The sequence below is a fragment of the Kitasatospora sp. NPDC004289 genome, assembly GCF_053602875.1.
This window is the reverse complement of record NZ_JBSGEL010000030.1, coordinates 1-55,133: the sequence shown is the minus strand read 5'-3', so window position 1 is coordinate 55,133 and position 55,133 is coordinate 1. Positions and strand designations below refer to the sequence as shown.

Here is a 55,133-nt window from a genome sequence, read left to right as displayed (position 1 = left end):
CGTCAGGATCGGTGGTGCGGGCGCAAGGAGGGCGTCAGGGGAGGCGGGGAGGGCGCGTGTGTGCGCCTAGGGTCGTGCTCGAAGGGAGTCGGGGCGGTCCGTGGGGGACGCTCCGCTTCCACTCCGGCGGGGGAATCCCCGCCGGGCCACCGGCCACGGCCAGGTGATGGGGGAGAGGGCGCGGCAGCCGGTCCGGCGGCCGCGCCCTCCGCCGTGCCGTGCGGGTGATCGGGGTCGGTGGGCGGGGCGGTAGACGCCAACGCCGCGTCAGGAAGCGGGTGTTGCGTGTCAAACGTCCGTCAGTACGGTGGTGGGGCCGATGGTCGGTGGGCGTAGCGTCAGCACCGTGCCCGCCGCCGGCTTCGGTGGCCGGACCCTGCCCGAGGAGAGGAATAGCCATGCCGCAGTGCGCGTGCACCGAGGACTCCGAGCCGTGTGAACCCGCCCCGGCCGGACCGCTCTACGTGCCCGTCCGGCCGGGGCCGACGGGGTGCACCGCCCGGTTCTTCCGCACGGCGCTCGGCGCCCGGACGGCCGTCGGGTTCACCACGGGGCAGCTGCTGGCCGCCGCGCTCGGTCCGCAGCAGCCGTGGATCCGGCTCGCCGAACCGGCCCTGCGCGCACTCGCCGAGCCGATGGGCGTCACCGTCCTCACCGTGGATCCCCAACTCTCCGCTCCCGCACCCGCCGTGGACACCTGGGACCCCCTGCGGATCGACGCCCCCCGAACCACCGCCCGCCGCCACCTCCCGATCGGCTGAGGCCCCTCGTGTCCATCGCGCGGCCCACCGCCCACCCGACCGTGTGGGTCCCCGACGAGGCCGGGCTCCGCGACCGGTGCCGTTCCTACCGCTCCGCCTTCCCGGATGCCGACGTGGTGCACGTGGCGCCGCCGTACCTCTGCGGCCCCGTCGTCCGGTGGGTCCGGGAGGAGGGGCTGGGCCTGGAGGTGCGCTCGACGAGGGAGTTGGACCTGGCGGTGGCGGCCGGTCTCCCGCCGGGGCGGATCCTGCTGCACGGCGGTGCCGGGAGCCCCGAGGCCCTGCGCGCCGCAGTGGAACTCGGCGTGGGGCGCATCGTCCTCGACAGCGCTTCGGAGAGTGCGCGGCTGGCCGCGCTGGTCGCGCCGGGTACCCGCCAGCAGGTGCTGCTCTCGGTGCTGCCGGGCGTCGGGGCGGGTGGGCGCACGCTCGCCGGCCCGGCCGGCCCGCGGCCCGGCCTCTGCGTCACCGACGGATCCGCCCAGCATGCCATCGCCCGCCTCGTCCGCCGGCCCGAGCTCGAACTCGTCGGCCTCTCCTGCCAGGTCGGTGCCCAGCCCGGGACGCTCAAGCCGTACCTGGCCGCCGTACGCCGGATGGTCGGGCTGATGGCTCGGACGCGGGAGCAACACGGAATCCAGCTGAGGCAGTTGGACCTCGGCGGCGAGACCGGGGCCGACGGTCCGGTCGACCTGGCTCCGCCCGTGCTGTCCGCCCTGGCTCACCGCCTCCGGGCCGAACTGGCCCACGGCTGCGCCCAGGCGGGCCTCGCGGTGCCCAGGCTGACCCTGGAGCCGGGCCGCGAGGTCACCGGCCCCGCCGGGGCGACTGACGACCGGTCCTTCAGGACGACCGCCGACCCGATGGGGTGAGGGGCCGACGCCTGCTGCGGCTCCCCGGAACCCGTCCTCCCGGCGGTGCGCCTCTCCCGAGGCGGACCGTCGGTTCGTGCGGCCGGAGCCGGCCGCGCCGCGCGGGTCGGCGGTGGCGACCAGGGCCGGACCGGACGCGCCGCGGACCGCCTCCGGGTGGACCCTCCCACGGGGGGAGGGTCCACGATGGGGGCGTGCACGAGGAGCTACTCACCATCGGGCGGTTCGCCCGCCTGTGCCGGCTGAGCGTCAAGCAGCTGCGGCACTACGACGACACCGGCCTGCTGGCGCCCGCCCGGGTGGACGGGGCCACCGGCTACCGGTACTACGAACCGGCCCAGGCGCGGGACGCGCTGACCATCGCGCTGCTGCGCGAGATGGACCTTCCGCTGGCCGTGATCGCCCGAGCCTTGGCCGCGGGGCCGGGGGAGCGGGCGGAGATCCTGCGCGCCGAGCGGGACAGGGTGGCCGAGCGGATCCGGCGGGACGAGGTGCGGCTGGGCCTGCTGGAGCGTCTGGCGGAGGGCGGTCTGCCGGAGCAGGGCTACGCGGTGACGGTGGTTCAGGAGCCGGAGCTGCGGTTGGCCGTGGTCCGGGGCGACTGCGCTCCCGACCGGATCGCCGAGGCCTTCGGGGCGTGCGCGGGCCGTCTGCTGCCCGCGCTGGCCCGCTCCGGCACGGGGTGGGAGCCCCCGCTGTGGGGGCTGTACCCGCTGGACCTGGCGGAGCCGATGGGCATCGCCGTCGGCGCGCGGACCATGGCGGCGGAGGTGGAGGGCCTGGAGACCGTGATTCTGCCGGGCGGGATGGCGGTGGAGACCGTGCACACCGGCTCGTACGCCCAACTCCCGCTCGCCTACCACGCGTTGTTCGCCGCCGTGCACGAGCGCGGGCTGCACCCGCTGGCTCCGGCCCGGGAGGCGTACCTGGTCGGCCCGCACGAGGCCCCGCAGGAGGAACTGATGACCCGGCTGGTGATCCCGGTCCGCGAGAGCGAGGAGCAGAGCGCATGAGCACGGTGGCCGGTGTGGAGACCCGGGGCGGGCAGCACTGCGAGACCACGGCCCTGGGGGTGCTGCTGCGGCACGAAGGGATCGACCTGTCCGAGCCGATGCTCTTCGGGCTCGGCTCCGGGCTCTCCTTCGTCTACTGGGACGGCAAGGGCATGGACTTCCCCTTCCTGGGCGGCAGGGTCAGGCCCTTCGAGCTCACCCGCAACCTGGCCGCCCGGCTGGCCCTGGACCTCGTGGTCCGGGAGACCACCTCCCCGGGCAGGGCCTGGGAGAACGTACGGGCGGCGGTGGAGGATGACGGCCGCCCGGTGGGGCTCCAGCTCGACAGCCACTACCTGGAGTACTTCACCTCGAAGGCGCACTTCTCCGGTCACGTGGTGGCGCTGTACGGCTACGGGGACGGCCGGGCGCTGCTGGTGGACACGGCGCAGCAGGGCGGCGCCGTCTCCACCGGTCTGGCGAGCCTCGCGGAGGCCAGGGCGGCCCGAGGTCCGATGGCCGCCAAGCACCGCTCCTTCACCCTGGCGGTACCGGCCGCCGGGGCGCTCGACCCGTACCGGCAGATCGTGCCCGCCGTCACCGCCTGCGCCGAGGCCTTCCTCAACCCGCCGATCGCCAACCTCGGCCACCGCGGTATCGCCAAGACGGCCAAGATGGTGGGTGGTTGGCGCGACCGCGCCGCGGATCCGGAGCGTGACCTGCCGCAGGCCGCCCTGCTGATGGAACGGGCCGGCACCGGTGGTGCGCTGTTCCGCAACCTCTACCGGGACTTCCTCGCGGAGTGCCTCGGGCTGATCGGCGGGGACCGGCTGCGCACCGGCCACGCGCTGTACGCCGAGGCGGCCGGGCTCTGGACGGAGGTGGCGGCCCTGGTCGGACGGGCCGGTGCCCCGGACGGGCAGGCCCGGCTCGACGAAGCGGCCCCGCTGCTGGGCGAGTTGGCCCGGATCGAGCGCGAGGCCATGCAGGTGCTGAGCCGACTGGAGGAGCGGTGAGCCGGTGAGTGCCCCTTTCTGAACCCGTAATGCCTGGTCAGGGTATTGATGGTGGTCTTGGCACGGCTGGAGGTGTTCGTTTCGCTGTCACGGTGACAGCGAAGCGAACACCTCCATGGTTCTGGTCGTGTCGTGTTGGTGCGTTTCGGTGTGCCACTTGCTCCCGGTCCGGGGGCTTGGCGGGGCTCGGCGGGCTTATCCGAGGACGTCGTCGGACTGGTGCGCGACGTGGTCGCTGGAGCTGACGGCGTCGAGGAGTTCGAACGCGTCGTTGGGCTGGAAGTGTTCGACTCCGTTGGCGTCCACGGGGGCGCCGTGTTCGTTGAGGTGCAGTCCGTTCTGAGCCATCCAGGTGTCGCGGTCCATCGCGGTGAGTCTCCTCGGTTGTCGCGGATCGGGTGTGACGCGGCGGACGGTACAAGATCAGGCCCGCGGGTGTTTGGGGCTTGGGGCCGGGCGCGGGGCCGTCGCCGCCTGGTTCAGGTCACCGCCACCGGCACCTGCGGGAGTGAGGGCGGGCTGACCAGTGCAGCAGCAAGCCAGGGGGCATCAGCGAACGGAACCGGCCAACGTCACGAGCTTCACCCGTTCGAGTGAGCAGACGGCCTGCCCCCATTGCGGCGCACCCCGCCAACGTGCCGGGCAGAACGGCGCCTCCAACCGGACCCCGACCACGAGCAGCTCACCGCACTGCAGACCGCCACACCCGTCACCCAGCCTAGGGAGGGCCGGCCACTCCAAGCCGAACTTGACGCGCAGGCTTCAGGATCAGGCACTGAGCTAGCGCTTTAACCACCTGCCCTGAACGGCGTCTCGAACATGGTGGTGGCGGGCTGTTGGCGGGGACGACCTCAAAGGGGCAGGGTACTCGCCTCTCTGGGGCGAGTACGGACAGCAGTCAGATGACTGATGCCGCATGGATGACTGCGACGACACAGTGGAGCTGTTCCGCGGGCAGGGCCCCGGAGCGGTGTCCACTACGAAGGAGATCCTGTACATGAAGCGCATCGCACGGGCCTCGGCTGCCCTCCTGCTGGCTGGAGCCGCAGCCACCGGGGCAATCACCGCGAGCACCGGGACGGCTTTCGCGGCGGCCAACGTCTCGTACGCCAACGACCTGGTGCGTACCTACGACACGGGTGTCAGCGCCGACAACTGGAACGGCTGCAACAAGGCGAAAGACGAGCAGAACTACTACCTCGACCACGTGTTTCCCCGCGATCCCCAGGAGTACTACTACTGCGCACCGGGGTACTTCGGAAATGGTGTCCAGCGGGTCAACCTCTGGTTCAGGCACCGGGCCTGACCTTGCGCTTTAGCCACCCGCCCCGAACGGCGTCTCGAACATGGTGGTGGCGGGTTGTTGGCGGGGACGACCTCAAAGGGGCAGGGCTCGGGCGTTGACCGTGTGGTCGGTGCCCGGGCCCCGGCTGTTGACGGCTGTTCAGCCCTCGGCACAGGCCATCGCGGACGTGACCAGCTTGCTGGCCCCCGGCGACGCCCGACGCTAACCGGTCCTCGGGTGCTCCGGCCGATCGGGCAGGCACCGCGAACTGCCGCCGGGCCGGCAGGCCCGTAGGCACAGGGTCTGCCTCGGGCGCTCAGCTTGTGCCTTTCCATCTCGGTCGAACGGTGCCTCGAACGGGATCGCTCATTCGGGGGTTCGCCGGACGTGGGCACGGCCTTCGTCTGATCATGTGCTCCGACCAAGGACGCACCTGAACTCGACGAAGGCCGTGGGGGATGAGTCTGCTGTACCGCGATGCCAGGCGGGATCCGTTCGCTGAAGCGTCACACTTCCGGGAGGCCTTCTTCGCGTGTCTGACCGCGCGGAGGGATGAGCTGTTCGAGCTCGTGGACGCGTTGCTGTGCGCGGACGGTCCCGTGACAGCACCCGTTGACCTGACGCTGCTGCCGGAGCACCGGCGTGGGCACGGCGCGCTGTACGACGCGCTCAACCGCGGCCGACTCGACGTCGCACGGCTGCGGCGGACACTGGCCGCGCTGCGCCAGCCGAAGGCTGCCGACGACCGGCTCGTCCTGGCGGTGGACGTGAGCAACTGGCTGCGGCCGGACGCTGAGTGCAGCGCGGACCGGCTGTTCTGCCACACCTACGGCCGTGGCCGGGACCAGCATCTGATGATCCCGGGCTGGCCGTACTCGTTCGTCGCCGCTCTTGAATCAGGATGTACCTCTTGGTGCCAGTTGCTCGACGCCGTACGACTCGGGCCCGAGGACGACGTCGCTGAGGTGACTGCCGACCAGGTCCGCCGGGTGATCGAGGACCTGGTCGCCAGCGAACGCTGGTGTGAAGGGGATCCGGACGTCTTGGCCGTCTTCGACGCCGGCTACGATGCCCCGCGCCTGGTCTACCTGCTGAAGGATCTGCCGGTGGAAGTGCTGGGGCGGATGCGCTCCGATCGGGTCATGCGACGGCCGACGCCGACACAGCTGGAGTACTCCCTGGCCTACCCCCAGGGCGGGCGCCCCCCGAAGCACGGCAGGGAGTTCCGCTTCGCCAAGCCCGGCACCTGGGGAGAGCCCGACACAGTGACTGTCCAGGCCACCGACCGCTACGGCACAGCCTCCGCGATGGCCTGGGACCGCCTGCACCCGCGGCTCACCACCCGATCCGCCTGGATCGACCACGACAGCGAACTCCCCCTCATCGAAGGGACACTGATCCGCCTTCAGGCCGACCACCTACCGGGCGGAGGCGACCCGCTGCCGCTCTGGCTGTGGTCCTCCGCCACCGGCATGAGCGCCGGCGACGTCGATCTGCGCTGGCAGGCGTTCCCGCGAAGGTTCGACCTGGAGCACACGTTCCGCATGATCAAGCAGACCCTCGGCTGGACCCGCCCCAAGCTCCGCACCCCGCAAGCGGCGGACCGATGGACATGGCTGGTCATCGTCGCGCACACCCAGCTCCGCCTCGCTCGGCCGCTCGCCGAGGACGTCCGCCGCCCCTGGGAACGGGCAGCCCAGCCGAACAAGCTCACCCCCGCCCGGGTCCGACGGGGGTCAGGAACATCCGCCCGACTCTGCCCTGCCCGGTCCGGGTTCCCAAACCCACCCGGCCCGGCCCCGGCAGACCACCCGGCTCGAAGAACCAGCGGCCCGCCACCCGCTACGACGTCGGCAAAACCATCCGCCGCCCCGAGACCATCATCGAACGCAACCGATCTCGACCATAGAAGACCAGCTGAGTGAGCCGGTGAGCAGGGTGAGCCGGCGCCGTCCGGTGGGGCCTCAGGCCGGGGTGTGGTGGTCCGGTGCGGTGAGGAGGCCGAGGCCCTCACGGGTGGCGGCGACCACGACCCGGTCGCCGGGGGAGAGCAGGTGGGTGGGGGCCGGGTTCCAGAGGAGTTCGGGCTCGGCGGTGTAGGGGCTGGTGAGGTCGGGGCGGCGTTCGGCGGGGTCGGCCAGGTCGAGGGCCAGGATGCGCCAGGAGCCCGGGCGTTGGGCCTCGCCGATGGTGCGGTCGGCGAGGTGGGGGTTGCCGGTGACGTCGAGGGCGGCGACCAGCAGGACCTCGCGGCCGATGGCGATGGCGCCGAGCACCTGACGGCCCATCATCGCCGAGGCGAAGGCGGGAGCGGAGAGGAAGGAGACGCTGCGGCTGCGGGTGTCGGCCTGGGGGTAGGAGGCGCGCAGGGCGCGGTAGACGTCGTTGGCGAAGCCGTCGTCGAACAGCCGGAGCACGACCCGGAGCCGGGGGTCGCTCTCGCGGGCGGCCAGCGCCGCCTCCAGGTTGGTGCCGTCCTCGCTGGTGAGGACGAGCAGGGCGCGGCTGTGGCCGATCCTGGCGGCCTCCAGGACGCCGTCCTGGGTGGCGTCGCCGATGACCACCGGGACGTCGTAGGTACGGGCGCGGGCGATGCCCTGGGCGGTGGGGGAGCGGTCCACGCAGACCACGGGGATGCCCAGCTCCCAGAGCCGGTCCAGGACCCGGCTGCCGACCCGGCCGAGGCCGACCAGCACGACGTGCCCGGTCAGGCCGGACGGCGGGCGGCGCAGGGTGGTGGCGGAGCGGAAGGTGCCGAGGGCGTCCAGGCTGAGGGCGATCAGGAACGGCATCAGCATCATCCCGCTGACGGCGGAGACCAGTTGGAGGGTCTTGCCGCCGGGGCCGGCCTCGGCGGCCGGGTCGGAGATGCCGAGCACGTCGAGGGTGACCAACCAGGCCGCGTGCACGGGGGGTTGGCCGGTGACCAGCCAGGTGACGGCGGTGAGGACGAGCAGCAGCAGGGCCAGTCCGGCCAGGGCCCAGCGCAGCCGCGGGGTGAAGAGTTCGGCCAGCGGGAGGCGGTTGAGGTCGGGGAGCCGGCGGGGGCGGGGCGGGGTGGTGGGGCCGAGCAGTTCCAGGACGGTGCGGGGGCCGGAGGCCGGGACGTCGGCCGGGTCGGGCAGCGCGACCTGGGCGGGGCGGCCGTCGGGGTGCGGCGGCACCGGGGCGGGGGCGGCCAGGACGGCGAGTTCGGTGCCCTCGGCGCGGGCCCCGGGCTCCAGTTCGGCGACCCGCAGCAGCCTGCCGTCGACGGGCAGGGCGTGGGTGTGGCCGCCCAGGACGGCGGCGACCAGGGCCGGGGCGGCCGTGGCGGAGGCGGACAGCACGGTGGTGGAGGCCGTGAGCGAGCCGGGGGCCAGGCCGGGGTCGCGGGCCAGGGCGGCGCGGTCGAGGAGCTGCTCGACCCGGGTGCCCAGGCGCCGGTTGAAGACCCGCACCACCAGGCGCAGGTCGGGGTTGAGGCGGCGGGCCCGGAGCGCGGCCTGCAGGTTGGCCTGGTCGTCCTCGGAGGTGAGGGCGAGCGCCGCGGCGCGTGGCACCCCGGCGGCGGCCAGCGCCGCGGCATCGGTCTCGGCGGCCTCGACGGTGCTGACCCGCAGCCCCCGGTCGGCGGCGAGCGCGGTGATCTGGGGTCCGTGCCCGTGCAGCCGGGACGGGAGGACCACCACGACCTCCTGCCGGTAGAGGGTGGCGAGTTCGAGGGCGATGCGGTGGGCGAGCGCGTCGTTCCCGCAGACCACCATGTGCCCGGAGAGCTCCGGCGGCCGCTCGGGCTCCCGGGGGAGCGGGAGGGGCAGCGGGGGCTGCTCGAACCGGGGCGGTTGGTGCAGCTGGGGCGGGTGGGGCGGGATCGAAGTGCTCACCGGCACAGTCTGGCCGTCACCGGACCCCTCGGGCACACCGGGCACCGATTGTTGACGACCTGTCACCTGCGGGCGGACTCAGGGCAGCAGCAGGCGGCTGCCCGGGGGGAGGGCGCCGGTGCGGGCGGCTTCGGTGAGGTGGGTGAGCAGGGCCGTCCGGAACTCGGCGGCGGCGCGGCTGAGGGGGACCTCGCGGCCGTGCGCGAGGGCGATGGTGCGGCCGAGGCCGGGGCGGGTGAAGGGGGTGACGTGCAGGCCGGAGCGGGCGGCGACCATGCCGGGGAGCACGGCCGGGCCGAGGCCCGCCCGCACGGAGGCGAGGACGGCGTCCATCTCGCCGCCCTCGACGGCGTAGACGGGCTCGAAGCCGGCCCGGCGGCAGGCGGCCAGGGTGGTCTCCCGGACGTCGTAGCCCTCGCGGAACATCACCAGCGGGCGGTCCCGCAGGTCCTCGATCCGGGCCCGGCGCCCGGCCGCCGGGGCGGTGGCGGAGACCAGGACCAGCTCCTCGTGCAGCACCTCGGTGACGGCCAGTGAGACCGGCCCGCCACCGGCCGGCGGGACCACCAGGGCGAGGTCCAACTCGCCTGCCTCCAAGGCGCTTTCGAGTCCGCGCGAGCCACCCTCGCGCAGCTGCAGGTCGACCCCGGGGTGGGCGGATCGGAAGGTCCGCAGCACGTCCGGGACGAGGCTGACGCACAGGCTCGGCGGAGCCCCGAAGCGGACCCGGCCGCGCCGCAGCTGGACCGTCTCCTGCACCGCGCGGCGGGCCGACTCGGTGTCGGCCAGGATGCGCCGGGCCAGCGGCAGCAGGGCCTCGCCCGCGTCGGTGAGGGTGGCCCCCGTCCGGGCGCGGTGGAACAGCGCGGCCCCCAACTCCCGCTCCAGGGAACGGATCTGCTGGGAGAGGGAGGGCTGCGCGACCAGCTCCCGCTCGGCGGCCCGGGTGAAGTTGCGGGTCTCGGCGACGGCGGTGAAGTAGCGGAGCTGCTGGAGCTGCATCCACCCATCATAGGCTCTGCCTATCGCCAGGACCGGAACCATGTCTTGGACGCACCGTGCCGAAGGTCCCTACCGTTTCCGGCATGGCACTCGCGACCCGGACGGACGGCCGTCCGCCCTCCCGTCCGTCCAAGCTGGCGGTCCTCTGGCGCTCGACCCTCGGCAAGAAGGCGGTCATGGCGGTCAGCGGACTCGTCATGCTGCTCTACCTGGTGGCCCACATGCTGGGGAACCTCAAGGTGTTCTTCGGGCCGGAGGACATCAACGGCTACGCGCACTGGCTGCGCACCCTGGGCCAGCCGCTGCTGCACTTCGGCTGGTTCCTCTGGCTGGCCCGGGTGGTCCTGCTCACGGCCGTGGTCGCGCACGGCGTCGCCGCGTACCAGCTGAGCCGCCGCGACCTGAAGGCCCGTCCGGTCAGGTACGCGCACACCCGCCGCCGGGCGAGCTACGCCACCCGCACCATGCGCTGGGGCGGGGTGATCCTCGGGCTGTTCATCGTCTGGCACATCCTGGACCTGACCACCCTGACGGTGAACCCGCTGGGCGAGGAGGGCCATCCGTACCAGAACATCGTGGCCTCCTTCTCCACCTGGTACGGAGGCGGGGTCTACTGCCTGGCCGTACTGGCGCTCGGCCTGCACGTGCGGCACGGCTTCTGGAGCGCCGCCCAGACCCTCGGCGCCAACAACCCGCGCCGCGACCGGGGGTTGAAGCTCACCGCGAACGGACTCGCGCTGCTGCTCACCGCCGGCTTCCTGTCCGTCCCCGTCGCCGTGATGACCGGAGTGGTCCGATGAGCTACCTCGACTACACCCTCGGCGCGCCCGTCGCCGACACCAAGGCCCCGGACGGCCCGATCGAGGAGCGCTGGGACCGCCGGCGGTTCGAGGCCAAGCTGGTCAACCCGGCCAACCGCCGCAAGCACACCGTGATCGTGGTCGGCACCGGCCTGGCGGGCGGCGCGGCCGGCGCCACCCTGGCCGAACAGGGCTACCACGTGGTGCAGTTCTGCTTCCAGGACTCCCCGAGGCGCGCCCACTCGATCGCCGCCCAGGGCGGCATCAACGCGGCCAAGGACTACCGCAACGACGGCGACTCGGTGCGCCGCCTGTTCTACGACACCGTCAAGGGCGGGGACTTCCGCGCCCGCGAGTCCAACGTGCACCGCCTCGCCCAGGTCTCGGTGGAGATCATCGACCAGTGCGTGGCCCAGGGCGTCCCGTTCGCCCGCGAGTACGGCGGGCTGCTGGACACCCGCTCCTTCGGCGGCGTCCAGGTCTCCCGGACCTTCTACGCCCGCGGCCAGACGGGCCAGCAGCTGCTGCTCGGCGCCTACCAGGCGCTGTCCCGGCAGATCGCCGCCGGGAACGTCGAACTGCACGCCCGCACCGAGATGCTGGACCTGCTGGTGGTGGACGGCCGGGCCCGCGGGATCGTGGCCCGCGACCTGGTCACCGGCGAGCTGACGACCCATCTGGCCGACGCGGTGGTGCTGGCCACCGGCGGCTACGGGAACGTCTTCTACCTCTCCACCAACGCCAAGAACTCCAACGCCACCGCCGTCTGGCGGGCCCACCGGCGCGGCGCGCTGTTCGCCAACCCCTGCTTCACCCAGATCCACCCCACCTGCATCCCGCGCAGCGGCGACCACCAGTCCAAGCTCACCCTGATGAGCGAGTCGCTGCGCAACGACGGCCGGATCTGGGTGCCGAAGGCGAAGGGCGACACCCGCCCGCCGGCCGAGATCCCGGAGCAGGAGCGCGACTACTACCTGGAGCGGATCTACCCGGCCTTCGGCAACCTCGTCCCGCGCGACATCGCCTCCCGGGCCGCCAAGGTGGTCTGCGACGAGGGGCGCGGCGTCGGCCCCGGCGGGCAGGGGGTCTACCTGGACTTCGCCGACGCCATCGCCCGGCTGGGGCGGGACACCGTCGAGGCCAGGTACGGCAACCTCTTCGAGATGTACCAGCGGATCACCGCCGAGGACCCGTACACCTCGCCGATGCGGATCTACCCCGCGATCCACTACACGATGGGCGGCCTCTGGGTCGACTACGACCTGCAGACCACCGTGCCCGGCCTGTTCGCCATCGGTGAGGCCAACTTCTCCGACCACGGCGCCAACCGGCTCGGCGCCAGCGCCCTGATGCAGGGCCTGGCCGACGGCTACTTCGTGCTGCCGCCCACCCTCAACCACTACCTGGGCTCCACCCCGCTCGCCCCGGTGCCCGCCGACCACCCCGAGATCGCCGCCGTCGAGGCCGAGACCGCCGACCGGCTGGCCCGCATCCTGGCCGTCGACGGCGACCGCACGCCCGACTCGCTCCACCGCGAGCTGGGCGAACTCCTCTGGGACGAGTGCGGGATGGCCCGCGACGAGGCCGGGCTGCGCCGGGCGCTGGCGCGGATCCCGCAGCTGCGCGAGGAGTTCTGGCGGCGCGTCAAGGTCCCCGGCAGCGGGGCCGAGCTCAACCAGGCGCTGGAGAAGGCCAACCGGCTGGTCGACAACCTGGAGCTGGCCGAGCTGATGTGCCTGGACGCGCTGCACCGCACCGAGTCCTGCGGCGGCCACTTCCGCACCGAGAGCGCCACCGCCGAGGGCGAGGCCGCCCGCCGCGACGAGGAGTTCTCCTACGCCGCCGCCTGGGAGTTCACCGGCACCGGGCGGGCCCCCGTGCTGCACCGCGAGGAACTCCACTTCGAACACGTCCACCCCACCCAGCGGAGCTACGCGTGAACCTCACCCTGCGCATCTGGCGCCAGCCCGGCCCCGACGCCCCCGGCTCCATGACCACCTACCAGGTCTCCGGCATCAGCCCCGACATGTCCTTCCTGGAGATGCTCGACACCCTCAACGAGGAGCTGATCCGGCGCGGCGACGTACCCGTCGCCTTCGACCACGACTGCCGCGAGGGCATCTGCGGCGCCTGCGGCATGGTGATCAACGGCCAGGCCCACGGCCCCGAGCGGACCACCACCTGCCAGCTCCACATGCGGCACTTCCGCGACGGCGACACCATCGACGTCGAGCCCTGGCGGGCCGGCGCCTTCCCGGTGGTCAAGGACCTGGTGGTGGACCGCACCGCCCTGGACCGCATCATCGGCTCGGGCGGCTACGTCACCGCCCCCACCGGCTCGGCCCCCGAGGCGCACGCCACCCCGGTGCCGAAGGAGATCGCCGACCTCGCCTTCGAGCACGCCGAGTGCATCGGCTGCGGCGCCTGCGTGGCGGCCTGCCCGAACGGTTCGGCGATGCTCTTCACCGCCGCCAAGGTGGTCCACCTCAACGTCCTCCCGCAGGGCGCCCCCGAACGCTCCTCCCGGGTCCGCGCCATGGTCGACACCATGGACGCCGAGGGCTTCGGCGGCTGCACCAACACCGGCGAGTGCGCCACCGCCTGCCCCAAGGGCATCCCGCTCACCGGCATCTCCCTGCTGAACCGCGAACACCTCCGCTCCCTGCGCGGCTGACCGCGTGTCAGCGACCGCCGGGGACGCCGCGCAGGGAGCGGAGGTGCCCGGTGGTCAGTGCTCGGTGACGTCGACGCCGCGCCAGAAGGCGATCCGGCCGCGGACGTGCTCCGCCTCGGGCAGCGGGTCGGCGTAGTACCAGGCGGCGTCGGGGTTGGTCCGCCCGTCGACGTCGAGGGTGTAGTAGGAGGCAGTGCCCTTCCAACCGCACAGGGTCGTGGTGTCGGAGGGGAGGAGGAACTCCCGCCGGACCGAGTCGAGCGGGAAGTAGTGGTTCCCCTCGACGACGACGGTCTCGTCGCTCCGGGCGATGACGGTGTCCTGCCAGCGTGCGGTAGCCATGCGCCGATTCTGGCGGGCCGGGGCCCGGGTTTCAATGCGCGCTGCGGGACGGGCGGAGACGGACGGAGCGGAGATGAGAATGCGGTGAGATCCGCAGGGGCGCGGAATCCCCGTCAGGACGGGGCCGACCTGCGGTGCGGCCGCCGGCGGAGCGGCCGAGGAGCCCCCGGAAGGCCCGGATTCACAGGGAACCGAGAGGTTCCGGTGCCAGGGTCTGACTCCTCGGCGGCGCCAGGCCGCCCGGGTACTCCCCGGAGAGGAGGCCGCGATGGCCGCCGTCACACCGCCGCCCCGCCGCATGAACCGTCGCACGGCTCGCCGCACGACCCACCGTTTCCCGGTCGCCACCGTCCCCGTTCTGGTGCGGGCGGCCGTCGCCCTCGGTGCCCTCGCCGTCCTCGCGCTCTGGTGGCAGGGGACCGGTGCGGTCACCGGGGCGGCCGGGTGGCTGACCGGGGCCGGCCGGATCACCGGACTGCTGGCCGGGTACGCGGCCCCGGTGCTGCTCCTGCTGATGGCCCGACTCCCGTTCCTGGAACGGGAGGTCGGCGCCGACCGGCTGGCCCGCTGGCACGCCTTCGGCGGGCGCTACCTGGTGGCGCTGGTGACGGTGCACGTGCTGACGGTCGTCTGGGGCTACGCGCTGACGGACGGTCAGGGGGTGCTCGGCGAGGGCATGGAGATCGTGTTCCACTACCCCGAGATGCTCAAGGCCGCGCTGGGCACCCTGCTGCTGCTCGGCACCGGCGCCGTCTCCGCCCGCGCGGCCCGCCGGCGGCTGTCCTACGAGGCCTGGTACTTCCTCCACCTGGCGGCCTACCTCGCCGTCGCCCTGGCCTTCGGCCACCAACTGGCCACCGGCGCCGACCTCGGCGGCGGCACGCCCGGCCGGGCCGCCTGGTACGTGCTCTACCTCGGCACCGCCGCCGCACTCGGCTGGTACCGGCTGGCCCTGCCGTGGCTGCGCGACCGGCGGCACCGGCTGGTGGTCGCCGAGGTGCGGCCGGAGGGGCCGGGCGTGGTCTCGGTCTTCCTGACCGGCCGTCGGCTGGACCGACTCCGCGCCGAGCCGGGCCAGTTCTTCCGCCTGCAGTTCCAGGCGCCCGGGCTGCGCTGGGCCGCCAACCCCTACTCGCTCTCCGCGCCGCCGCACCCCGGGCACCTGCGCTTCACGGTGAAGGACCTCGGCCCGCACAGCGCGGCGGTCGCCGCCCTGCGCCCGGGCGCCCGGGTGCGCGCCGAGGGCCCGTACGGCGCCTTCACCGGACGGCTGCACCGGCGGCCGAAGGTGCTGCTGCTCGGCGCGGGTGTCGGGATCACCCCGCTGCGCGCGCTGTTCGAGACGCTGCCGGGCGAGGTGACGCTGGTGCAGCGGGCCCGAGGTCCCGAAGAGCTCCTGTTCACAGGGGAGTTGGCGCTGATAGCGGCCCGCCGGGGCGCCACGGTGCACGCGCTGACCGGCTCCCGGGCCGAGGTCGGCGAGCTCGGTGCGGCCCTGGGCCGGCTGGTCCCGGACCTGGCGGAGCACGAGGTCTACCTGTGCGGGCCCGAGGCGATGGCGGCGGAGGCCGTCCGGGCACTGCGGGCCGCCGGGGTGCGGGCCGACCACATCCACCACGAGTCGTTCGCCTTCTGAGGAGCCGTCATGCGCAGAGCCGTCGTCACCGGGACCGCCACCGCCGCCGGGGTGATCCTGCTGCTCTCCCTGAAACCGCACGAGAGCACGCCCGCGGCGGCGATCGGCGCGGGCGGCCCCACCGCAGCGCCGGGAGGGGCGGCGGGAGGGCCGGCGGGAGGGGCCGCGACCGACGCCTCGGCCGCCACCCGCTCGGTCACCGGCGACGCGGTCGACACCCGGTACGGGCCGGTCCAGGTGAAGGTCACCCTGACGGGGACGCGGATCACCGCCGTCGAGGCGGTCCGGTACCCGTCCGAGGACCGCCGCGACCGGGAGATCAACTCCTACGCCCTCCCCGTCCTCAACCAGGAGGCGATCTCCGCCCAGAGCGCCGACATCGACGTGGTGACGGGGGCCACCTACACCAGCGACGGGTACACCCGCTCCCTGCAGAGCGCGCTCGACAAGGCCGGCGGGAGCGGCTCGTGAAGCACGCCGAGCACGTCATGGGCACGGTCTTCTCGGTCACCGTGCGGGACCCCGGCCCGCGCACCGCCGCCTCGCTGGAGCGGCTGGTGGCCCGTCTGCACGAGATCGACGCGCGCTTCTCGACCCACCGGGAGACCAGCGAGGTCAGCCGACTGGCCCGGGGAGAGGTCGAACCGGCCGACTGCCACCCGGAGTTGGCCGAGGCGCTGGAGCGCTGCGCGCAGACCGGCCGGGAGACCGACGGCTGGTTCTCCGCCCGGCCCGCCGGCCGGCTGGACCCGAGCGGCTGGGTCAAGGGCTGGGCGGTCGAGGAGGCCTGCCGGATCCTGCGGCACTCCGGCTCCCGGGAGCACTGCGTGAGCGGCGGCGGCGACATCCAGACCGCCGGCGGCCCCTGGCGGATCGGCGTGGCCCACCCGCTGCGGCCGGGCACCCTGGCGGCGGTGCTCACCGGACGCGACCTCGCCGTGGCCACCTCCGGGACGGCCGAGCGCGGCGCCCACGTCCTCGACCCCGCCACCGGTCGACCGGCGCTCGGCTTCGCCTCGCTGACCCTGGTCGGCGCCCCCGGCACCGGCCTGGCCCGCACCGACGCCTGGGCCACCGCGGTCTGCGCGATGGGCCCCGCGGCCGGTCTCGCCTGGGTCGAGGAACGCCAGGAGGTCGAGGCCTTCGCGGTCCTCCCCGACGGCTCCCAGCTGCGCACCCACGGCCTGGCTCACTACCTGCCCCGGGCCGCTCCGTCGGCCTGGACGCTGCGGGCCGCCGTGCGCTGAACGGTCGTTCAGGTCGTCGGAGCCCCGCGCAGCCGCTTCACGTCCCGTACGAGTGCATACAGGGCACAGAGGACGAGCACACTGCCGGCGACGACCCAGAGCACCGACGCTCCGGAGCGGTACTCACGGACCGCCCCGGCCAGCAGCACGGTGCCGGCGAGGGCGCCGAGGACGGAGATCAGGGCACTGATGCGGTTGGACATGGGGACATCATCGACCAAGGGTCCGGCCGACCGGCGCGGGGGTGGTGGGTAACGGCGGGTCAGGACGGGGCCGGGGTGTCGTCCGGGGTCCAGTCGGGGTGTTCGCGGGCGGCCCACGGGCGGGAGACGGTGCCGGTGCGCATGCCGCGGCGGGCTTCGGGGTCGCGGGCGGCCATCCAGATGTGGCCGGTGACGGCGACGGCGACGGCCGTGGCGAGCCAGTCGTGGACGAAGGTGGCCCCGGTGCGCCAGGCCAGCGGGGCGAGGCCGGTGAACCACATCAGGAGGCCGGTGCCGAGCAGGACCAGGACGGCCCCGGCGGTGAAGGCGGCGTAGAGCTTCTGGCCGGCGTTGAACTTGCCCGCCGGGCGGTGGGGCGAGCCGTGGCGGACCGCGCGGAGCCAGGTGCGGTCGGCGGCGGTGAAGCGGTTGAGCCGGGTGAGGTCGGCGCGCAGGTGGTGGGAGACCAGGCCGAGCAGCAGCGGCACCGGGAGGAGCAGGCCGGACCACTCGTGCACCGTCCTCACCAACCCCCGCCTGCCCACGAGTTGGGAGAGGGAGGGGAGGTAGAGGACGGCGGCCGTGGCCAGGCAGGTGAGCATCAGGGCGGCGGTGGCCCGGTGCACCCGGCGCTGGGCGGGGCTGAAGCGGGCGACCCGGGGCACCGGGGGGACGTGGGCGGTCTCAGGAGGTCGGGGCATCGTCGCGTCCGTTCGATCGGCCGACCCAGGCGTCGGTCTCGTAGCCGCGGCGCTCCCAGTAGCCGGGTTCGACGGCGGGGGTGAGGGTGATGCCGGAGAGCCACTTGGCGGACTTGTAGAAGTACATCGGCGCCACGTACAGCCGCACCGGCCCGCCGTGCTGGTGGGTGACCGGGGCGTCCTGCATCCGCAGGGCCAGCAGGACGTCGTCCCGGCGGGCCTGATCGAGCGTCAGGGACTCGGTGTAGGCGCCGTCGAAACAGCTGAACCGCACCGCCGCCGCGTCCGGCCGCACTCCGGCGGCGTCGAGCAGGTCGGCCAGCCGGACGCCCTCGAAGCGGGTCTCGGGCACCCGCCAGCCGGTCACGCACTGCACGTCGCGGACGATCCGGCGCTGCGGCAGGGCCTGGAGCTCGGGCAGCCGGTAGGCGGCCGGGCGGTCCACCAGACCGTCGACGGTCAGCATGTAGTCGGCGGCCGTGCGGGGGCGCACCGAGTCGACCACCGAGTAGTAGCGGAAGCCGCTGCCGCCCGGCAGCAGTCCGGTCACCCCGGTCGGGTCCGCGCTGGTGACGGCGTCCACGCCGCGCTGGAGCCAGGGCCCGGCCGCGACCCCGGCCGCGCCGAGCCCGAGCATGGCCAGCACCACCCGTCGCCCCACCGGCGCGCCGGTGGCGGCCGTTTCGTCCTCGTGCTTCATGGCTCCGATTCGAGCAGGTGGAGCGGCCCGGGCCAAGGGGTGGCGGAGGGACGTGAGACTTCCGTCATCTCTCGGCCCGGCGGGGCCGTGGGCGTGTCGGTGCAGCCGGTTCGGAGGGTGGTCGGGCCGGACGCAGCGTGCCGCGCACCGGGCCGCCGGCGAACTCGCCCGGTACGGAAGGCTGCTGATGGTGCTGGTCGTTTCGCGCCGTCCCCGTCGAGGCGTTGGAGGGCCCACCGGCCGACCGCGACCGCAGGCGCGAGCGCGGCCGGAGACCGGATCAGGCCTTCGCGGGGGTGTCCGGTGCGGGTCTCAGCGGGGTGCCCGGTGCCGGGCGCGGGCTCGGCGGGCGGCGGACAGGCCGGCGGTGAGAGCGGTCACGGCCGCGATCCCGGCCAGCAGGAGCAGCCAGTTGCGCAGGTAGGGCAGCGGGAGGACGGACGGGTTGCCGTGGTCCTCCCCGGCCCGCAGGACGGCCGGCACCGCGACCGCACTGACCGCCGCGGCCACCGTCAGCCCGGCGCGCACCGCCGGGTGGCGGGTGAGCGGCACCCCGGCCAGCAGGACCAGCGGCACCCAGAGCCCGTCGTGGACGACGACGGCGCCGGCCGACCAGAGCAGCACGTCCAGCGGGTCGGTGATGTAGGGGTCGGTCAGCAGCCCGTACAGGCCGAAGGCAAGGAGGGCGGCGCCGGCCGCGCCGAGCACGATGCGCAGGGGCCTCATCCGAGCACCTCGATCCGGGAGACCCACTTGGTCTGCAGGACGCCGGGGCGGTTGGGGGCGATGACCCGGGCCGGGTGGCCGTGGTCGGCGTCGAGGACCTGACCGTTGACGGCCAGGGCGAGCAGGGTGAGCGGATCGCGGGCGTACACCGGCTCCATGGTGGTGACGGCGTAGGGGCCGGAGGTCTCCAGGGAGACGATCCGCAGCCGGGCGTCGGCCGGCACCCGGGCGAGGTCGAGCAGGTCGCGCAGCCGCACGCCGGTCCAGTCGGCCGAGGCGCTCCAGCCCTCCACGCAGGAGATCGGCAGCCGGGCGGAGTGCTGCGGCAGGGCGCGCAGGTCGGAGAGGGAGAGGCGGAGCGGGGTGGGGCCGTGGACGGTCAGGTGCCAGTCCGCGGGGACGGTGGTGGTGCCGGCCTGGGCGGCGGTGCGGTTGACGGGCAGGCCCTGCGGGCCGAGGTCGGGGCGGCGCGGGGCGAGCAGGTCGAGGCCGCGCAGCCAGGGGACGGTCTGTCCGGCGGTGGTGAGGGTGACGGCCGTGACCGAGGCGGCGACGGTGCCCAGGAAGGCGCGGCGGCCGGGCAGCGGCAGGCGCGGACGCCACCAGTGCTCGGTGATGGTGGCGGCCTTGGCGGCGACGTGCAGCAGCAGGGCGCCGGTGATGGTCCAGCCGAGCCAGAAGTGGGTCTGCCGGAACGGGAACGGCCACGGGTACCACTGCAGCGTGTTGAGCAGCCCGGTGAACAGCTCCAGCAGGGTGGCCGCGACCAGGACGGCGATGGCCGCGCGCTCCAGCAGGTGCAGGACGCTGCGCGCCGGCGGCCACTCGAAGAGCCTCGGGTAGACCGTCCAGAGCTTGGCGCCCAGCAGCGGGATCGCGGCCGTCCCGGCGATCACGTGCAGGCCCTGGGTGACCCGGTAGCCGTCCACCGGACGGCTCGTCAGCAGGCCGCGCAGCCAACCGGGCGGCTCCTGGAGGCCGTGGCTGAGCAGACCGGTCAGGAAGCAGAGCACGATCGCCGCCCCGAGCCAGCGGCCGAGGACCACCGCCGTGCGCGGTTCGTGCAGGCGGGAGCGGAAGGTGCCCTCGCGCAGCGGGCCGATCCGCAGGGCGTCCGGGGGCGGCGGCAGGGGGAGGTCGAACCGGCGGGAGGAGCCGTCGGTGGTGGTGTCCTTCATGCCTTCATCAGAGCGCCGATCGGGGCGGTTCGAGCGGTGCGACATGCTTACGGAAGTCGTACGGCGGCCTGCGGCTCCCGGCTGCGGCCTTGCCGCGGTGGCACGCTGACGGGGTGTCCGACACCACGCGCCCCGACCGCCCCGACCGCCGTGCCCTCTGGCCCGCCGTCCTCGCCCTGGCGGCCCTGGTCGCCGCCCTGGCCGCCACCGTGACGGGCGGCGGGACGCTCGGTGACCGGGGCGGGCTGTACGGCTGGTACGCCCTCGACGCGGCGCTCTTCGCACTCGCCGTGCTGCTGCTGCGGCGGGTCCCGCCGGGGGCGGTCCCGGCCCTGGTGCTGGCGGGCAGCGTCGCCGTCGCGGCCGCCGGGCTGCTGGCGCCGCCCCGCACCAGCGACGACGCCTACCGCTACCTGTGGGACGGACGGGTGCAGGCCGCCGGGCACTCCCCGTACGCGTACGCCCCGGACGCACCGGAGCTGGCCGGGCTGCGGGCGCGGGCGCCCGAGCTCTTCCCGCCGGGCGGCGACTGCGCGGGCTGGGACGAGCGGCGGACCTCGGCGGGCGGGTGCAGCAAGGTCAACCGCCCGGCCGTGCACACCATCTACCCGCCGGTCGCCGAGGGCTGGTTCGCCGGGCTGTACGCGCTCGGCGGGCGGTACGGCGTGCGGGCCGCCCAGGCGGGCGGGGCGCTGCTGGCGGTGGCGACCACCGGGGCACTGCTGCTGACGCTCCGTCGGTTCGGGGCGGGCCCGGCCCGGCGGGCCGCGCTCTGGGGGTGGTGTCCGGGGGTGGCGGTGTGGGCGGTCAACGACGCGCACGTGGACACGCTCGGGGCGCTGCTGATGGTGGCCGGCCTGGCGGGTGCGGCCCGGGGCCGCAGGGTGGTCGGGGGCGCGCTGCTGGGCCTGTCCGTCGCGACCAAGCTGGTGCCCGCGCTGGCCCTGCCGGGGGCGCTGTCCGGAGTGTTCGCCCGGCGGCCCCGCGTCGGGGACCTGGTGCTGCCGGCGGCCGCGCTGGCCGCTGCGGCGCTCGCCTACCTGCCGTACGTCGTGGCCTCGGGGCCGGGGGTGCTCGGGTACCTGCCGGGATACCTGAAGGAGGAGGGCTACCAGCAGGACGGGTTCGCCCGCTTCGGTCTGGTCAGGCTGGTCCTGCCCGATCAACTGGCCCCGCTGGCCGGAGGGTTGGTGATCCTGGCGGTGGTGGGGTGGGTGCTGTTCCGGGGCGATCCGGGGCGGCCGTGGAGCGGGGCGCTGTCGGTGACCGGGGCGGCGCTGCTGGTGGTCGCTCCGGCGTACCCCTGGTACGGGCTGCTGGTGGTCGCGCTGGTCGCGCTGGACGGGCGCTGGGAGTGGCTGGCCGTCCCGGCCGCCGCCCAGGTGCTCTACCTGGCGGGGGCTCAGGCGCAGCAACCCGCCTACGGAGCCGCGCTGTTGGCGGTGCTGGCCGGTGCGGCGGCGCGGCGGCGGGCGCGGGTCGGTCCTGTCACCGAGTGATGAAGCGGTGCCGGTCCCGGTCAGGCTCCGGCGCAGGGCGGCGAAGCGGTGCCGGTCCCGGTCAGCTCCGGCGCAGGGCGGTGAAGCGGCGGCCGTCGGCCGTCCAGCGCTCGGTCTCGGTCAGGCCGGCCGGGCGCGCGCTGCGAGCGAGGGCGTCCGCTCCCAGCCGGGCCCAGCGGAACGGCGGGCCGGTCCGGCCGTCGCCGTCCTCGATCCGTACCACCAGCCGCTCGTCGGTCTCGACGGGCTCCACCTCGGCCAGCAACAGGCCCCCCGGGCCCAGTAGTTGGGATATCCGGAGCAGCAGGGCAGCCGGGTCACCGCCGATCCCCAGGTTTCCGTCGGCCAGCAGCACCGCGCCCCAGCGGCCCTCGCCGGGCAGCCGGTCGAAGACCGAGCGGCACAGGGCGCTGCCGCCCAGGCCGCGGGTGCGGGTGACGGCCGCCTCGGTCAGGTCGACGCCGAGGGCCGGCACGCCGGTGGCGAGCAGCTCGGCGACCAGGCGCCCCGGGCCGCAGCCCACGTCCAGGGCCGGGCCGCCGTGGAGCCGGCAGCGCTCCAGCAGCGTCCGGTCGGCGCGGTCGGGCGGCGCGCACCAGCGCTCCACCTCCAGCGAAAGGCGGGAGCCGTCCTCGCAGCGCAGCCAGAGCGGGCCGCGGCCGGCCCGGATCGCCCGGGTGAACGGGTCGTCGATCCACGGGCGGACCGGGATCCCGCAGGTGGTGGTCACCGCTGCGCCCGCGCGGTGGCGATGCCGGCCAGCCGGGCGGCGAAGCGGGTGCCCGGTGCGGCGGCGGCGACCTCGGCGGCGCTCGCCGCGTCGTCCACGTCGGTGAGCCGGGGCAACCGGCCCACGCGCAGCCCGGCCGCGTCCAGCCGGGCCAGCAGGGCCTCGCCGGTGCGCGGGGTGGACATCGGGACGCCCAGCAGGAGTTGACGGGCGAGCGGTGCAGTGGGCCGGGCCAGGCCGAGCGCCCAGAAGCCGCCGTCGGCGGCCGGGCCGTACCAGGCGTCGGCGCCCGCACGCGCGCCGGGGGCCAGCGGGGCGGCCAGGCTCGCGGCGTCCAGCTGGGGGGTGTCCATGCCGACCAGCAGAGCGGGAGCGCTGGGCCGGGCGTGCCCGAAGGCCGCCGCCAGCCGCTCATCCAGCCCGCCGCCGCTCTGGCGCACCACCCGCCACCCGGTCGGCAGCCAGCGGCCCGGCTCCCCGTCCAGGGCCAGGATCCGCTCCCCGGCGGGCACGGTGGAGAGGGTGGCCAGCGTGTCGGCCAGCGCCGCCTCGGCCAACTCGGCGGCCTGCTCGGGGGTGTAGGCCGGGGTCAGGCGGGTCTTGACCCGGCCCGGCACCGGAGCCTTGGCGATCACCAGGAGGGTCGGCGGCGGTGCGGCGAGGACGGCCCGCATGTCGCGGACCGCCTGCCGGGTGCCGCGCACCGTCCCGGTCACCTTCGAACGCCCGGACCGGGGACGATAGTCCACCTCGGTCTCGGCGATCCGCATGCCGGCCAGCGCGGCGGACAGCACCATCTCCAGCGGGTAGCCGGAGCGCCGGTCCGCCAGCCCCAGGGCCAGCAGCCGCTCCCGCCGGGCGGCGCGCATCGGGCCCAGGTCGTGCAGCGGCGCACCGGTGCGGGCCCGCAGCCGCCGGGCCAGCGCGGCGTTGGCCAGCCGGGCGTGCGGCGGCCAGGCTCCCCGGGTGGTCGGCCGTCGGCGGCCGAGCACCAGGTCGGCGGTGCCGGCCAGCACCGGGTCCACCACCCGGGGCAGCTGGCGCGGGTCCAACGAACCGTCACAGTCCAGGAAGCACACCACCTCGGCCGTCGCGGCCGAGAGCCCGGCGTGGCAGGCCGCGCCGAAGCCGCGCCGCGCCGCGTGCACCACGGTGGCGCCGAGGCCGGCGGCGATCGCGGCCGAGCCGTCGGTGGAGCCGTTGTCCACCACGATCGGACGCCAGCCGTCGGGGATCCGGCCCAGGACCCAGGGCAGCGCGGCGGCCTCGTCCAGACAGGGCAGCACCACGTCGACGGGGGCGGGGAGGGAGGGAGTGGTCACCCGTTTCACGCTAGTGCCGGACGGGGCGCCCGGCCCGGTACGACGTCCTTACGGAAGTGCTACGCGGTGCCCGCCCGTCGCCCGGGCCGTCGCCCGCGGAGCCGGTCGGCGCCTAGGCTCACCCCGTGACCCTGCCTGCCCCCACCGCCCGGATCCTCGTGGTCGACGACGACCCGACGGTCGCCGAGGTCGTCACCGGCTACCTGCTGCGCGCGGGTTTCCAGGTCGACCGGGCCGCCGACGGACCCTCCGCCCTCGCGGCCGCCGCCGCCCACCGGCCCGACCTGGTCGTCCTCGACCTGATGCTGCCCGGCATCGACGGGCTGGAGGTCTGCCGGCGGCTGCGCGAGCGGCCCGACAGCGCCGGACTGCCCGTCGTCATGCTCACCGCCAAGGGCGACGAGGCCGACCGGGTGCTCGGCCTGGAGCTCGGCGCGGACGACTACGTGACCAAACCGTTCAGCCCCCGGGAGCTGACCCTGCGGGTCCAGTCGGTCCTGCGGCGGGGCCCCGCCCGCGCCCCGCAGCCCGCCGTGCTCAGTGCGGGAGACCTGCTGCTCGACCCCGTCGGCCGCCGCAGCTACCGGGCCGGACGCGAACTCTCGCTCACGCTGAGGGAGTTCGACCTGCTGGAGTTCCTGCTGCGGCACCCCGGGACGGCCTTCTCCCGGGAGGAGCTGATGCGGGAGGTCTGGGGCTGGGAGTTCGGCGACCGCTCCACCGTCACCGTCCACATCCGCCGGCTGCGCGAGAAGATCGAGGACGACCCCGCCGCGCCCGAGCTCATCACCACGGTGTGGAGCGTCGGCTACCGATTCGACCCGACAGGGAGCTGACCCGCCGTCATGAACGACCTCCTGCTCATCGCCGCCTACGCGGCCCTCGGCGCGGGCGCCGCCGGCCTGCTGGGCTGGCCCGCCGTCCGGGCGCTGCGCCGGCGCTCGGTGGCGCTGTCGCTGTCCGCCGTCGCCGTGGTCACGGTGCTGGCCATGGCCTCCGGCACCACCGCCGTCGCCCAGGCGATGTTCCTCTCCGAGCACGACCTCGGCGTGGTGATGACCGTGCTGGCGATAGGGGCGGTGGTCTCGCTGATCGCCGCCGCGGTGCTCGGTCGGCAGGCCGTCAGCGGCAGCCGGGCGCTGGCCCTGGCCGCCCGCACCGTCGGCAGCGACGGCGGCTTCACCGCGCCCGACCAGCCGCTGAGCGCGGAACTCGCGCAGCTGAGCGCCGAGTTGGCGGCGACCAGTGCACGGCTGGCCGAGTCGCGCAAGCGCGAGCAGACCCTGGAGGCCTCCCGGCGGGAACTGATCGCCTGGATCTCGCACGACCTGCGCACCCCACTCGCCGGCCTGCGGGCGATGGCCGAGGCCCTGGAGGACGGAGTGGCCGAGGACCCGGCCCGCTACCACGGCCGGATCGCGACCGAGGTCGACCGGCTCACCGGCATGGTCGACGACCTGTTCGAACTCTCCCGGCTGCAGACCGGCGCCCTGCACCTCACCCCCGCCCGGATCTCCTGCTTCGACCTGGTCGGCGACGCCCTGGCCGGCGCGGACCCGCTCGCGCGGGAGCGCGGCGTGCGGCTGCTCGGCGGGCAGGTCGACCCCGCACCGGTGGAGGTCGACAGCCGCGAGGTCTCCCGGGCACTGGGCAACCTGCTGGTCAACGCGATCCGCGCCACGCCCGCGGACGGCGTGGTCGCCGTGACCGCCAGCCGGCAGGACGGCGAGGTGGTGCTGGCCGTCACCGACGGCTGCGGCGGCATCCCGGAGGAGGACCTGCCCCGGGTCTTCGAGACCGGCTGGCGCGGCGGCAGCGCCCGCACCCCGCACCCGCTCGGCACCGCCGACGGGGCCGAACGCCTCGGCGGGGGCGCGGGGTTGGGCCTGGCCATCGTCCGCGGCATCGCCGAGGCCCACGCCGGGAGCGCCAGCGTCTCCAACGTGGACGGCGGCTGCCGCTTCGAGATCCGCCTCCCCACGGCCCACCGGCCGGCCTGACCGGCCCGCGCCCTGGCCTGCGGCCCGCCGCGGTTGCGCACCTTCGGCGTGATGGGCCGTCGGGTGCGGGTGGCGTCGCTGGTCGCGGCCCCTGAGAGGACCGTGGCGGGGGTCGCCCTTCGGCCCCGGCCGTCCGTGGGCTCCGGCTCGGCCGGGGCCGGTCTGTGGGGCGACGGGCCGCCCGGGTGGCGGCCGGGGTGGGGCGGCTGGTCGTCGGCTGTCCGGTCCCGGTGGCCGGGCCGGGCGGGTCAGGTGGTGGCGGCCCGGGCGGTGGGGCGTTGGGGGGCGGTGGCGAACTCGGTCATTCCTTCGGTGAAGCCGATCAGCGGCCGCCAGGACGTCTCCTGCCGCAGGCGGCTGGAGTCGGCGGTGACGTGCCGTACGTCGCCGAGGCGGTAGTGCCCGGTCACCACCGGGGCGGGGCCGCCGGTCGCCGCGGCGAGGGCCGCCGCCATCTCCCCGACGGTGTGCGGTTCACCGCTGCCCACGTTGTAGGCCCGGGCGGTGCCGTCCGGGCGGCCGGTCACCGCCCGGAGGGCCGCGGCGTTGGCCCCGGCCACGTCCGAGACGTGCACGAAGTCCCGCCGCTGGCCACCGTCCTCGTACACCAGCGGGGCCTCGCCCCGGGCCAGCGCGGAGCGGAAGAGCGAGGCGACCCCCGCGTACGGGGTGTCGCGCGGCATCCCGGGCCCGTAGACGTTGTGGTAGCGGAGCGTCAGGACCCGCCCGCCGCAGGCCCGGGCCCAGGCGGAGGCGAGGTGTTCCTGGGCGAGCTTGGTGGCGGCGTAGACGTTGCGCGGGTCGGTCGGAGCGTCCTCGGTGACCAGGCCCGGCCGCAGCTGTGCGCCGCAGACCGGACAGGGCGGCTCGAACCGTCCGTCCTCCAGGTCCGCGACCCGCCGCGGGGCCGGTGCGACGCCGCCGTGCTCGGGGCAGTCGTAGCGCCCCTCGCCGTACACCACCATCGATCCGGCGAGCACCAGGTCCCGGACGCCGAGCCGGGCCATCGCGGCCAGCAGCACGGCCGTGCCGAGGTCGTTGCAGCCGGCGTACTCGGGGGCGTCCTCCAGGTCCACCCCGAGGCCGACCATCGCCGCCTGGTGGCAGACCGCCGTCACCCCGTCCAGGGCCCGCTCCACCACCGCCCGGTCGCGGACGTCACCGTGGATGAACTCCTCGACACCGTCGGGCAGTTCGGGCCTGCGGTCGGGTGATCCGTGCACGGCGGGGAGCAGGGCGTCCAGTACTCGCACCCGGTGGCCCTCGGCCACCAGCCGGGCGGCCGCGGCCGACCCGATGAACCCGGCGCCGCCGGTCAGCAGAATGTCCATGCCCGGACGCTACGCCCGCCGTCCGCACCTCCGGTGCATCCCGGCCGGGTCGTCAGCGAGCCGTAAGAACTCGCGCCGCCGGCCCCTGACGAGTCGTCACCGCATCCGGATCAGGCGGCCATCAGGGCCGGGCGCGGCCGGGCGCTCGCGGCCTGCCGGACCAGCTCCAGGAAGGCCGCGGCCGCGGGTGCGAGCCGTCCGGTTCCGTTCCACACGGCCTGGACGTGGGCGGTGGTGCCTGGTAGCCAGGGCACGACGGTGGCTCCGGCGGCCCCGGGAGCCTCGGTGACGGCGCGCTCCGGGAGCATCGTCACCCCGAGCCCCGCACAGGCCAGGCCGATCGCGCCCCGGGCCGAACCGGCCTCCATGGTGGGCGGCTCGATCCCGTACCGGGCGCGCAGGTGCCGCAGCAGGCCGTCGTGGCTGGCGCAGGCGGGGTCGACCACCAGGACGTGCTCGACGGCCGGTTGGAGGCCGGGGCCGCCCGGCAGGGGCTCGCCGACGGGTACCAGGGGCAGTTCGAAGAGGGTCTGGCGGCTGATGCCGGCGGGGCCGGCGGGCTGGTCGGCGGGGTCGGCGACCAGGGTGAGCCCGATGTCGGCCTGGCCGGTGGTGACGGCCTCGTCGACGTCGGCGGCGCTGGTGGCCCGGAGCGCGAGGGTCACCCCGGGGTGGCGCCGGCGGCAGTCGCGGACGAGGTCACCGATCTCGTACTCCATCAGCAGCGGCGTGGAGGCGACGGTGACGGTGCCGGTGGGGCCGGCGCCGGGTCTCAGCTCGCTGTGCATCTCGTCGACGGCGGCGAAGAGCCGGTCGGCGAACTCCTTGGTCGTCCGGCCGGCGGGAGTGAGCTGGACGCCGCTCGGCGTGCGGACGAAGAGCTGGGCGCCGAATCGGGTCTCCAAGGCGCGGATCTGCGTCGTCACATTGGACTGCGAACAGCCGAGACGTTTTGCCGTGAGAGTGAGGCTGCCGGATTCTGCGGCGTCCCGGAACGTTCTGAGTTGACGGAAGGTGAAATCCATGGAACGGCCCCCCAGGCGCACGGCGTGTGAATTCGCGAGCACGGAACGGGCCGACCCAGGCCTAATGGCTGCGAGGGTCGGCCTCCGTTAGATCGTGGCACGGGGCGGGTGCTGTTCGCAATCCGCGAGAACGACGGATCATGACGGAGTATCGGGCCGTTTCCGGAAATCGGGAATCCGGCCTGCTCCGTGCACGGTCAGCCGTTCCGCTTGGTGCGCTCGTAGTGCCGGGCGGCCCGCGCCCGGTTGCCGCAGGTCGGCGAGCACCATTCGCGGCGGGGGTGGTCCTTGACGAAGTACAGGACGCAGCCGGGGGCCTCGCAGGCCGTGACCTTGGGCATGTCCGGCCCGGAGAACAGGTCGACGGTCTGCTGGGCGACCTCGGTGAGGGCGGTGCCGATCGGATCGGAGGTGGAGTGGGTGGTGGCGGTCGGGGCGCTGTCGCCCCAGCTCAGCTCGCGCCAGCGCGGTGCGGTGCGGACCTGCCGGTTGACGGTGTCGATGGCCTCCTGCGGGGGGCGGGTCCGGTGGGCGGCGGCGTCGGTGAGCAGGCGGACGGCGTCGCGCAGCCGGCGGGTGGCGTCCAGTTCGGCCGCGTTGACCACGAGCAGGTCGCGGTCGGGGACGGCTTCGGTGAACCGCGCGCGGTTGTCCCGCAGCCAGGCGGCGACGTGGTCGGTGGTCTGCAGCCCGTCCACGAAGCGGCCGCGGACCGCGTAGGTGGCGTTGGCCAGCTCGATGGGCAGGGGCTCGCCCAGCAGGGGCGCCCCTCCGCTCTCAAGGTCGTCGACTCTCATGGTTCTAACGGTAACCCCGACTTGCATCCGTGAGAAGCCTGTGTCACTGTTCTCACGGCAGCAGACGCCGCCAACCGTTAGAAAACTTGTCCACCGCGTCTTGAGGAGTCCACCGTGTCGAACCTTCCGATCATCGAGCCCGCCGACGCCCAGGGTGCCGCCGCCGACCTGCTCGGCGCCGTGCAGAAGGCGCTCGGGGTGACCCCGAACATGACCAAGGTGATGGCCAACAGCCCCGCGGTCCTCAAGGCCTACCTCGAGTTCTCCGGCGCCCTCGGCGGCGGCTCGCTCTCGGCGGCCGTCCGCGAGGCGATCGCCCTGGTGGTGGCGCAGGAGAACAGCTGCGACTACTGCCTGTCGGCCCACACCTACATCGCCACCAACCTGGCCGGCCTGGACGAGACCGCCGCCGCCGACGCCCGCCGGGCCAAGGCCGCGGACCCGCGCACCGAGGCTGTCCTCAAGCTGTCGGTCGCGATCCTGCACACCAAGGGCGACCTGGACGACGCCGACCTGAAGGCCGCCCGCAGCGCCGGTCTGACGGACGGTGAGATCGCCGAGGTCATCGCCAACGTCTCGCTGAACGTCTTCACCAACTACTTCAACAAGGCCGCCGGCGTGGCCATCGACTGGCCGGTCGTCAGCCACCTCGGCTGAGCCCGTGCCGTACGGCGCCCACGGACACCGATTTCCCCCGTGCGGTGTCCGTGGGTTCCGAATGGAATACCTGACCGAAAGGCCCTGCGCATTCTTGCGCAGGGCCTTTCGGTTTTTCCGGTGGTGGGGGCATCGAATCCACCGATCCCTGATATAGGGATACACGGCCTTCCATCCGTTGGTGCGGCGGATAACGTTGTTGTTGTCAGGAGGGCAGCCGGGGAAAGAGACCGGCGGAATGCCAAGCCTCGTATCGATGGATCGGATTGGAATCGGAATGTCGAAGGTCAGCATCTCCCGCCGCGGCCGCAAGGCCCTGGTCACCCTTGTCGCCATCGGCGCCCTGGTCGCGATGGTCCCCTCCCAGGCCCTCGCCGAGGTCGACGGTGCGGACGAGAAGGTCCACTCGGTCGAGTCCGTGCCGGATGCGGTCGCCAAGAAGCTCGGTCCGGACCACGTGCTGTTCTGGGAGCGCGCGATGCTCCAGGCCACCCGTGAGGCGGGCGGCGTCGCCGGTCCGATCACCCGGGCCGGCGCGATGATGAACATCGCGATCTACGACACCGTCAACTCCATCTACAAGGTCGGCGACCCCTACCTGACCTACACCCCGGAGCTGCGCCGCAAGTACGGTGCGCTGGACGCGGCGATCGACTACGCCGCCTACACCACGCTCAAGACCTCCTTCCCGACGGTGAACCTGGACGACGACCTGCTGGCCGCGCGCAGCCTGACCTCCTCCGGCACCGCCGCCGACGTCGAGCTGGGCAAGTACTGGGGCACCAAGAACGCGCAGGCGCTGATCGACTTCCGTGCCAACGACGGCTCGGCCGACACCACTCCGTACGTGCCGCGTCTGGAGCCGGGTCACTGGCGGCCCACCACCGCGGGTGCCGCGGCCGGTGGTCCGAACTGGGGCCACGTCAAGCCGTGGGTGATGGAGCGCTCCGACCAGTTCCGTCCGGCCAAGCCGGGTGGCTTCGAGACCGCCGAGACCCTGCTGCCCTCCAGCATCTACGCGGACGCGGTCAACGAGGTGAAGGAGCTGGGTGCGTGGAACTCCACCACCCGCACCGCCGACCAGACCCAGATCGCCCGCTTCTGGGCCAATGACACCAACGGCACCTACAAGCCGACCGGCCAGCAGTACGACCACACCCTGGTCGTCCTCAACAAGTACAAGCCGAACGCGTCCTCCTTCTACACCGCCAAGCTCTTCGGCACCCTGTCCATCGCCCTGGCCGACGCCGCGATCGTGGCGTGGGACGCCAAGTGGGACTCCGACTTCGACCTGTGGCGTCCGCAGTCCGCCATCACCCTCGCCGACACCGACAACAACCCGGCCACGGTGGCGGACCCGAGCTGGCTGCCGCTGTCGATGGACGCGGCGGGCACCCACTTCTCGCCGTCGTTCCCGGCCTACCAGTCCGGTCACTCCACCTTCGGTGCGACCTGGGCGCAGATCATGCAGGGCTGGTGGGGCACCGACACCCTGCCCTACGAGGGCACCACCGACGACCCGAACGCGCGTGGCGTCACCCGGCACATCAGCTCCTTCTCCTCCGCCGCGGCCGAGAACGCGATCAGCCGCGTCTACAACGGCGTGCACTACCGCTTCGACACCGTCACCGGTGTCGCCGGCGGCACCAAGGTCGGTGGCTACGTCTGGAACGCCCACCGCCTCGGCTGACCCCAGCTCCCCTCGGAATCCCGTGCCCGGTCACTTCGGTGGCCGGGCACGGCCGCGTTCGGGGCCCGGTGGCCCGGTGACTACGGAGAGTGATGTACGGTGAGCCCGACGTGACCCGGCGGAGGAACTGGAGCGGACCATGAACGGCACGGGCGGCACCCCCTGGCGGGAGCGATCGGTCATCGTGACGGGCGGCACGCGCGGCATCGGGCGCGGGATCGCCGAGCAGTTCGCCCGCAGGGGTGCGGCGGTCCTGCTCACCGGCCGCGACCGGGAGGCCGCGCGGGAGGTCGCCGGGGCTCTGGTCCGCTCCACCGGCGGACGGGTGGTCGGCGCCGGCGCGGACCTGCGCGACCCGGCGGCGATGGAGGAGGTGGCGGCCCTGGCGGAGCGCCTGCACGGGCACGTGGACGTGCTGTGCGCCAACGCCGGGATCTTCCCCGAGAAGCCGCTGCGCGAGATGACGGCCGCCGACGTCGACGAGGTCCTCACCGTCAACCTGCGCGGCTCCATCCTCTCCGTGCGTGCCTGTCTGCCCGCGATGGAGCGCGCCGGGCACGGCCGGGTCGTGCTCACCTCCTCGATCACCGGCCCCACCACCGGCTACGCGGGCTGGTCCCACTACGGCGCCAGCAAGGCCGGCCAGCTCGGCTTCCTGCGCGGCGCGGCCCTGGAGCTGGCCCCGCTGCGCATCACCGTCAACGCGGTGCTCCCGGGCAACGTCCGCACCGAGGGCCTGGAGGCGCTCGGCGAGGACTACCTGCGACGGATGGCGGCCGCCGTCCCGCTCGGCCGGCTGGGCTCGCCGGCCGACGTCGCCCACGCGGTCTGCTTCCTCGCCTCGGACGAGGCCGCCTTCATCACCGGCCAGACCCTGACCGTCGACGGCGGCCAGACCGTCCCCGAGTCGCTGGAGGCCTTCGCTCCGGCGGCGGTCTCCGGCTAGTTCCGGCGAGAACGCGCTCTCCCCGGGCCTCCCTTGACGGCGCGTCAGGAGGCCCGGAGCTCGCGCTCCAGGGCGGCCAGGGCGAAGGCGTCGGGGGAGGCCTGCTGCCAGCGCGGACGGCCGAACATGATGTCGGCGGAGATGCCGTTCAGCATGGCGACGGCGCGGACGGTGAAGTCGGCCGGGTCGACGGGGGCGAACTCGCCGCGCGCCTGGCCCTCGCGGACCACGGCCTCCAGGCGGGCGTCCCAGGTGTCGGAGAGCTCGGTGAGCAGCAGGCGGCTCGCGTCGTCGTGGCGGCGGGCGAACATGTGCGTCCACAGGCCGTAGCGCTCGTCCCCCTGGCCGCGGGGGAGGTAGTAGCGGACGAAGTGGGCCAGCTTCTCGGAGGCGGTGTCGGCCCCGGCGGCCGCCTCCTCGAAGCGGGCCCCGAGGTCGGCCTCGCTCCAGGCCAGCACCTCCAGCAGCAGCCGGTCCTTGCGGCCGAAGTGGTAGAGGATGTGGCCGGTGCTCATGCCGGCCCGGGCCGCGATGTCGGCCATCCGCACCCCGGCGGGGCCCTTCTCCGCGATGGCGCCGATGGCGGCCCGCATCGCCTTCCCCCGCGCCTCGTCGCCGCTCGGCTGGCGCTTCCTCTCGACCATGGCCCATCCCCGGTTCCGTCGTCCTAGACCGTTAGTCTAGACTGAAAATCTAGTCAGTGACCCGACCTGCCAGGAGAGACCCGCAATGACGCGCGGATTCGATGTTGTGGAAGCCGGTATCGCCAGCCTGCGCGCGGCGCTGGAGAAGGGCGAGACCACCGCGGTCGAGCTGCTGGACGCGTACCTCGCGCGGATCGAGGCGTACGACCGCCCCGGCACCGCCACCGCGCTCAACTCCATGGTGGTGATGAACCCGCGGGCCCGCGCCGAGGCCGAGGCCTCCGACGCCCGCCGCGCCCGGGGCGAGCTGCTCGGCCCGCTGGACGGCATCCCGTACACCGCCAAGGACAGCTACCTCGCCGAGGGCCTGACGGCTGCCGCCGGCTCGCCCGCCTTCGAGCACCTGGTCGCCCAGCGCGACGCCTTCGCGATCGAGCGGCTGCGGGCCGGCGGCGCCGTGCTGATCGGCCTGACCAACATGCCGCCGATGGCCAACGGCGGCATGCAGCGCGGGGTCTACGGCCGCGCCGAGAGCCCGTACAACGCCGAGTGGCTGACCAGCGCCTACGGCTCCGGCTCCTCCAACGGCTCCGGCACCGCGACCGCCGCCTCCTTCGGCGCCTTCGGCCTCGGCGAGGAGACCTGGTCCTCCGGCCGCGCGCCCGCCTCCAGCAACGCCCTGTGCGCCTACACGCCGAGCCGCGGCGTCATCTCGGTGCGGGGCAACTGGCCGCTGGTGCCGACCATGGACGTCGTCGTCCCGCACACCCGCACCATGGCCGACCTGTTCGAGCTGCTCGACGTCGTCGTGGCCGACGACGCGGAGACCCGCGGCGACCTGTGGCGCGCCCAGCCCTGGATCGAGCTGCCGGCCGCCTCCGAGGTCCGCCCCGCCTCCTACCCCGCGCTCGCCCCCGCCGACGCCGCGGCCGCGCGCGCCGCGCTGGCCGGCAAGCGGGTCGGCGTGCCGAAGATGTACGTCAACGCCGACCCCGAGGCCGGCACCAACCCGGAGGGCGGCATCGGCGGCCAGACCGGTCAGCGGGTGGACACCCGTGCCTCGGTGATCGCCCTGTGGGAGGCCGCCCGCCGCGACCTGGAGGAGGCCGGCGCCGAGGTGGTCGAGGTCGACTTCCCGGTGGTGTCCAACTACGAGGCGGACCGTCCGGGCGCGCCCTCGCTGTTCACCCGCGGCTTCGTCACCCGGGACTTCCTCAAGGTCGAGATCGAGGACCTCTCCGCCTGGGCCTGGGACGACTTCCTGCGCGCCAACGGCGACCCGGCGCTGCCGAGCATCGCCGAGGTGGACGCCGACCGGATCTGGCCGAAGCACCAGGGCGAACTGCCGGACCGCTACGCCGGGTTCGACGACACCATCGGCGACTACCCGCGCTTCGTGGCGGAGCGCCCCTACGCCTCCTTCACCGACATGCCGCACGTGGAGCAGGGCCTGCGCGGCCTGGAGGAGACCCGCCGGGTCGACCTGGAGCAGTGGATGGACGGGCTCGGCCTGGACGCGGTGGTGTTCCCCGCGCTGGCCGACGTCGGCCCGGCCGACATGGACGTGAACGAGGCCTCGGCCGAGCTCGGCTGGCGCAACGGCGTCTGGGTCGCCAACGGCAACCTGGTGCCCCGTCACCTCGGCATCCCCACCGTCACCGTGCCGATGGGCACCATGGCCGACACCGGCATGCCGGTCGGCCTGACCTTCGCGGGCCGCGCCTACGACGACAACGCCCTGCTGGCCCTCGGGGCGGCCTTCGAGGCGACGGGCGAGCGGCGGACGGAGCCGGGGCGCACCCCGCGCCTGTCGGCCTGACACCCGCGCGTCGTGGTTCCGGCGGCGGGGTGACGTCCCTTCAGGGGCGCACCCCGCCGCCTGCCGTTCGGGCGGCTTCCCGGCGGATCCGGCCACGGAGCGTCGTCGGCGGGTGGTATGACGGTGCGGAGCCTGGAGGTGGTCCGTCATGACCCGGTACTGCGTCGATCCCGTTCGGCACGAGCTGATCGCCACCTGGGGGAGCGGGGAGGGGGACTTGGCCGCCCGGGTCTCCGCCGTCCCGGCCGGCACCGGCCTGGCCGGGCTGTCCCGGCTGGCGAGCGTGCTGACGCAGTTCTCCGCCGCGGCCTGGCACACCTACACCCACTCGGCGGGGGCCGCGCACTCCCTGGAGCCGGGGACGGAGGGCTGGCGGCGCGAGCGCGAGCGCGAGGCCTTCGAGGAGGTGGCCCGGGCGGTGGAGGACCCGCACCTGCCGCACGGCGGCTCGATCACGGTCTCCTCCAGCCCGCTGGTGGAGAACGCCAACCGGATCGGCCGGGCCTTGCTGGCGCTCGACGTACCGGAGTTGACCGAGGCGGTCCGGGCCGAGGTGCGGGCCGAGCTGGCCGCCGTGGAGGCGGCCGAGCTGGGGGCCCTCTCCGGCCGGGCCCAGCAGGCCGTGCTGCTCTCCCGGGAGGACGCCTCTCCGGTCCAAGTGGCCGCCGCCGACCGGCTGTTGGAGGACAACCCGTTCGGTCCGGCCGCGCTCTTCTCCGAGGTGGACCCGACGGCGGCGGCGGTGGCGGCCGCCCACTGGCTGGCCGCCGCGGCCGAGGCGGCCGCCGCCGTCTCGGGCCACCCGGCCACCGAGGTGGTCCGCGAGGCGGACGCGGTCGAGTCCCTGCCGTACGAGACGCCGACGCTGGTGCTGGAGCTGATCGAGGCCGGCGCGTCCCCGTACGACGTCGTCACCGGCCTGGTGCGCCACGCCCTGCGGGTGGCCGACGGGGTGCTGCCCGATCCGGCGGCCTTCCGTGAACAGCTGGAGGAGGCCGAGGAGTTGCTCGCCGCCTACGCCGAGGAGGACGAGGACGAGGACGGCGACGGCCCCGACCTGCGGCTGACCCCGCTGGACCCGAAGCGGCCCGCGCGCGACCTGCTGGAGGACCTGCTCACCGGCATCCAGGGCTGCTGGCTGCTGCACGACGAGTACGCGGAGCCGCTGGACGGAGGGGCGGAGGAGGGCGAGGAGGAGGCCGAGGCCCGGCAGAACGGCTCCCGGGAGGCCTTCGCCGCGCTGGTGCGGGCCGTCGCCGCACAGCACCACGATCGGCTGGTCTGACCCGGCAGGGCGGCAGCCTTGCACGGCCTATCGAAAATCGATAGATTCCCATCGTTGATCGATGGAGGGATGGGTCATGGGACGATTCACCGTGCGCGCGCTGCGCGCCGTGCTCGGGGTGGTGTTCACCGGCACGGTGCTGCTCCAGGTGCTGATGGTGTGGATGCTGGTGAGCGGCAGCGATCCGGAGGACGGGACGATGCCGTTGACCGCGCTGCGGGTGATCGTGGTGCTGGGGATGCTGGCCGCTCAGGTCGCGCTCCATGCCGTCTGGCGGCTGGTGGCGATGGTGCGGCGCGGCACCGTCTTCTCGCACGCCGCCTTCGGTCACGTGAACCGGGTGATCGGCTCGATCGTGGCCGTCGCCCTGCTCTGGTTCGTGGTCACCGGGATCAACGCGCCGGGGCAGCGGGAGGACCCGGGGGTCACCGTGATCATGGCCGGCATCGGCCTGGCGATCCTCGGGGTGGCGCTGGTGGTGCTCGTGCTGCGGATGCTGCTCGACCAGGCGACGCAGCTGCGCGCCGAGCTGGACGAGGTGATCTGATGCCGATCGTGGTCGACATCGACGTGATGCTGGCCCGCCGGAAGATGTCGGTGGGCGAGCTCGCGGACCGGGTCGGGATCACCCCCGCCAACCTGGCGGTGCTCAAGAACGGCCGCGCCAAGGCCGTCCGCTTCGCGACGCTGGCCGCGCTCTGCGAGGCGCTCGGCTGCCAGCCGGGCGACCTGCTGCGCTGGGAGTCCGACGAGGAGGCCCTCGGCGGGTGACGGCCGGCCGCGAACGCGGGACGGCGGGGGCGGGGTCACCGGTTTCGGTCCCGCCCCCGCCCCCGCCGTCCCGGGCGGGTCAGATCACGTGCACCTGCTGCGCCTGCGGGCCCCGCTGTCCCTGGCCGACCTCGAACTCGACCCGCTGGCCCTCCTCGAGGCTCCGGTAGCCGGCTCCCTGGATCTCGGAGAAGTGCACGAAGACGTCCGGCCCGCCGCCGTCCTGCTCGATGAAGCCGAACCCCTTCTCCGCGTTGAACCACTTGACGGTGCCCTGTGCCATGCCTCGTGCCCTTCTCTGGTCGCCCACGCCGGATCGCCGTGGTCGGCGACGATCATCCCCGGGCGCGCGGAGCGGAAACCGCAGGCGCGGGCGTCGACCCGTACGGGTGAGTCGCCGCCCGTAGAGGTGATCCCGGCGGTGCGGGCGGTCGAGCCTGCGGGGGCGCGGGCCTGCGGCGGGTGAGGATGGCGGCGACCGGGAGGAGCGAGCGGATGACGATCGGCCGACGGGGGTTCCTGACCGCGCTGGGGCTGGGCGGCGGACTGGTGGCGACGGGCGGGCGGGCGGCCTGGGCCGCGCCCGGGGGAGACCGCGCGGAACCGCCGGACTGGGCCGCGCTCAAGGACCGGCTGGACGGGCGGCTGCTGCTGCCCTCCGACCAGGGCTACCCGGTGGCCCGGCTCGGCTACAACGAGCTGAACGACCGTCAGTACCCGGCCGCCGTCGCGTCCTGCACCTCGGCGCAGGACGTCCAGTGGTGCCTGGACGCCGCCCGGGGCCACGGCGTCCCGATCGCCGCCCGCAGCGGCGGCCACAGCTACCTCGGCTACAGCGTGCCCGCCGACGGCCTGGTGATGGACCTGCGCCCGATGGCCCGGGTCGAGGTCGGCGCCGACGGAACCGCCCGGGTCGGAGCCGGGGCCCGGCTGATCGAGGTCTACGCGGCCCTGGCCGCGGCCGGCCGGCTGCTCCCGGCCGGCTCCTGCCCGACCGTCGGCGTCAGCGGGCTCACCCTCGGCGGCGGCATCGGCGTGCTGGCCCGCAGGTACGGGCTGACCTGCGACCGCCTGGTGGGCGCGGAGCTGGTGACGGCGGACTCCCGGGTGCTCACGGTCTCGGAGGAGTGCGAGCCGGACCTCTACTGGGCGCTGCGCGGCGGCGGAGGCGGCAACTTCGGCGTGGTCACCTCCTTCACCTTCCGCACCGCCCCCGCGCCCGAGCTCACCGTCTTCGCGCTCCGCTTCCCGGCCGGCTCGGCGGCCGAGCTGGTGGGTGCCTGGCAGCAGTGGATCGCCGAGGCCCCGCCCGAGCTCTGGTCCAACTGCGTGGTCTCCGGCGGCACCCCGCCCACCGCCCGTGCGGGCGGCTGCTACGTCGGCTCCCCGGCCGAACTCTCCCCGCTGCTGGACGACTTGGTCGCGCGCGTCGGCGTGCCGCCGACCACCCGCACCGCGCAGGCCAAGAGCTACCTCGACGCGATGAAGTACATGGCCGGCTGCGCCAACGACACCATCGCCCAGTGCCACCCCGTCTCCGAGGGCGGCCGCCTGCCCCGGGCCTCCTTCGTCGCGGTCTCCCGGATGCTCGGCTCCGCCGTCGACGCCGGCCGCCTGGTCGCGCTGCTCGACGGCCGCACCGGCCTGGACCTGCTGCTGGACTCCCTCGGCGGAGCGGTGGCCGAACTCGCCCCCGGCGCAACGGCGTTCCCGCACCGCTCGGCGCTGGCCTCCGCCCAGGTGTACGCGAGCGCCACCCGTGCGAACCAGCAGCAGGTCACCGCCTCGGTCGACGCCGTCCGCGACGGCCTGGCCGCCCTCGGGGCCACCGGCGCCTACGTCAACTACATCGACGCGACCCTCCCCGACTGGGGCACCGCCTACTACGGCGCCAACCTCCCCCGCCTGAAGGCGGTTTCGCGCACCTACGACCCGGACGGTGTCTTCGCCTTCCCTCAGTCCGTCTCCCGCGCCTGAGGCCGAAGCGGAGGAAGGGCCGGAGGCCGGGCCCGGGGGTTGGTCCCCGGGCCCGGCCTCCGGCCGGTCGGCTGACGGTTCAGCAGCTGACGGCCGGCCGGTCCCGCACCACCAGGTCGGTGCGGCCGGGGGTGGAGTCGGTCCAGAGCACCCGGGTGCCCCGGTCGGCGGCGGGCATGTACTGGCCGGCCCGGTTGCAGGACAGGCGCTGCGGGGTACCGCCGGTGACGGGGAACTGCCAGAGCTTGGGCAGGTCGCTGTTGAGGATCTTGCGGGTCCTCGGGGTCACGAAGCCGTAGGCGAAGGTGACGGCCTGGTCGGAGGCGGTCAACTCGTCGATCCGGCGCGGATCGGAGGAGCTGCCGGTCAACAGGTCGGTCACGCCGGAGCCGTCCGTGGCGGCGGAGCGGATCGAGGTGCCGCGGCTGCGGTCGCTCGGCGTCTCCAGCCAGAGCAGCCGGTCCGAGGTGAAGAGGGTGTGGGAGACCTCCGTCTCCTGGGCACCGTCGGCGCCGCCCAGGACGTAGCGGGCGACCACCTTGCCGGTGGCCAGGGAGCGGACGGTCTGGGCCCGCAGGGTGCGCCCGTTCTCCTCCCAGCGGTCGGTGAAGGCGAGCAGGTCGCCGCGGAGGGCGGGGGCCTCCGCGGCGTGGCCGTCGGGCAGCTCGACCGGCGCGGCCGCCGCTCCGTCGGCGGAGAGCCAGAGCCGGGTGCGGCCGGTGGAGAAGTCCAGTGCGGTGAAGGCGACGTGGCGGCCGGAGACCCGGACCTTGGTGACCATCGCGTCGGTGGCGCTGTGCACGGTGCGGAGGGTGCCGCCGTCGAGGGGCCGGACCACCACCGACCAGGAGGGCCTGCCGGAGTCGGTCGGGCGCTGGACGACCCAGGCCGCCGAGGTGCCGTCGGTGGCGGGGGCGAGGTGCGAGGCGCGGTCCCCGGCCGGGCTGAGCAGGACCGGCTCGGCGGAGCTGCCGACCCTGCCGGTGAGCACGCCCATGAAACCGCCCCGGTCGGTGGGCATCACCCAGCGTCCGCCGGCCACGTCCACCCGGTTCTCGGTGCCGCCGACGAGCGAGTCGAGCACGGTGCGGTTGTCCATGCCGATCCGCCGCTCCCAGCCGTCCTTGATCCCGTGGGCGTCGAACGCGGCTGTCACCGAACGGAGTTGGGCCTTGGTCAGGCCGAGCGAGCGGCCGGCCGCGAGCACCGCGTGCCGGGTGTCGACGAAGCTGTCCAGCGGGGTGAGGTACTCGGTGACCGTCCGGTACACCAGCCGGTCGGCGAGCAGCGGGTCCAGGGTGCGCCGGATGTCCCAGAGGGCGCCGCCGACGATGTCCGCGTTGTCGTGCACGCTCTCCTGGGTGAAGCTCTCCGGGAAGCCGACGTAGTCGTTCACCGTGCTGCGGCCGAGGTCGAAGCGTCGCGTCGCGCAGGCCTCCGGGGTGCCGGTGCGGCAGAGCGTCTCACCGAGCAGCGCGGCCTGCGGGTCGGTCATCGGGATGCCCCGGGCGGTGACCTCCACCGCGTTGCCGAAGTAGTCGGCGAGGGCCTCGTCGAGGGCGCCCGACTGGCCGCGCTGGACCAGCTTGGCGGTGCTCCCGATCACGCCGTGGGTCATCTCGTGGCCGGAGACGTCGAGCGCGGTGGCGAACGGGAAGTACTTGGCGTTGCCGCCGCCGTAGGTCATCCGCCCGCTGCCCCAGAAGGCGTTGGCCAGGCTGCTGCCGTCCCAGTCGGTCACGTTCACCACGGCGTCGATCGGGCCGCCGGCGCCGTCGATGCCGTTGCGGCCGAGCCGGTCGTGGAAGAAGTCGTACACGGCGGCGGCGTTGCGCTGCGCCTCGGCGGCGCCGGTGGCGGCCGTCGAGGCCGGGAAGTCGGGGGTCGGCGAGGCCACGGGCAGGACGTCCGCGGGCAGCTTGGTGGGAAGGTCATCCGCCGCCCGGCCGCCGGCGTCGTAGACGGTGAGCCGGGCGGGGCGGGTGAGGTCGATCAACTGGTAGCTGCCGTCGGGCAGTCGGGCGATGTTCACCGGGACGGGGCGGCCGTGCACGTCCGGTGCGGTGCCGACGGCGGGGGTGAGACCGGGTGCGGGGGCCGGTGCGGCGGCCGCCGGGGTGCCGGAGCCGCTCCGGGAGGCCACCGAGAGGGCGACCGCGCCGGTGGCGGCGTCCACGTAGACCTCGCGGGCCCTGCCCTCCCAGACCGCCCGGTCGCTGCCGTGCAGGGTGAAGTGCCGGACCAGCCGGCCACCGCCACCGGGCAGCACGACCTGGCCCCGGTCCTCGGCGGTGAGCCCCGTCCGGGCCGGGCCGGCCTCGACCGAGGCGAGCGCCAGTCCGCGCAGCACCTCGTCGGGGGCGCCCTGGACGGTGGAGGCGGTCAGGCCGGTGAAGTACTTGCCGCCGGCCGACTCGACGCGCTGCGCGGCGCCCTCCCCGGTCAGGTGCACCAGGTAGGCGGAGCCGAAGACCGGCAGACCGGCGTGCCGCTGCTCGAACCTGACGGTCCGCCGGCCGTCCGCCGGCCGCTCCACGGCGGTGACGACCAGCTGCGCCGGGTCGACGCGGTAGCGGTCCCGGTGGGCGGCCAGGTAGGCCCGGGCCGCCTCGGCCGGGTCGGCACCCGGGGCCGCCTCGTCCAGTCCGGTGACCAGCTGGGGCGCCTCGGTGCCGGTGCCGGCCACCAGCGCGGGCACCGGGTCGGTGTCGGCGCTGATGGTGATCGGCAGCCCTTCGGCCGGCGCTCCGGCGAAGGCTGGCGGTACGCCGACGCCGATGCCCAGCGCGGCGGCGATGGCGGTGCCGAGCAGTTTGGGCGTACGGGAACGGTGGTGCACGGGTGTCCTCCCTCGGGTCGACGGCGGGGCCGGTCGCGGACCGGCCGTGCCTTGCGATGAACATAGGTCATTTCTCTTTATATGTCGATGGACTGCATATGTAGTCCGCCGTGAAGCCTGCCGGCTTCCACCAGGTGGATGCGGCGCGACAGTTGACGGCACGTCTGGAAGGCTGGGCAGATGGGTTTCCCGGGGGAGGCGCCGGTACTGACCGGTGCGTACGTGAGCTTGGAGCCGCTGACGCGGCGTCATGCGGCCGATCTGGCCGAGGCGGTGACGGAGGAGCGCGGCTCCTACGGCTACACCTGGGTGCCGACGGCGGACGGGGTGGAGGACTACATCGACACCCAACTCGCCCGCGCCGCAGCCGGGAAGCTGGTGCCGTTCGCCCAGATCCGGGTCTCCACCGGCCGGGCGGTCGGGGCCACGGCCTTCTGGGATCCGCGGCCCTGGCCGTCGGGCGAGGGCCTTCGGGCTGTCGAGGTCGGCTTCAGCTGGCTCGCGGCCTCCGCCCAGGGCAGCGGAGTGAACCGGGAGTCCAAGTACCTGCTGTTCCGGCACGCCTTCGAGGAGTGGGGCGTGGCCCGGGTCGACCTCAAGACCGACGCGCGCAACGCCCGGTCGCGGGCGGCGATCGCCTCGGTCGGCGCGCGGTTCGAAGGGGTGCTGCGGAACTGGTCGCTGTCCTGGGCCCCGGGGGAGGAGGGCCGTCTGCGCGACTCGGCGATGTACTCGGTGACCGCGGAGGAGTGGCCCGAGTGCCGGGCCGCCCTGGAGCGGCGGCTGGCCGCGGTCCGGGCATGACCGAACGGCCCTCCCCCGTGCGGGGAAGGGCCGTTCACGCGGGTTCAGAGCGCGGCGAGCGCCTCGGTGCGGGTGACCGTCCGGCCCAGGGCGCCGTACTCGTGCAGGTCGCCGAAGACCTCGATGCGGAGGGACTGGTCGAGCCCGCCGACCGGGACGGGGTCGAAGCCGGCGGCCGTGATCAGGGCCGCGACCACCGTGCCCGCGGCCTCGTCGTCGGCGGCGTAGAAGCCTACGGCGCGCTCCGGGGTGCGGTGGGCGGCCGCAGCCAGGGTGTCGGCGGAGAGGGTGCCGAAGGCCTTCACCAGGCGGGCGCCCGGCGGGGTGAGGGCGGCCAGCAGGAGGCCGGCCGACTCCTCGGGGCCGATGGTCTTGGCGAAGCCGCCGTGGCCGTCGGGGGCGATCGGGTTGGAGGGGTCGACCAGGATCTTGCCGGAGAGCCGCTCGCCGTACCGGGCGAAGAGCTCCCGGGTGGTGTCGAGCCAGACCGCGAAGACGATCACGTCGGCCTGCTCGACGGCCTGGTCGACCGTCAGCGGGGTGACCAGGGGGCCGAGTTCGGCGGCCAGGTCCCGGGTGGCGGCGAGGTCGGTGCCCGCCAGCAGGACGGGCGAGCCGCCCGTGACGAGGTCGGCGGCCAGGCGGCGGCCGATGTTCCCGGTACCGATGACGGCGGTGGTCATGGGGTGTTCCTCACGCGAGGGGTGGAGCCACCGGCGCAGCGCGCGGGTGACCAGGGGGAGGCAGACGTAGGTCATCAGCAGGCTGAACAGCACGGCGAAGACCGCTGACCTGGCCGCCTGCGGGAGACCGGTCAGACGCGGCGTCAGGAACGCCGCGGCGAGCAGGGAGATCGGGAAGACGGCGACGGCCGAGACCACCGCCGTCTTCCAGCGGGGCGGTTCCACGGCGTGGTCAGCTCCGCGGGGCCGCGTGGACCAGGTGCTTGACCTCCTGGAACTCCTCCAGGCCGCGCACCCCGTTGAGCCGCCCGAGGCCGCTCTGCTTGAAGCCGCCCTCCTCGAACATGTCGTGCACCACGGCCCAGGTGTTGGTCCACACCGTGCCCGCCTTGAGCTCGCGCTGGACCCGCAGCGGCCGGTCCACGTCCCGGGTCCAGATCGAGGCGGCCAGGCCGAACTCGGTGGCGTTGGCCCGGGCGACGGCCTGCTCCTCGGTGTCGAAGACCTCGAAGGTGGCGACCGGCCCGAAGACCTCGCGCTGGACGATCGGGGCGTCCAGGTCGGCGACCTCGACCAGCGAGGGGGAGAGGAAGGCGCCGTCGCGCTCGCCCCGCACCAGCACCGTCGCGTACTCCGCGGCCTCGTCCACCATCCGCTCGACCCGCCGCGCGTTGGCCTCGTCGATCATCGGGCCCATCTCGCTGGCCGGATCGTCCCCGGGGCCGACCTTCACCGCCCGCAGTGCGTCGGACATCCGGCGGCGCAGCTCGTCGGCGATGCCGCGCTGCGCCAGGATCCGGCTGCCGGTCATGCAGAACTGACCGGTGAAGGTGGTGACGGCCTTGGTGAGCACCGGCACGACCGCGTCCAGGTCGGCGTCGTCGAAGACCAGCATCGGGCTCTTGCCGCCGAGTTCGAGCGAGAGCGGCTTCAGCGTGGGGGCGGCGGCGGCCATGATGATCCGTCCGACCACGGTGGAGCCGGTGTAGCTGAGCACGTCCACCTCGGGGGAGGAGACCAGCAGGGGCGCGCCGTCGTTGCCGGATTCGGTGAAGACGTTCACCACCCCGGCGGGCAGGCTCGCGGTCTCCGCGATCACCTCGCTGAGCAGCCCGTTGACCAGGCCGGTCTGGCCGGGCAGCTTCATCACCACGGTGCAGCCGGCCGCCAGGGCCGGGGCGAAGGAGCGGACGGCCAGCACCACCGGGGAGTTCCAGGGGGCGATGACGGCGGCGACCCCGGCCGGCTCGCGCAGGGTCATCGAGTACAGACCCGGCCGGACCTCGGCCGCGCTGCCGTGGTCGCTCAGCGCGAGCGAGGCGTAGTAGCGCAGCTTGGGGACGGTGAGGTCGATCTCGAAGGCGGCCTCGGCCAGGACCTTGCCGTTCTCGCGCGCCAGCAGGGTGATGAACTCCTCGCGCCGGGCGGCGAGCCGGTCGGCCAGCTCGAACAGGGCGCGGGCCCGCAGCTGCCGGTCCCGGGCCCAGTCGGTGGTGTCGAAGGCGGTGCGGGCGGCGGTGATCGCGGCCCGGGCCTCCTCGGCGCCGCCGTCGGCGAAGGTGCCGAGCGCCTTGCCGGTGGCCGGGTTGAACGACTCGGTGCGACGGGCGGAGTCGGTCCACTCGCCGTTGATCAGGTGTCGGGCGTGGTGCACGGGAGTCCTCAGGAGGTGTGGGAGTGACGCTCGGTCAGGTCGGTCAGTTCGGTCAGCAGGACGAGCTCGGCCAGCAGCGCGCGGAGCAGGCTGTCGGTGAAGTCGTCGTGCACGAAGGAGCCGTCGGCGGCGAACCGCCGGTGCGACTCGAAGACGGTGACCTCGGGGTGGGCCACCACGCGGCTCTGGGTGCGGTGCAGGATCTGACGCAGCACCAGCTGGCCCCGGGCGGTGCCGAACCGGGACGGCGAGGCGCCCAGGATCGCGGTCGGCTTGTCCCGCAGCACCGGCGTCTGGTGCTCCTCGGACGGGCGGGAGAGCCAGTCCAGGGCGTTCACCAGCACGCCGGGGATCGCGGAGTTGTACTCGGGGGTGGCGATGAGCAGGCCGTCGGCGGCCTTCACGCGCCGCCGCAGTTCGGCGACGGCGGCCGGGGCCGGGCCCTCCTCCAGGTCCTGGCCGAAGAACGGCAGGGCGCCGAGGCCGGGGTGCAGCTCGACGGTGACGCCCGCCGGGGCGAGGGCCTGCAGGGCGCGCAGCAGGCCGGTGTTGTGCGAGGAGTGCCGCAGGCTGCCGGAGAGGGCGAGGAAGTGCTTGTCCGTCACGGTGGTTCTTTCGTCGCTTCGAGGGGTCGCGGGCCCCGGGGCGGGCCCGCGACGGGGGTCAGCGGGTGCTGCGGTACGCGTCGCGGACGGCGTCCGCGACGGCCCCGGGGTGACTGACCATCAGGGCGTGCGAGCTGGCGACCTCGGTGGTGCGGGCCTTGGCCCGGGCCGCCATGGTGCGCTGGAGCGCGGGCGGCAGGGCGTGGTCGTTCCTGGCCACCAGCACCCAGGTCGGGACGGTCTTCCAGCCGGCCTGCTTCAGCGGCTGGCCGAACGCCTCGGCGGCGATGGGCCGTTGGGCGGCCGCCATCTGCGCGGCCGCCCCGGCCGGGACGTCGGCGGCGAAGGTGTCGCGGAACCGCTCCGGGTCGAGCGCGATCTCGGTGGAGACGGTGCCGTCCGGGCGGGTGTACTCGAAGGGCTGGGCGGGCAGGTCCGGCGCACCGGCCCCGGCCAGCAGGCCGCCGAGCGACTCGCCCTCGGCGGGCATGAAGGCGGCGACGTAGACGAGGGCCTTGACGTCGGCGATGCCGGGGGCGGCGTTGGTGATGACGGCGCCGCCGTAGGAGTGGCCGACCAGGATCTTCGGGCCCTTGACGCCCTTGAGCAGGCCCTGCAGGTAGGCCGCGTCGTTGGCCGGGCCGCGCAGCGGGTTGGCCACCGCCTTGACCGGGAAGCCCAGGCGGCGCAGCCGGTCGGCGGTGTCGTTCCAGCCGGAGGCGTCGGCGAACGCGCCGTGCACCAGGACCACGGTGGGCTTGGGCTCGGAGCCGTGCCGGTCCTCGGCGACGGCCGGGGCCAGCGAGGTGAGGGAGGTGACCGCGACGGCGGTGGCCGTCGCGGCGAGGGCGGCCTTGCGGCCGGTGGTGCTGTTCATGGACGTTCCTCGGTGGGTGTGCGGCGGGCGCCGCGGGGGTGGTCAACCCTGCTGGTGAGCAGGGAAGTTCGAAGGGTCAGGACGGCGCAGAGCCAGGCAGCCAGGGCGAAGGCCAGCGGGCGCAGCAGCCCGTCCTGCCGACTGGCCGCGGCGTACGCGACCGGGACGGCGAGCAGCAGCGGGGCGCGCAGCGCCGGCAGGCGGACGGCGGTGCCGGGGTCGGTGAGGGTGGGGAGGAGCAGTCGCCCGGCGGCGAGGCGGACGCCGCAGGCCAGCAGGACGGCGCCGAGCACGTCGCTGGGCCGGTGCCAGTACAGGGCCTGCACCGCTCCGGCGGTCACCGCCACCCAGAGGGCGCCGGCCGCCGCCACGTGCGGCCGCTGCCGCTCCGGGGTCACCAGGGCGAGACCCAGGGCCAGGGCCGCGGCGATCGCCACGTGGCCGCTCGGGAAGCTCGCCGCCAGCAGCTGCTGCTCGGCGCCGACCAGGTCCGGGCGGGGCAGCAGGGTCTTGCCGGCCAGCTCCGCCGTCCCGAGGGTGCCGGCGACGGTCAGGACGGCGGCGGCCCCCTCGCGCCAGCTGCGCCGTGCCACCGTCAGGACGGCGATCACCGTCAGGGCCGCCGCGAGGGTGGCGTACTCGTGGACCAGCGGCGGCGGCCCCCAGGACTCGACGGCCGGGAGGATCCGGGCGCCGTCCGCGTAGCCGACGATCAGGGCGTTCTCGGCCCGCTGGCCGAGCGGGGTCCAGGCCGCGGCCAGGTACAGCAGCGCGAGGGCCAGGAAGGCGGTCCGGGCCGGACGGCGGACGGTCATGACCCGTGCCGCAGAACGGCCTTGACCGTCCGGCCGGCCCGGACGTCCGCCACCGCGCGGTCGATCTGCGCCAGGGGGTAGCCGGTGACCAGGCGCTCCAGCGGGAAGCGGCCCCGCCGGTGCAGCTCCAGCAGCCGGGGGATCAGCAGGCCGGGCGCCTGATGCCCCATCACCGATCCCCGGATGCTCCGGCCCTTGAGCAACTCGAAGGCGTTGGAGCGGAGTTCGGCCTCCAGTCCGGCCACGCCGAGCACTGCGGCGGAGCCCAGCGGGGCGAGCACCGCGACGGCGGCGTTCATCACCTCGACCACGCCGGTGGACTCCACGCCGTGGTCCACCCCGCGCCCGCCGGTGAGCTCCAGGACGGCTTCGACGGGATCGTCGCGGGACGCGTCCACCCGGTCGGTTGCGCCCAACTCCTCGGCCAGTGACAGTCGTTCGGGATTGCGGTCGACGGCGATGATCCGCGCCGCGCCGCAGGCCGAGGCGGCCATCAGTGCCGCCAGGCCGACCGCGCCCAGGCCGAAGACCGCCACCGTGGCACCCGCCGCGACCCGCAGCGAGTTGAGCACCGCCCCGGCGCCGGTGATCACCCCGCAGCCCAGTGGGGCCAGCGTCTCGAACGGCAGCCCGTCCGGCACCTTCACCAGGCCGCGCGGGTGGGCCAGACCGTGCGAGGCGAAGGAGGACTGGCCGAAGAAGTGGTCGTGGACGGGCTCTCCGGCCGCGTCCCGCAGCCCCACCGAGCCGTCGGCGCGGCGGGAGTGGAAGTTCAGCGGGAGGTGGTGCTCGCAGTAAGCGGGCTGTCCGGCCTGGCAGTTGGGGCAGCTCCCGCAGGAGTCCAGGCTGAGCACGACCCGGTCGCCCGGGGCGAAGCCGGTGACGGCCGCACCGACGGCCTCCACCACGCCCGCGCCCTCGTGGCCCAGCACCACCGGGTGCGGGGTGGGCAGGCGGCCGGCGGCGGCCTCCAGGTCGGTGTGGCAGAGCCCGGCGGCGGCGTAGCGGACCAGCACCTCGTCCGGGCGCGGGTCCTCCAGGGTCAGGGTCTCCAGTCGGAAGCCGGAATCGGCGGCGCGGGTGACCGCGGCGGTGACGGTGGTGGGCATGAGGTCTCGTCAACTCCCCTGGAAGAAGGGTGCGGTGCGGCCCAGGAGCAGATCGGCGGCCTTCTCGCCGATCATGATGCTCGGGGCGTTGGTGTTGCCGGTGGTCTCGTGCGGCATGACCGAGGCGTCGGCCACCCGCAGGTTGGCCACTCCGTGCACCCGCAGCTCGGGGTCGACCACGGCCAGCGCGTCCAGGCCCATCCGGGCGGTGCCGACCTGGTGGTGGCCGGAGACCACGGTGGCGCGGACGTGCTCGCGCAGCGCGGCCCGGGTGGCGGTGCCGGGGCCCGGCAGCACCTCGCCGTCGTTCCACTCCCGCAGCGCTGACTGCCCGGCGATCTCCCGCAGTTGCTCCAGGTTGTCGGTCAGGGTCTCCAGGTCCCGCGGGTCGGAGAACACCCGTGGGTCCAGCACCGGAGGCACCGACGGATCGGCCGAGCGCAGCCGCAGCTCGCCCCGGCTGTAGGGGTGCAGCAGCTGGCCCACGGCGGAGAAGCCGTGCTCGGGCAGCTCGGCCCCCGGCACCGGGTAGGGGAAGGAGAGGAACAGCGGCTGGACGTCGGGCACCACCAGCCCAGGGCGGGAGGAGGCGAAGTACTGCGCCTCCAGGCCCTGCGCGGCCCAGGCCGGCAGCGGACGCTTCGACCGCCAGACCAGCGGGGCCGACCAGTGGTCCTGCAGGTTCTGCCCGACGCCGGGCAGGTCGGCGCGCACCGGCAGCCCGAAGGAGCGCAGGTGGTCCGCGGGGCCGAGGCCGGAGAGCATCAGCAGCTGCGGGGTGCCGAACACCCCGCCGGAGAGCACCACGTCACCCGCCGACCGGGCCACCGTCTGCTGTCCGTCGACCGTGTAGGCGACCCCGGCCGCCCGGCCGCCCTCGACCACGACCCGGGTCACCAGCGCACCGGTGACCACGGTCAGCAGCGGGTTGTCCCGGACGGCGTGGCCGTAGGCGACCCAAGTGGACTGGCGGCGGCCGTCCTTGATGGTGTGCTGGGTGTAGCTGACGCCGTGCTGGCCGCCGCTGTTGTAGTCCTCGTTGAACGGCAGCCCGTACTGCCCGGCGGCGTCCACCCAGGACCGCACCAGGGCGTCCGGGCCGGGGTTGCGCTGGACGTGCAGCGGGCCGCCGGTGCCCCGGCCGCCGTCCGGGCCGCCGTCGAAGTCCTCCATCCGGCGGAAGTACGGCTCGACGTCCCGCCAGGACCAGCCGGCCGCGCCCTGGTAGGCCCAGGAGTCGTAGTCGGCGGCGGCGCCCCGGACGTAGATCATGCCGTTGAAGGAGCTCGACCCACCGAGGGTCCGTCCGCGCGGCCACGGCAGGCGGCGGCCTTCGGCCTCGGTCTGCGGCTCGGTGGCGTAGGCCCAGTCCCAGTCGCTGCCCCAGAGCCGGATCGACCCGGTGGGGTCGTGGATCGCCTCGTTCTCGTCGGCCGGCCCGGCCTCCAGCAGCAGGACCCGGCGGCCCGCGTCCACCAGGCGGCGGGCGACCACGGCTCCGGCCGAACCGGCGCCGACCACGATGTGCTCGTACTCGTTGCTCATGTGCTCCTCCTCGGAAGGGAGTTCAGATCTGTCGGGCGATGTGCTCGGCGGCCGCGATCACCGTGAGGTTGGTGGCGGCCGACGGGACGTCGGGCAGGATCGAGGCGTCCACCACCCGCAGCCCGGCCACCCCGCGCACCGCGCCCAGTCGGTCGGTGACGGCCGTCGGGTCGTCCTCGGCGCCCATCGGCGCGGTGGAGGTGGGGTGGTGGTAGGTGTCCAGGGTGGCCAGCACCGCCGCCTCGATCGCGGCGTCGTCCACCGCCTGCGGGCCCGGGTTGAGCTCGCGCTCCGCCAGCGCGGCCAGCGGCTCGGCAGCGCCGATCCGGCGGGCCAGCCGCACGCCCTCGACCAGTCGGCGGCGGTCCTCGGGCTCGGCCAGGAAGTTGAGGTCGATCCGGGGCGGGGCCGCCGGGTCGCGGCTGACCAGGGAGAGCCGTCCCACCGACGCCGGGCGCACCAGCGCGACGGCCAGCACGTACCCGACCCCGGTCGGGCTGGTGGCGTGGTCGAACAGGTGGGTCGCGGTGACGTGCAGGTCCAACTCGCCTTCGGCGGCGCCCGATCCGGCGGTCCAGACCTTGGCGCCGATCACCGGCGTCTGCGCGCCGATCAGCTCCGGCACCGCCGCGTAGGCGTTGTAGAAGAACGGATGGTCCTGCAACCGCCGCCCCACCGGCAGGTCGGCCACCACCGGCACGTCCAGCTCCGCCAGCTCCTCGGCCGGGCCGATGCCCGAACGCAGCAGGATCGCCGCGCTGCCGTACGTTCCCGCGCTGAGGATCACCTCGGCGGCCCGGACCTCGGTGCCGTCGGCGAGCAGCACCCCGGCCGCCCGCCCGGAGTCGAACAGCACCCGGTCGACCAGCGCCCCGTTACGGACCGTCAGGTTCGGCCGGGCCCGGACCTCCTCGGTCAGGTACGCCATCCCGGTGTTCACCCGGACCCCGTCCCGGACGTTCATCGGGTACGGGCCGACGCCGTGCGGCTCGGCACCGTTGAAGTCCTCCACCGGCGGCAGGCCCACGGCCAGCGCCGCGTCGACGAACGCGCGCTGCATCGGGCTGAGGTCCTCCCGGCCCAGCTGGGTCACCGGGAGCGGGCCCGAGCGGCCGTGCAGCTCCTCGGCGCCCGCCGCCGTGGTCTCCAAGGCCCGGAAGGCGGGCAGCAGTTCCTCGTACGACCAGCCCTCCAGCCCGCGGGCCGCCCAGCGGGCGAAGTCCGAGGGCAGGGCCCGCACCGCGACCGACCCGTTGACGGCCGAGCTCCCGCCGAGCACCTTCCCGCGGAACGCCTCCACCGGATGCCCGATCACCCCGGGCTCGGACCGGTACCCCCAGTCGTGCCCCGTCCAGCCGCCCAGCAAGCTGCTGGACGCGACCTCGGCGGGGTAGCCGCCGGGGGCGTAGGCGGGGCCAGCCTCCAACAGCAGCACGCGGCGGGCGGGATCCTCGGTCAGGCGGGCGGCGAGCACGGCTCCGGCGGAGCCGCCCCCGACGATGACGGTGGTCAGGACGGTGTCGTTCATGCCACCGAACCTAGGCAGCCGCCCACCCGGGCACATCGGTCACCGAATCCGTCATCCCCTCCGGGCCGCGCAGGGCCGCCCAGTGCCCTCCGGGCGGCGCGGGTAGGGGACAAACCGGGGGCGCGAGGAACTGCGCGAATCGGAAGAGGGAGACCGTGTGCCGGGTACGGAGCCTCACGTGCAAGTGGTTGTCCGTACCCGGCACACGGGTCTGTGTCTTCCGATTCGCGCAGTTCCCCGCGCCCCCGGGGTGACCGCTCTTCAGGCGACCAGGCGGAGGCCGTTGGCGAAGTCGATCCGGGCCAGCTCGGTGCGGGCGATGATGCCGAGTTTGGCGAAGACGTTGGAGAGGTGGTGTCCCACGGTGCGGGGGCTGATCAGGAGGCGGGCGGCGATCTCCCGGTTGGTCAGGCCCTCGGCGGCCAGTCGGGCCACCCGGAGTTCCTGGGCCGTCAGGCCGCCCTCCTCCTCGGCCGGACGGCCCTGAGCGGCCGTCAGGTCCTGTTCTCCGCAGGCCCGCGCCAGCAGTGGTGCCGCGCCGAGCTCCCGGAACACTCCCGCCGCCTCCGCCAGGTGCACCCGGGCCCGGGCCCGCCGCCGCGTCCGCCGCAGCCACTCGCCGTAGAGCAGGTGCGTCCGCGCGTGGCAGAACGGACGCTCGCCCGCGCCCGGCACCGCGAGCGCCCGCTCGAAGCACTCCTGCGCCCACCTGCCGTCGAGCACCGCCGCGCAGCGGTGCGCGGCCGCCACCGCCCAGGCCACGCCCGTCCGCCGGGCCCAGGAGGCGAGGGTGGCGAAGGCGGCCGCCCCGGCCTCCGGCCGGCCCGCCCGGACGGCGGCCTCGACCGTGTCGGCGGCCGCCAGCAGGGCGAAGGTGGGGTGCGCCGCCTGGTGGCCGGGCTCGGCCAGCCGGACCAGCCGCTCCAGGGCCTCCTCCGCCCGTCCGGCGTACAGCGCGGCCTGCCCCTGGTTCCAGTACGCGGCCGCGGTCAGCGCCCGTACCCGTCGCGGGACCGACAACTCCAGGGTGACGGAGGTGAGTTCGGAGACGCCTCGGTCATCGCCGCGCAGTGCCGCCAGCCAGGCCAGCGAGTTGCGGCACTGCGAGGCGGCGTGCCCGGCCCCGATCTCCTCGGCCAGCCGCAGCGTCGCGGCGGCGTTGGCGGCCGCCGTCTCCCAGCGGCCGGAGACGATGTCCAGGGTCGCGGTCTGCGGCACCGTCAGGACCAGTGCGCTGGCCGCGTCGCCGCGCCGCAGCTCGGCGAGCTTGCGGGCGAAGGCCTCCGCCACCGGCCGTTCGGCGCCCCAGGCCACGGCGATCGGGCCGGGCGGCACCAGCCGCCAGCAGACCGCGCCCAGCCGGGCCACCGCCTCGTCCGTGAGCACCGGGCCGGTGGAGCCGCCGGTGCCCCACCACGGCGCCAGCTCGGCGAGCACCACCGCCTCGGTCGAACCGCCGTCCCTGGTCAGCTCGTTGACCCGGGCCAGCCCGGCGGCCTGCCGCTCGGGGGATCCGGCCGCCCAGCCGGCCCGCATCGACAGGGCGGCCAGCTCCAGGGCCCGGGACGGCTCGGAGACCGTTCGGGAGTCGCGCAGCAGCAGCTGGTGCGCGCACTCCTGGTCGCCGTGGGCGAACTCGGCCAGCCCCGCCAGCCCGCCGCTCGCCTCGGCGACCAGCTCGTCGGGCACCAGCTGGCCGGCCCGCTCCAGCAGCTCCCCGGCCCGCTCCACCTGCCCGGACTCCCAGGCGCTGAGCGCCCCGAGGGCCAGGCGCCGCCCGGCGTCCGAGGGAGAGGGGGAGAGCTCGGCGGCCCGCAGCAGCGCCCGGGTCGCGGAGGCACCGCCACCGCCCGCGCGGTCCTGGTGCGCGGCCTCCTCCAGCAGGCCCGCCACCGACTCGTCCGGCCGGTCGGCGGCCGCCGCCAGGTGCCAGGCCCGCAGCCCTCCGTGGACCGGGCCGTCGCCCAGCGCGGCCGCCAGCGCCCGGTGCGCGGCCTGCCGTTCGGCGAACGGCGCGGCCTCGTAGACCACGGACCCGATCAGCGGCGCCCGGAACCCCACCTCCTGCTCACGGGCCGTCAGCAGCCCCGAGCGCCGTGCCTCCTCCCAGGCCTGCGGGCCGATCCCGAGGGCGGCGGCGGCCCGCCGCACCAGGTGCCGGTCACCCCGGTCCTCGGCGGCCAGCACCAGGAGCAGGGACCGGGCGGGAGCCGAGAGTTCGGCCGTCCGGACGCCGAAGGCGTGCCGCAGGCGCGGACCGACCGCCAGGCGCTCCGCCGACTCGCCCAGGAGGGAGGGGAGTTCGAGCAGCGCCAGCGGGTTCCCGCAGGCCTCCCGGACGGCGCGCAGCACCGTCGGCCCGTCGGCCTCCGGGAGCTCGGCCCTGACCAGCCGGGCCGCCTCGGCCTCGGCCAGCCCCGTGACGGCCAGGCCCGGCAGGCCCTCCCAGCGGCCCCCGGCCGCCGGGTCGGTGTGCGAGGCGATCAGCATCGCCAGCGGTGTGCCGGAGAGCCGACGGGCGACGAAGGCCAGACAGGCGGCGGTGGAGTCGTCCAGCTGTGCGGCGTCGTCCACCAGCAGCACCAGCGGCCGCTCGGCGGCCAGTTCGGACAGCAGGGTGAGGACGGCGACGTAGACCAGGAAGTGATCGGCCCCGCCCCGGCCCTGGCCGAGCACCCCGCGCAGCGCCACCGCCTGCGGCTCCGGCAGGGCGTCGATCCGCCCGGCCACCGGCCAGATCATCCCGTGCAGCGCGGCGAAGGCCAGCCCGGACTCCATCCGGCTGCCCCGGCAGCCCAGCACGGTGAAGCCCTCCGCCCCGGCCGCGGCCCGCTCCATCAGCGCGCTCTTGCCGATGCCGGGCTCGCCCCAGAGCACCAGGGCCGACCCCCGGCCCGCACGCGCCCCGGCCAGCCGCCCCGCCAGCTCGGTCTGCTCCCGCTCCCGCCCGTACAGCTTCACTTCCGCACTCCCCGTTCCCACTGACGTTCCCTCACCACGCGGCCCCGACCGATACGGTGACCGATCCGCAGGCCCCGCCCCGCGCCTACCGTCACGGCCATGACCAGCAACTCCACCGCCGACCACGGCGCCCGGCTCGCCGACCGGATCGCCTCGGCCACCGGTGCCGATCCCCGTGACCGGCTGCTGCACGCCCGCGGCGGCTGGGCGGCGGGCACCTTCACGCCCTCCCCGCTCGCCCCGCCGCTCAGCACCGCCGGGCTCTTCGCCGCCCCGGCCACCTCCGCCACCGCGCGCTTCTCCAGCACCCTCGGCGGGCCGCACGGCCACGACGGCGCACCCTCCGACCACGGCCTGGCCGTCCGGATCGGGGGCCTCGACCTGGTGCTGTTCACCCTGCCGGTCTTCTTCGCGCGCACCGGAGCCGACATGGTCGACTTCCTGCGCGCCGCCAACTCCGGCGACCCCGCGGCCGTCCCGGCCTACGCGGCCGCCCACCCCGAGGCCGCCGAGGCCCTGGCCCTGGCCCAGGAGGGCCGCCCGGCGGCCGGCTTCACCGGCCTGGAGTACCACTCGGCGCACGCCTTCGGCCTGGTGAACGCCGTCGGCACCACCCGCTGGGCCCGCCTCGGTCTGCGGCCGCACCGCCCGTTGCCCCCGTTGACCGCCGAGGAGGCCCTGGCCCGACCCCGGGACTACCTGACGGCAGGTCTGCCCGCCGAGCTCCCGGCCGGCTTCGACCTCCTCGCCCACCTTCCGGAGGGGTCGGACGAGGTGCACGACCCCACCCGCCGCTGGACCTCCCGACGGACCGTCACCCTGGGCACCCTGACCCTGTCCCGGGCCGAGGCCCCCGCCGCCGAGCCCGACTTCGACCCGCTCCGGCTGCCGCCCGGCATCGCCGCCCCGCTCGACCGCCTCGCGGCGGACCGCTCCGCCGCCTACGCCGCCGCGCGGCGGCTGCGCGTCTGATTCCCGTTCCACCGGAACAGCCTGTCCCACCCCGCTGAAAACGCTCTCAACGACCGCCCAACGCCGCGGCGTGCCCTCCGGGCCTTGTGTGGATGGTCACCCCGGGGGCGCGGGGAACTGCGCGCTGCGGAAGGAACAGACCCGTGTGCCGGCCGTCGAGCACCTCGTCGATCGACTGCCGCAGGACGCCGCCCAGCCGGTGCTCAAGATCCGGCCGCGCACGGAACCAGGCCTCGACCTCGTCAAC

At 74.6% G+C, this 55,133-nt stretch carries 51 protein-coding genes and 1 pseudogene; 25 read left to right on the top strand and 27 right to left on the bottom strand.

The annotated features are described in order from the left end of the window. Positions 1-398: 398 nt before the first annotated feature. The 4 genes from ACWEPF_RS21285 (at position 399) to ACWEPF_RS21270 (ending at position 3,641) form a co-directional block, all read left to right on the top strand. Positions 399-761, top strand: coding sequence for an SAV_915 family protein (locus ACWEPF_RS21285; RefSeq protein ID WP_452173763.1), 363 nt, complete (start codon positions 399-401; stop codon positions 759-761). Between the two features lie 8 nt (positions 762-769). Then, complete coding sequence (locus tag ACWEPF_RS21280) at positions 770-1,633, top strand: diaminopimelate decarboxylase family protein (RefSeq protein WP_452173762.1); 864 nt, start codon at positions 770-772, stop codon at positions 1,631-1,633. 194 nt (positions 1,634-1,827) lie between these two features. Further along, positions 1,828-2,646 (top strand): MerR family transcriptional regulator, encoded by an 819-nt coding sequence (locus ACWEPF_RS21275; RefSeq protein WP_452173761.1) that lies wholly within the window; start codon positions 1,828-1,830, stop codon positions 2,644-2,646. Continuing rightward, positions 2,643-3,641 (top strand): BtrH N-terminal domain-containing protein, encoded by a 999-nt coding sequence (locus ACWEPF_RS21270; protein WP_452173760.1) that lies wholly within the window; start codon positions 2,643-2,645, stop codon positions 3,639-3,641. Before ACWEPF_RS21275 ends, ACWEPF_RS21270 begins: the two co-directional genes overlap by 4 nt. A 195-nt stretch (positions 3,642-3,836) precedes the next feature. On the opposite strand, the gene ACWEPF_RS21265 is transcribed toward ACWEPF_RS21270, so the two are convergent. Further along, positions 3,837-4,007, bottom strand: coding sequence for a hypothetical protein (locus ACWEPF_RS21265; protein WP_452173759.1), 171 nt, complete (start codon positions 4,005-4,007; stop codon positions 3,837-3,839). Positions 4,008-4,638: 631 nt separating this feature from the next. Here ACWEPF_RS21265 and ACWEPF_RS21260 point away from each other — a divergent pair. Next, a complete protein-coding gene (locus ACWEPF_RS21260; RefSeq protein ID WP_452173758.1) occupies positions 4,639-4,947 on the top strand; it encodes a hypothetical protein in 309 nt (102 codons plus the stop codon). 437 nt (positions 4,948-5,384) lie between these two features. After that, complete coding sequence (locus ACWEPF_RS21255) at positions 5,385-6,851, top strand: NF041680 family putative transposase (RefSeq protein ID WP_452173757.1); 1,467 nt, start codon at positions 5,385-5,387, stop codon at positions 6,849-6,851. 39 nt (positions 6,852-6,890) lie between these two features. Here ACWEPF_RS21255 and ACWEPF_RS21250 read toward each other — a convergent pair whose 3' ends face one another. Beyond that, complete coding sequence (locus tag ACWEPF_RS21250; RefSeq protein WP_452173756.1) at positions 6,891-8,792, bottom strand: potassium channel family protein; 1,902 nt, start codon at positions 8,790-8,792, stop codon at positions 6,891-6,893. Positions 8,793-8,870: 78 nt separating this feature from the next. Then, positions 8,871-9,794: a LysR family transcriptional regulator gene (locus ACWEPF_RS21245; RefSeq protein WP_345280397.1), complete on the bottom strand. Its 924-nt coding sequence runs from the start codon at positions 9,792-9,794 to the stop codon at positions 8,871-8,873. Positions 9,795-9,877: 83 nt separating this feature from the next. Between ACWEPF_RS21245 and ACWEPF_RS21240 the strand changes: the two genes are divergently transcribed. Genes ACWEPF_RS21240 through ACWEPF_RS21230 form a run of 3 tightly spaced genes read left to right on the top strand, consistent with a single transcriptional unit; the run spans position 9,878 to position 13,268 of the window. Further along, positions 9,878-10,594, top strand: a complete 717-nt coding sequence (locus tag ACWEPF_RS21240; RefSeq protein WP_452173755.1) for a succinate dehydrogenase cytochrome b subunit — start codon at positions 9,878-9,880, stop codon at positions 10,592-10,594. Further along, complete coding sequence (locus tag ACWEPF_RS21235; RefSeq protein WP_452173754.1) at positions 10,591-12,534, top strand: fumarate reductase/succinate dehydrogenase flavoprotein subunit; 1,944 nt, start codon at positions 10,591-10,593, stop codon at positions 12,532-12,534. Before ACWEPF_RS21240 ends, ACWEPF_RS21235 begins: the two co-directional genes overlap by 4 nt. After that, positions 12,531-13,268 carry a succinate dehydrogenase/fumarate reductase iron-sulfur subunit gene (locus ACWEPF_RS21230; RefSeq protein ID WP_452173753.1) on the top strand — a complete coding sequence of 246 codons (738 nt, stop codon included), beginning with the start codon at positions 12,531-12,533 and terminating at the stop codon, positions 13,266-13,268. The genes ACWEPF_RS21235 and ACWEPF_RS21230 overlap by 4 nt, the downstream gene beginning before the upstream one ends. A 54-nt stretch (positions 13,269-13,322) precedes the next feature. Here ACWEPF_RS21230 and ACWEPF_RS21225 read toward each other — a convergent pair whose 3' ends face one another. Then, the gene (locus tag ACWEPF_RS21225) at positions 13,323-13,610 is read right to left on the bottom strand and encodes a DUF427 domain-containing protein (RefSeq protein ID WP_452173752.1); all 288 of its coding nucleotides are present in this window, start codon (positions 13,608-13,610) and stop codon (positions 13,323-13,325) included. Positions 13,611-13,878: 268 nt separating this feature from the next. Between ACWEPF_RS21225 and ACWEPF_RS21220 the strand changes: the two genes are divergently transcribed. From ACWEPF_RS21220 to ACWEPF_RS21210, 3 genes are read left to right on the top strand one after another with little or no spacing between them, the layout of a single operon-like run. Beyond that, a complete protein-coding gene (locus ACWEPF_RS21220) occupies positions 13,879-15,246 on the top strand; it encodes a ferredoxin reductase family protein (RefSeq protein WP_452173751.1) in 1,368 nt (455 codons plus the stop codon). A 9-nt stretch (positions 15,247-15,255) separates the two neighbouring features. Then, positions 15,256-15,717 carry an FMN-binding protein gene (locus tag ACWEPF_RS21215; RefSeq protein WP_452173750.1) on the top strand — a complete coding sequence of 154 codons (462 nt, stop codon included), beginning with the start codon at positions 15,256-15,258 and terminating at the stop codon, positions 15,715-15,717. After that, positions 15,714-16,493, top strand: a complete 780-nt coding sequence (locus ACWEPF_RS21210; RefSeq protein ID WP_452173749.1) for an FAD:protein FMN transferase — start codon at positions 15,714-15,716, stop codon at positions 16,491-16,493. Before ACWEPF_RS21215 ends, ACWEPF_RS21210 begins: the two co-directional genes overlap by 4 nt. Before the next feature lie 8 nt (positions 16,494-16,501). Here ACWEPF_RS21210 and ACWEPF_RS21205 read toward each other — a convergent pair whose 3' ends face one another. The 5 genes from ACWEPF_RS21205 to ACWEPF_RS21185 all read right to left on the bottom strand — a co-directional run bounded on the left by ACWEPF_RS21205 (position 16,502) and on the right by ACWEPF_RS21185 (position 20,001). Beyond that, positions 16,502-16,696 (bottom strand): hypothetical protein, encoded by a 195-nt coding sequence (locus ACWEPF_RS21205; RefSeq protein ID WP_452173748.1) that lies wholly within the window; start codon positions 16,694-16,696, stop codon positions 16,502-16,504. 59 nt (positions 16,697-16,755) lie between these two features. Then, a complete protein-coding gene (locus ACWEPF_RS21200; protein ID WP_452173747.1) occupies positions 16,756-17,397 on the bottom strand; it encodes a cytochrome b/b6 domain-containing protein in 642 nt (213 codons plus the stop codon). Then, complete coding sequence (locus ACWEPF_RS21195) at positions 17,381-18,097, bottom strand: molybdopterin-dependent oxidoreductase (RefSeq protein WP_452173746.1); 717 nt, start codon at positions 18,095-18,097, stop codon at positions 17,381-17,383. The genes ACWEPF_RS21200 and ACWEPF_RS21195 overlap by 17 nt, the downstream gene beginning before the upstream one ends. 312 nt (positions 18,098-18,409) lie before the next feature. Beyond that, positions 18,410-18,823: a hypothetical protein gene (locus ACWEPF_RS21190; protein WP_452173745.1), complete on the bottom strand. Its 414-nt coding sequence runs from the start codon at positions 18,821-18,823 to the stop codon at positions 18,410-18,412. Beyond that, the gene (locus tag ACWEPF_RS21185) at positions 18,820-20,001 is read right to left on the bottom strand and encodes a molybdopterin-dependent oxidoreductase (RefSeq protein ID WP_452173744.1); all 1,182 of its coding nucleotides are present in this window, start codon (positions 19,999-20,001) and stop codon (positions 18,820-18,822) included. Before ACWEPF_RS21185 ends, ACWEPF_RS21190 begins: the two co-directional genes overlap by 4 nt. A 113-nt stretch (positions 20,002-20,114) precedes the next feature. Here ACWEPF_RS21185 and ACWEPF_RS21180 point away from each other — a divergent pair, with 113 nt between their 5' ends. Next, positions 20,115-21,500 carry a hypothetical protein gene (locus ACWEPF_RS21180; protein ID WP_452173743.1) on the top strand — a complete coding sequence of 462 codons (1,386 nt, stop codon included), beginning with the start codon at positions 20,115-20,117 and terminating at the stop codon, positions 21,498-21,500. 61 nt (positions 21,501-21,561) lie between these two features. On the opposite strand, the gene ACWEPF_RS21175 is transcribed toward ACWEPF_RS21180, so the two are convergent. From ACWEPF_RS21175 to ACWEPF_RS21165, 3 genes and pseudogenes are all read right to left on the bottom strand, one after another. Next, the gene (locus tag ACWEPF_RS21175) at positions 21,562-22,230 is read right to left on the bottom strand and encodes a methyltransferase domain-containing protein (RefSeq protein WP_452173742.1); all 669 of its coding nucleotides are present in this window, start codon (positions 22,228-22,230) and stop codon (positions 21,562-21,564) included. Next, positions 22,227-22,670 (bottom strand): DUF2064 domain-containing protein, encoded by a 444-nt coding sequence (locus ACWEPF_RS21170; RefSeq protein WP_452173794.1) that lies wholly within the window; start codon positions 22,668-22,670, stop codon positions 22,227-22,229. Before ACWEPF_RS21170 ends, ACWEPF_RS21175 begins: the two co-directional genes overlap by 4 nt. Before the next feature lie 177 nt (positions 22,671-22,847). Beyond that, positions 22,848-23,561: pseudogene (locus tag ACWEPF_RS21165) on the bottom strand (glycosyltransferase family 2 protein); the annotation flags it as partial. Between the two features lie 116 nt (positions 23,562-23,677). On the opposite strand from ACWEPF_RS21165, the gene ACWEPF_RS21160 reads away from it, so the two are divergent. Both ACWEPF_RS21160 and ACWEPF_RS21155 read left to right on the top strand, forming a co-directional pair. Further along, entirely contained in the window at positions 23,678-24,388 is a 711-nt protein-coding gene (locus tag ACWEPF_RS21160) for a response regulator transcription factor (protein ID WP_452173741.1), read from the top strand. Between the two features lie 9 nt (positions 24,389-24,397). After that, complete coding sequence (locus tag ACWEPF_RS21155; protein ID WP_452173740.1) at positions 24,398-25,552, top strand: sensor histidine kinase; 1,155 nt, start codon at positions 24,398-24,400, stop codon at positions 25,550-25,552. Positions 25,553-25,800: 248 nt separating this feature from the next. Here ACWEPF_RS21155 and ACWEPF_RS21150 read toward each other — a convergent pair whose 3' ends face one another. The 3 genes from ACWEPF_RS21150 to ACWEPF_RS21140 form a co-directional block, all read right to left on the bottom strand. Next, positions 25,801-26,883, bottom strand: coding sequence for an NAD-dependent epimerase/dehydratase family protein (locus tag ACWEPF_RS21150; RefSeq protein ID WP_452173739.1), 1,083 nt, complete (start codon positions 26,881-26,883; stop codon positions 25,801-25,803). 110 nt (positions 26,884-26,993) lie between these two features. Continuing rightward, positions 26,994-27,908, bottom strand: coding sequence for a LysR family transcriptional regulator (locus tag ACWEPF_RS21145; RefSeq protein WP_452173738.1), 915 nt, complete (start codon positions 27,906-27,908; stop codon positions 26,994-26,996). Positions 27,909-28,105: 197 nt separating this feature from the next. Beyond that, the gene (locus ACWEPF_RS21140; RefSeq protein ID WP_452173737.1) at positions 28,106-28,705 is read right to left on the bottom strand and encodes a CGNR zinc finger domain-containing protein; all 600 of its coding nucleotides are present in this window, start codon (positions 28,703-28,705) and stop codon (positions 28,106-28,108) included. 114 nt (positions 28,706-28,819) lie between these two features. Here ACWEPF_RS21140 and ACWEPF_RS21135 point away from each other — a divergent pair, with 114 nt between their 5' ends. The 3 genes from ACWEPF_RS21135 to fabG all read left to right on the top strand — a co-directional run bounded on the left by ACWEPF_RS21135 (position 28,820) and on the right by fabG (position 31,998). Further along, positions 28,820-29,362, top strand: a complete 543-nt coding sequence (locus ACWEPF_RS21135; protein ID WP_345285989.1) for a carboxymuconolactone decarboxylase family protein — start codon at positions 28,820-28,822, stop codon at positions 29,360-29,362. Positions 29,363-29,639: 277 nt separating this feature from the next. Then, positions 29,640-31,052: a vanadium-dependent haloperoxidase gene (locus ACWEPF_RS21130; protein WP_452173736.1), complete on the top strand. Its 1,413-nt coding sequence runs from the start codon at positions 29,640-29,642 to the stop codon at positions 31,050-31,052. 139 nt (positions 31,053-31,191) lie between these two features. Continuing rightward, on the top strand, positions 31,192-31,998 hold the full coding sequence (gene fabG, locus ACWEPF_RS21125; protein ID WP_452173735.1) for a 3-oxoacyl-ACP reductase FabG: 807 nt from the start codon (positions 31,192-31,194) through the stop codon (positions 31,996-31,998). A 44-nt stretch (positions 31,999-32,042) separates the two neighbouring features. Here fabG and ACWEPF_RS21120 read toward each other — a convergent pair whose 3' ends face one another. Next, a complete protein-coding gene (locus ACWEPF_RS21120) occupies positions 32,043-32,642 on the bottom strand; it encodes a TetR/AcrR family transcriptional regulator (RefSeq protein ID WP_452173734.1) in 600 nt (199 codons plus the stop codon). Positions 32,643-32,727: 85 nt separating this feature from the next. On the opposite strand from ACWEPF_RS21120, the gene ACWEPF_RS21115 reads away from it, so the two are divergent. The 4 genes from ACWEPF_RS21115 to ACWEPF_RS21100 all read left to right on the top strand — a co-directional run bounded on the left by ACWEPF_RS21115 (position 32,728) and on the right by ACWEPF_RS21100 (position 36,517). After that, the gene (locus tag ACWEPF_RS21115; RefSeq protein ID WP_345285983.1) at positions 32,728-34,461 is read left to right on the top strand and encodes an amidase; all 1,734 of its coding nucleotides are present in this window, start codon (positions 32,728-32,730) and stop codon (positions 34,459-34,461) included. A gap of 148 nt (positions 34,462-34,609) precedes the next feature. Continuing rightward, complete coding sequence (locus ACWEPF_RS21110) at positions 34,610-35,746, top strand: hypothetical protein (protein ID WP_452173733.1); 1,137 nt, start codon at positions 34,610-34,612, stop codon at positions 35,744-35,746. A 76-nt stretch (positions 35,747-35,822) separates the two neighbouring features. Next, the gene (locus tag ACWEPF_RS21105; protein WP_452173732.1) at positions 35,823-36,293 is read left to right on the top strand and encodes a DUF2975 domain-containing protein; all 471 of its coding nucleotides are present in this window, start codon (positions 35,823-35,825) and stop codon (positions 36,291-36,293) included. Next, positions 36,293-36,517, top strand: coding sequence for a helix-turn-helix domain-containing protein (locus ACWEPF_RS21100; RefSeq protein WP_345285978.1), 225 nt, complete (start codon positions 36,293-36,295; stop codon positions 36,515-36,517). Before ACWEPF_RS21105 ends, ACWEPF_RS21100 begins: the two co-directional genes overlap by 1 nt. Positions 36,518-36,596: 79 nt before the next feature. Here ACWEPF_RS21100 and ACWEPF_RS21095 read toward each other — a convergent pair whose 3' ends face one another. Next, a complete protein-coding gene (locus tag ACWEPF_RS21095) occupies positions 36,597-36,800 on the bottom strand; it encodes a cold-shock protein (RefSeq protein WP_345285976.1) in 204 nt (67 codons plus the stop codon). 212 nt (positions 36,801-37,012) lie between these two features. On the opposite strand from ACWEPF_RS21095, the gene ACWEPF_RS21090 reads away from it, so the two are divergent. Beyond that, positions 37,013-38,494: an FAD-binding oxidoreductase gene (locus ACWEPF_RS21090; RefSeq protein WP_452173731.1), complete on the top strand. Its 1,482-nt coding sequence runs from the start codon at positions 37,013-37,015 to the stop codon at positions 38,492-38,494. A 79-nt stretch (positions 38,495-38,573) separates the two neighbouring features. Here the strand turns inward: ACWEPF_RS21090 and ACWEPF_RS21085 are convergent, their stop codons facing one another. Then, the gene (locus ACWEPF_RS21085) at positions 38,574-41,333 is read right to left on the bottom strand and encodes a M4 family metallopeptidase (RefSeq protein ID WP_452173730.1); all 2,760 of its coding nucleotides are present in this window, start codon (positions 41,331-41,333) and stop codon (positions 38,574-38,576) included. 180 nt (positions 41,334-41,513) lie between these two features. Here ACWEPF_RS21085 and ACWEPF_RS21080 point away from each other — a divergent pair, with 180 nt between their 5' ends. Then, positions 41,514-42,137 carry a GNAT family N-acetyltransferase gene (locus tag ACWEPF_RS21080; protein ID WP_452173729.1) on the top strand — a complete coding sequence of 208 codons (624 nt, stop codon included), beginning with the start codon at positions 41,514-41,516 and terminating at the stop codon, positions 42,135-42,137. 44 nt (positions 42,138-42,181) lie between these two features. Here ACWEPF_RS21080 and ACWEPF_RS21075 read toward each other — a convergent pair whose 3' ends face one another. From ACWEPF_RS21075 to ACWEPF_RS21035, 9 genes are all read right to left on the bottom strand, one after another. Further along, positions 42,182-43,045, bottom strand: a complete 864-nt coding sequence (locus ACWEPF_RS21075) for an NAD(P)-binding domain-containing protein (RefSeq protein ID WP_452173728.1) — start codon at positions 43,043-43,045, stop codon at positions 42,182-42,184. A gap of 7 nt (positions 43,046-43,052) precedes the next feature. After that, positions 43,053-44,474: an aldehyde dehydrogenase family protein gene (locus tag ACWEPF_RS21070; protein WP_452173727.1), complete on the bottom strand. Its 1,422-nt coding sequence runs from the start codon at positions 44,472-44,474 to the stop codon at positions 43,053-43,055. Between the two features lie 8 nt (positions 44,475-44,482). Next, a complete protein-coding gene (locus ACWEPF_RS21065) occupies positions 44,483-45,079 on the bottom strand; it encodes an NADPH-dependent FMN reductase (protein ID WP_452173726.1) in 597 nt (198 codons plus the stop codon). Positions 45,080-45,137: 58 nt separating this feature from the next. After that, positions 45,138-45,956 (bottom strand): alpha/beta fold hydrolase, encoded by an 819-nt coding sequence (locus tag ACWEPF_RS21060; RefSeq protein ID WP_380150427.1) that lies wholly within the window; start codon positions 45,954-45,956, stop codon positions 45,138-45,140. Then, positions 45,953-46,771 (bottom strand): phosphatase PAP2 family protein, encoded by an 819-nt coding sequence (locus ACWEPF_RS21055; protein ID WP_452173725.1) that lies wholly within the window; start codon positions 46,769-46,771, stop codon positions 45,953-45,955. The genes ACWEPF_RS21060 and ACWEPF_RS21055 overlap by 4 nt, the downstream gene beginning before the upstream one ends. Then, positions 46,768-47,880, bottom strand: a complete 1,113-nt coding sequence (locus ACWEPF_RS21050; RefSeq protein ID WP_452173724.1) for an NAD(P)-dependent alcohol dehydrogenase — start codon at positions 47,878-47,880, stop codon at positions 46,768-46,770. The genes ACWEPF_RS21055 and ACWEPF_RS21050 overlap by 4 nt, the downstream gene beginning before the upstream one ends. 9 nt (positions 47,881-47,889) lie before the next feature. Further along, positions 47,890-49,425 carry a GMC family oxidoreductase gene (locus ACWEPF_RS21045; RefSeq protein WP_452173723.1) on the bottom strand — a complete coding sequence of 512 codons (1,536 nt, stop codon included), beginning with the start codon at positions 49,423-49,425 and terminating at the stop codon, positions 47,890-47,892. 22 nt (positions 49,426-49,447) lie between these two features. Beyond that, the gene (locus ACWEPF_RS21040; protein ID WP_452173722.1) at positions 49,448-50,953 is read right to left on the bottom strand and encodes a GMC family oxidoreductase; all 1,506 of its coding nucleotides are present in this window, start codon (positions 50,951-50,953) and stop codon (positions 49,448-49,450) included. Between the two features lie 261 nt (positions 50,954-51,214). Continuing rightward, positions 51,215-53,914, bottom strand: coding sequence for a helix-turn-helix transcriptional regulator (locus ACWEPF_RS21035; RefSeq protein ID WP_452173721.1), 2,700 nt, complete (start codon positions 53,912-53,914; stop codon positions 51,215-51,217). Positions 53,915-54,013: 99 nt separating this feature from the next. On the opposite strand from ACWEPF_RS21035, the gene ACWEPF_RS21030 reads away from it, so the two are divergent. Further along, positions 54,014-54,886 (top strand): catalase, encoded by an 873-nt coding sequence (locus ACWEPF_RS21030; protein ID WP_452173720.1) that lies wholly within the window; start codon positions 54,014-54,016, stop codon positions 54,884-54,886. Positions 54,887-55,133 lie beyond the last annotated feature (247 nt).

What these genes read in the sequence shown, in the direction of transcription:
- ACWEPF_RS21235 (WP_452173754.1), top strand. Translation starts at nt 10,591, where the DNA reads ATGAGCTACCTCGACTACACCCTCGGCGCGCCCGTCGCCGACACCAAG.
- ACWEPF_RS21265 (WP_452173759.1), bottom strand. Translation starts at nt 4,007, where the DNA reads ATGGACCGCGACACCTGGATGGCTCAGAACGGACTGCACCTCAACGAA.
- ACWEPF_RS21285 (WP_452173763.1), top strand. Translation starts at nt 399, where the DNA reads ATGCCGCAGTGCGCGTGCACCGAGGACTCCGAGCCGTGTGAACCCGCC.
- ACWEPF_RS21110 (WP_452173733.1), top strand. Translation starts at nt 34,610, where the DNA reads ATGACCCGGTACTGCGTCGATCCCGTTCGGCACGAGCTGATCGCCACC.
- ACWEPF_RS21095 (WP_345285976.1), bottom strand. Translation starts at nt 36,800, where the DNA reads ATGGCACAGGGCACCGTCAAGTGGTTCAACGCGGAGAAGGGGTTCGGC.
- ACWEPF_RS21045 (WP_452173723.1), bottom strand. Translation starts at nt 49,425, where the DNA reads ATGAGCAACGAGTACGAGCACATCGTGGTCGGCGCCGGTTCGGCCGGA.
- ACWEPF_RS21145 (WP_452173738.1), bottom strand. Translation starts at nt 27,908, where the DNA reads ATGGATTTCACCTTCCGTCAACTCAGAACGTTCCGGGACGCCGCAGAA.
- ACWEPF_RS21140 (WP_452173737.1), bottom strand. Translation starts at nt 28,705, where the DNA reads ATGAGAGTCGACGACCTTGAGAGCGGAGGGGCGCCCCTGCTGGGCGAG.
- ACWEPF_RS21060 (WP_380150427.1), bottom strand. Translation starts at nt 45,956, where the DNA reads ATGAACAGCACCACCGGCCGCAAGGCCGCCCTCGCCGCGACGGCCACC.
- ACWEPF_RS21270 (WP_452173760.1), top strand. Translation starts at nt 2,643, where the DNA reads ATGAGCACGGTGGCCGGTGTGGAGACCCGGGGCGGGCAGCACTGCGAG.
- ACWEPF_RS21150 (WP_452173739.1), bottom strand. Translation starts at nt 26,883, where the DNA reads ATGGACATTCTGCTGACCGGCGGCGCCGGGTTCATCGGGTCGGCCGCG.
- ACWEPF_RS21130 (WP_452173736.1), top strand. Translation starts at nt 29,640, where the DNA reads ATGTCGAAGGTCAGCATCTCCCGCCGCGGCCGCAAGGCCCTGGTCACC.
- ACWEPF_RS21030 (WP_452173720.1), top strand. Translation starts at nt 54,014, where the DNA reads ATGACCAGCAACTCCACCGCCGACCACGGCGCCCGGCTCGCCGACCGG.
- ACWEPF_RS21055 (WP_452173725.1), bottom strand. Translation starts at nt 46,771, where the DNA reads ATGACCGTCCGCCGTCCGGCCCGGACCGCCTTCCTGGCCCTCGCGCTG.
- ACWEPF_RS21225 (WP_452173752.1), bottom strand. Translation starts at nt 13,610, where the DNA reads ATGGCTACCGCACGCTGGCAGGACACCGTCATCGCCCGGAGCGACGAG.
- fabG (WP_452173735.1), top strand. Translation starts at nt 31,192, where the DNA reads ATGAACGGCACGGGCGGCACCCCCTGGCGGGAGCGATCGGTCATCGTG.
- ACWEPF_RS21195 (WP_452173746.1), bottom strand. Translation starts at nt 18,097, where the DNA reads ATGAAGCACGAGGACGAAACGGCCGCCACCGGCGCGCCGGTGGGGCGA.
- ACWEPF_RS21090 (WP_452173731.1), top strand. Translation starts at nt 37,013, where the DNA reads ATGACGATCGGCCGACGGGGGTTCCTGACCGCGCTGGGGCTGGGCGGC.
- ACWEPF_RS21105 (WP_452173732.1), top strand. Translation starts at nt 35,823, where the DNA reads ATGGGACGATTCACCGTGCGCGCGCTGCGCGCCGTGCTCGGGGTGGTG.
- ACWEPF_RS21115 (WP_345285983.1), top strand. Translation starts at nt 32,728, where the DNA reads ATGACGCGCGGATTCGATGTTGTGGAAGCCGGTATCGCCAGCCTGCGC.
- ACWEPF_RS21155 (WP_452173740.1), top strand. Translation starts at nt 24,398, where the DNA reads ATGAACGACCTCCTGCTCATCGCCGCCTACGCGGCCCTCGGCGCGGGC.
- ACWEPF_RS21080 (WP_452173729.1), top strand. Translation starts at nt 41,514, where the DNA reads ATGGGTTTCCCGGGGGAGGCGCCGGTACTGACCGGTGCGTACGTGAGC.
- ACWEPF_RS21255 (WP_452173757.1), top strand. Translation starts at nt 5,385, where the DNA reads ATGAGTCTGCTGTACCGCGATGCCAGGCGGGATCCGTTCGCTGAAGCG.
- ACWEPF_RS21215 (WP_452173750.1), top strand. Translation starts at nt 15,256, where the DNA reads ATGCGCAGAGCCGTCGTCACCGGGACCGCCACCGCCGCCGGGGTGATC.
- ACWEPF_RS21190 (WP_452173745.1), bottom strand. Translation starts at nt 18,823, where the DNA reads ATGAGGCCCCTGCGCATCGTGCTCGGCGCGGCCGGCGCCGCCCTCCTT.
- ACWEPF_RS21245 (WP_345280397.1), bottom strand. Translation starts at nt 9,794, where the DNA reads ATGCAGCTCCAGCAGCTCCGCTACTTCACCGCCGTCGCCGAGACCCGC.
- ACWEPF_RS21200 (WP_452173747.1), bottom strand. Translation starts at nt 17,397, where the DNA reads ATGCCCCGACCTCCTGAGACCGCCCACGTCCCCCCGGTGCCCCGGGTC.
- ACWEPF_RS21205 (WP_452173748.1), bottom strand. Translation starts at nt 16,696, where the DNA reads ATGTCCAACCGCATCAGTGCCCTGATCTCCGTCCTCGGCGCCCTCGCC.
- ACWEPF_RS21120 (WP_452173734.1), bottom strand. Translation starts at nt 32,642, where the DNA reads ATGGTCGAGAGGAAGCGCCAGCCGAGCGGCGACGAGGCGCGGGGGAAG.
- ACWEPF_RS21220 (WP_452173751.1), top strand. Translation starts at nt 13,879, where the DNA reads ATGGCCGCCGTCACACCGCCGCCCCGCCGCATGAACCGTCGCACGGCT.
- ACWEPF_RS21050 (WP_452173724.1), bottom strand. Translation starts at nt 47,880, where the DNA reads ATGCCCACCACCGTCACCGCCGCGGTCACCCGCGCCGCCGATTCCGGC.
- ACWEPF_RS21260 (WP_452173758.1), top strand. Translation starts at nt 4,639, where the DNA reads ATGAAGCGCATCGCACGGGCCTCGGCTGCCCTCCTGCTGGCTGGAGCC.
- ACWEPF_RS21185 (WP_452173744.1), bottom strand. Translation starts at nt 20,001, where the DNA reads ATGAAGGACACCACCACCGACGGCTCCTCCCGCCGGTTCGACCTCCCC.
- ACWEPF_RS21100 (WP_345285978.1), top strand. Translation starts at nt 36,293, where the DNA reads ATGCCGATCGTGGTCGACATCGACGTGATGCTGGCCCGCCGGAAGATG.
- ACWEPF_RS21240 (WP_452173755.1), top strand. Translation starts at nt 9,878, where the DNA reads ATGGCACTCGCGACCCGGACGGACGGCCGTCCGCCCTCCCGTCCGTCC.
- ACWEPF_RS21040 (WP_452173722.1), bottom strand. Translation starts at nt 50,953, where the DNA reads ATGAACGACACCGTCCTGACCACCGTCATCGTCGGGGGCGGCTCCGCC.